Here is a 56,376-nt window from a genome sequence, read left to right as displayed (position 1 = left end):
GTGGTACATGGCATGGCCGACGCGTTTGTCCCGCCGCGCTTCAGCGAGCAACTGTTCAACGCCGCCCAACAACCAAAGCGACTGCTCTTGGTGCCGGGAGCCACCCACAACAACAGCATGGCGCTGGGCGGGCAGAATTATCGCAAGGCGATTGATGCGCTGATGCAGTCCAAACCCGCGCCCCACGTCGCAGGCCCCGCGCTGGCACGCAGCGCACAGGACTCCTAGCGATAGCCGCGAGCCTGCAGATCAAACAGCTTGGCATAGTGTCCATCGGCGGCGATCAGGCTGTCGTGATCGCCCTGCTCCAGTATCCGTCCGGCCTCCAGCACCATGATCTGATCGGCGTTGCGCACACTGGAGAAGCGATGGGAGATCAGCAAGGTCATGCGACCTTCGGTGTGCTGGCTGAAATGCTCGAACACTGCCGCTTCCGCCGCCGGATCCAGCGCCGAGGTCGGCTCGTCGAGAATCAGGATGTCGGCATCGCGGCGCATATAGGCCCGGGACAAGGCAATCTTCTGCCATTGCCCACCCGACAACTCCTGACCGCCGGCAAACCAGCGACCCAGTTGCGTGGCGTAGCCGCGGTCGAGCCCTTCGATGAACGGCGCGGCCATGCCTTCAGCCGCTGCCGCGTGCCAGCGCGGTTCTTCGTTGAAGGCCGAAGTATCCCCCACACCGATGTTTTCACCCACAGTGAACTGGTAGCGAATGTAATCCTGAAAAATCACGCCGATACGCCGACGCAAGGTGATCTCTTCCCAATCCTGCAAATCGCTGCCGTCGAGCAGAATGCGCCCCTGATCCGGCCGATACAGGCGGGTCAGCAATTTGATCAGTGTGGTCTTGCCTGAGCCATTCTCCCCCACCAGCGCCACGCTCTTGCCCGGCACCAGGTGCAGGTCGATGCCTTCCAGCGCTGCCCGGGTTGCTCCGGGATAACGGAAACCGACGTTTTCAAAGCGCAAGCCATCGCCCGGTTGCGCGCCGACGGTGAGATGACCGGAATCGGCCAGCACCGGTTCGGCCAGGTACTCGTACAGGTTCGACAAGTACAGACCGTCCTCGTACAAGCCGCTGATCGCACTCAGGCTGCTGCTGACCGCACTCTGGCCCTGCTTGAACAGCACCAGGTACATGGTCATCTGGCCGAGACTGATATTGCCGTGCACGGCGTCGATCACCACCCAGGCATAAGCCAGATAGAACGCCCCGGTGCCGAGCAATCCAAGACCGAAGCCCCAGCCATCGCGACGCAATGTCAGGCGCCGATCCTCGGCGTAGAGCTTGGCGAAGGTGTCCCGATAACGCTGCAACAGCAACGGCGCGAAGCCGAACAGCTTGACCTCTTTGATATAGGCCTCATGGGACAGCAAGGTTTCGATGTAATTTTGCTGCCGACTCTCCGGGGCCCGGCGGGTGAACAGGCGGAAAGCGTCGCCGGAGAAATGCGCCTCGGCAAAGAACACCGGCAACGCGCCGATCACCAGCAACAGCAGTGCCCACGGCGAAAAATGCACCAGCAGCACACCGAAGCTGATCAGCATGATCAGGTTCTGGATCAGCCCCAGAGACTTCATCACCAACGCCAGCGGCCGGGTCGAGGCTTCGCGGCGCACGCGCACCAGCTTGTCGTAGAACTCGGAGTTCTCGAACTGCACCAGCGACAGGGTCTGCGCCTTTTCCAGAATCAGCGTGTTGACCTTCTGCCCCAACTGCACCCGCAACAACGACTGCTGCACCGAGAGCGCCCGTTGTGTACCGGACAACAACGCCAGCACGCCCGCCTCCATCAGCACATAACGCAACACCGGCCACAGCGGTGCATCGCCCTGCTGCGCGTGCAACTGCATCGCCGTCACGACCGCATCGACAATGCGCTGGCCCAGCCACGCAGCCAGCGCCGGCAGAACGCCGGCAATCAGGGTCGCCAGCACCAACCCCAGAAACAACCCGCGTGATGTTGCCCAGACCAGCAACAGGGCGCGCCGGGCCTGATCGAACAGGGCGTTGAAGCGGGAAATCAAAGGCATGGCAGATCAAGCTCGATAGGTCGTTCAGGGTGTCATGGTACTCCGCAGGTTTTATCCGTGCTGAAGCCCGGCGTTTTCAGAAGAAAAACATCTGGAAAAACTCTGGCCGTTACGGCGTCCAATGCTTTGCTATGGTTTAACCGCCTTTCGCGGAACCTGGCGAAAATCGCCTCACTCCGCGCCTACTGCCAGGAACGCCATCATGAGAATCAATCCCTACCTGATCTTCAACGGCAACTGCCGCGAGGCCTTCACCTTTTATGAACAAGCCTTGCAGGGCAAACTCGAAGCGATGATGACCTACGGCGAAACACCCGCCGCCGAACACGTACCGAAGGAGCACCACAACCTCGTCAACCATACCTGCCTGAAGGTTGGCGACCAGATGATCATGGCCTCGGACACCACACCTGACCGGCCAACCGAGGGCATGAGCGGGTGCTCGATCTCCCTCAACGTCGACAGCATTGCCGAAGCCGAGCGAGTGTTTAACGCGCTGGCCAAGGACGCTCGCGTCGACATGCCGCTGCAAACCACATTTTGGGCCGCCCGTTTCGGCATGCTGGTCGATCGCTTTGGCGTGTCATGGATGGTCAATTGCGAGACTGACCAGTGATGCTGACATTTCGTCAGGCATGAAAAAGCCCAACCTCTTCAGGTTGGGCTTTTTGGTTTATCGCTGGGCCAGCTCATGCCGCACGCATTGTTCGTAATAGGTCTGCTTGACCGCCGCGGGTTTGAGCCTGGAGGTGCTGTTGTACGTCTGCTCGGTAATGCCCATCGCCGTCATGCGCATCCACGGTTGCTGGAACTTGCGCACCTGCAACTGCTTGCGCGCGCCGTACAGCGAGATCCCCGACAGCTTCGACTGCTGCGCCCCGGCAGCGATGTCCGAGCCCCAGGTACAGGCAAAACGATGACTCTTGCTCAACTCCTTCGCTTCAATGGCCGAAGCGAAGGCAGCCAGGGAAAGCGTTGCAACGGTTATGACAATCGTCCGCATATAGCCAACCTAACCTTTTGAAAAAAGGCGAGTTTGCCGGGGAAGCCCAAGCCTGGGGGCCAGCAAATTGCCGCTTTTCCGAGATTGACCTGTGCCTGCGCCGTGATCAGCGACCGCTGCGGACCTCAACCCGCAGACGCTCGGCGCCCTCCTCCGAACATTCGATATTCACCGGCAAGAAGCGCTCGATCACTGCGATATTGCTGTGCAGATGCTCGGTCATTCTCGGGGTGGTAAATGACCCGCCGCCGGCCAGCGCCATCGGCAGCAGCAACTGGTCGGCGAGGTGTTCCGCCACCGCAGCGTCACTGCGCAACCAGTCTGCCGCCTGATTGATTGCGGTATCAGCGACCTTCTCCGCCCGTAACAACACTTGGCCAAAGGCACTGAAGACTTCGGTGACCTGTTCGAACACGTACTCCAGCAACAACACATTACCGGGGCCACGCGCCGGATCGAGCGTGATCGACTGCAATGTTTCCGATGACCAGTTCAGGCGTTTGGCCACCCGATTCAGTTCTCGCTCGGCGACAGTCGGTGCGAGACCGGCCGTCAGCGCGATTGCTTGATGCGACAGCAGTGTCCCGCGCTCACACAGATCAAGTCGCGTCAGTTGCGACGGCTGCACCGTGACGTCGATCTCACCACCACCGGCCGGGACGAAGCCGTGACGCAACAGATCCAGCTCAATGCCGGCCCCCATGCGTCGCATCAGCGGCAACCAACTGCGCGTGAGGAAATCGGCAGGCGGCGCCAATGGATTATGGGTACCGCCGCTGATCCGCACGCGACTTGTGCCCGGCGCCTGCAACAACGCCGGCAGCAGTGTCTGCAACACCAACGTGCAACTACCGGCCGTACCGATCGCAAACCGGTAATCACCCGAACGAATCGTTCCCGGCTCGAAATGCAGCTCCTGCGAGCCCAACTCCGCTCCCGCGATCCGTGCGCCGCAGACTTCGGCAGCTGCCATCACTGCCGTCAAATGCTGTCGCAACAATCCCGGCCGACTGCGGCGGGCGCGAATCTGTTTAATGCGAAACGCCTGGCCCGTCACCATCGACAGGCTCAGCGCGCTGCGCAACACCTGACCGCCACCAATCGCGCCGTCCAGTTCAATCACTTGCTGTTCCATTTCAATCCTTACGCGTACAACCCGACGGTCTCCCTGAGGTAGTCATCCAGTCGTCGCGAGTCTTCCTGAGTTCTGAGTAATGTGGGCACATCGCGCTCGAGTTCGGCAGCGATGAACCTGTGCAGCGCCGGACGAAGCGGACCATAGGTGCTCTCGTCGGCATTGCGTTTAAGTGCCAGCAGTTCGTCGACTTCAGCCAGCAGTGCACGGTCGTCGACCGTGGTCAGCAGGTCGGCGAAGGTCATCGGCGGACGTCCACGCCCCTGATCGATCCAGCGCACCGCCAACAATGGCCGCAGCACGTAGAAGTACTTCTTGAACCGCACGCTGTCGCCTTGCAGGTACTGGCGAAAATTGTTTTTCGCCATCGACAGATAGTGGTTACGGGCTGCCGGCGGGCTGTAGAACGCTTCGGCCAGCTCACGCAGTTGCGCAACCTGTGCGCTTTCGCTGCGGTACACCAATGGCGAGTCGAGCCACTCCAGCAGCGTCGGGTTGGACTTGCGCAACAACCCGAGGGTCTTGCGCAGCTCCCAGCCGCTGACATCCAGCTCATCGTCCAATGGCCGCTCGATCACATCGCGCGGCGTGTCGACCTGAACGAACCACTGCGGTTTTTCCACGTACACGAACCGTACGTCGTAGTCACTGTCAGTCGAGGCAAAGCCCCAGGCCCGACTGCCGGACTCACAGGCGTACAACACCGTGACGTTGCGCTCGCGCTCTATACGCGCCAACTCTTCCAGTACCCGCGCACGCATCGTGTCGCACAGCGGGTGGCGTTCTTCGAATTCCATGCTTGCTGATCCTTTTATCCTTTGACGCACACCACTTGCCGCAGGGTGTGCAGCACTTCCACCAGTTCGCGCTGGGCGTGCATGACTTTGTCGATGTCCTTGTAGGCCATCGGAATTTCGTCGATCACCGCTTCGTCCTTGCGGCACTCCACATGCGCCGTGGCGCGGATCTGGTCCTCGACGGTGAAGGTGTTCCTGGCCTTGGTGCGGCTCATGGTGCGGCCGGCGCCGTGGCTGCAGGAGTTGAACGACTCTTCGTTGCCCAGGCCGCGCACAATGAAACTCTTGGCGCCCATCGAACCCGGAATGATCCCCAGCTCACCTTTCTTCGCCGACACCGCGCCTTTGCGAGTGACCAATACTTCTTCGCCGAAATGCCGCTCTTTCTGCACGTAGTTGTGGTGGCAGTTGACCGCTTCCAGCGCCACCTCGAACGGCTTGCGAATGATCTGGCGCGTGGCCTGAATCACCGCGCGCATCATCAGTTCGCGGTTCTGTCTGGCGAAGTCCTGCGCCCAGCTCACCGCTTCCACGTAATCATCGAAGTGCTGGCTGCCTTCTTCGAAATACGCCAGGTCACGATCCGGCAGGTTGGCAATATGTTGCCGCATATCCGCCTGAGCCTTCTGAATGAACAGGTTGCCAATGGCGTTACCGACACCGCGAGAACCACTGTGCAACATGAACCAGACCCGGTTGGCTTCATCCAGGCACACTTCAATGAAGTGGTTGCCACTGCCAAGCGTGCCCAGATGCCCGCGGTTGTTGGTGTTGGCCAGTTTCGGGTACTTGTCGGTGATCAGCTTGAAACGTGGCTGAAGCCCCGCCCACGCCTGATCGGCTTGCTGCGGAATCTCGTCCCATGCACCCTTGTCGCGCCGCGAACGGTTCGAACTGCGGCCATGGGGCACCGCTTGCTCAATGGCGCTGCGCAGGCCTTGCAGATTGTCCGGCAGGTCGGCTGCGGTCAGCGACGTGCGTGCGGCGATCATGCCGCAACCGATGTCCACGCCGACGGCCGCCGGGATGATCGCACCCACCGTCGGAATCACGCTGCCAATGGTCGAGCCCTTGCCCAGATGCACATCCGGCATCACCGCCAGATGCTTGAAGATGAACGGCATCTTTGCGGTGTTCATCAGTTGTTCGCGGGCCTCGGTTTCTACCGGGACGCCTTCGGTCCAGAGTTTGATCGGCTTGCCGTTGGCGACTTCGAGCAGTTGGTAAGTGTGTTCTTTCATTTCTCTATTCTTCATTCGTTGGCCGATGATTCGGCGTTGTTCCGTCATGTACAGCGACAAAAAAACAGACACTGTGGCTCTGCCAGTCGAGCCCCCGTTGCCGGGGCGGGATTCGAACCCGCGTTCCGATGGAGTACCTGTTGCATTCGCTGCCTTCTTTTTCAATTAAGGTGGCACGACAAAAGTTGATGACTGTTGCGCGTTGCCGCGCACCGGGGTTAACCGGCCTCAGATGTACAGCCATCAGGCATTCGTGCCGTCACACACGCTGACAAGGGTTTGATGAGACGTCTTGGATGTAGTCCCACCGGCATTCAGCGCCTGTGACAAATCAATTCATTGCATATTCTCGATCGTTTCGACCCAGTGCTTCGCGCCGTAACGACCGCTGGTGAACTGCTCGACCACATCGAACACTGCATCGCTGAAACCGCCGACATTCAGAATGTCATCGCGGTCCGCCGCCTGCGTTGCATAACCCGGCTGGATATCGATGCATACCAGCCGCGCCTGCGGGTTGATCTGCTTGATGCGCTCCCACTGGCGCATGGTCTCACTGGCGCCATGGCGTCGCGTATCGATCCAGGACTCGTTGTCCGATACCAGAATCAGCGTATCGACCCTGGCCTTGCTGTCCGCCAGTTTCTTCAGCGGCGCCGAGCAATTGGTGCCGCCACCAAAGGCCGCGGCCAGTTTCTCCGCGTTGCTGATCACGCTGTCCCGTGGATTGAGGTGGATATCCACCACCTTCACTTCGAACGGCATCACCCGCGCCGCTGGCTGTTTGCGCAACACCGCTGCCGCGACCAGTGCCGCCACATCGATGCAACGCACCGCCGTGGTCGCGCCCTGACGATAACCGGTGGCCGGGCTGCCCATCGAACCCGATACGTCCGGGCAAACCACCACCGCGCCTTCCAGCTTCGGCACGTTGGCCAGCGACAACTCAAGTGCGTCCTGCAACGCCTCGCGGATCTGCAGCGGTACGTTATCGCCAACCATCCGATAAGCCGCCAGCAACTGGTATGGATAAACCCGCGCCTTGGCCACTTCCTGCGGATCTGCAAGTCGCGCTGCCACGTACTCGACGCAACCCGGTACCTCGAATGCGCCATGCCGCTCCAGGGTGTTGAGGTTGATGCGCAATCCCTGCCAGCCCATGTTGTAAGCCTGCGCAGCCCATTGTTCTTTGCTCAGGGTTTCGTTGCCGAGCAGTTGGAACGGTACCGCGGGTACTTGATGACTCGCGCCGCTGCGAAATGCCAGCAGATCGCGGGTCAACTCAGGCAATGCCTGCACATCCACCGGTTTACCGATCAACCACGCGAAGAATGCTTCGCGCCAGGCCTCAGCCGGTTTCGGGTGAACCATCTTCACCACATCAGCCAGCGATGGCTGGTTGCCAATCGACGCTTGCAGCAGTTGACGTTCGGTCGCGCGGTTCAGCCAGTTCTGCACCAGACGCTTGGGTTGCGAACCGAGGGATTTGCGCCCGGTGGCGCCACTGCGCAGGATCTGCACGTAGTTGCGCAACATCTTGCCGCTGTCGATCACTTGTTCAAACACCTCAGGTACCAGCGACGAACGGTTCGCCGTCAACGCCGCCAGCAGCAACGCCGGCATATCTTTCATGTGGCCTTTTTGGCGAGCGTAGACAGCAGCCTTCGCCACGAAACGGCTGTCGAGTTCAGCCACCAGCTTCAATACTTGATCCAGCTGACTTTCAGCGCTGGCGTAAAACGTCTGGTTCAGGCAACCGGTGACCGCCAGTTGAGCCAGTTGATGCTTCGGGGTGTAGGCATATGCCGAGGCACCCGAAGCATTCAAAGTGTCGCAGGCTGGCAGTTGCTTCGATTGCTTGTTGAAGAGTTTGAAGTTGGCCATCGTGGCGTCTCGCTCTGTTGTCCTGTTCGTTGCGATAGGTATTGCAGCGGCTGTGCCAGTTTTGGAAAGTCGTAAAATTTATTTATTATCTAATTGATTTATAAGGTTTTTTTATTTTTTATGGTTTTCTTTTAGCTGAACCGAAGACAAACCAACCATGAGAAATCTATCATTTGATATCGTCATTTATCTTTTGAGATAGCCATGCCAAACAAACGCACCGTCGCCATCGGTTTTATCGGCGCCACCCTGGACCGCGTTGGCAAGGGCGCCAATCGCTGGAGCCATTGGCGGCCGAGCGTGGGCCTGTGCCAACAACCGGACGTGCTGATCCACCGCCTGGAATTGATTCACGGCATCGACGCGCGCGACATCAGCCTCGCTGAACGGGTTCGCGCCGATATCCAGCAGGTCTCACCGGAAACCGAAGTCCACCTGCACCCCATGGCACTGCGCAATCCGTGGGATTTCGAAGAGGTCTACGGCGCCCTGCATGACTTCACAACGGCCTACAGCTTCGATACCGAGCACGAGGATTATCTGGTTCACATCACCACCGGCACCCACGTCGCACAGATTTGCTGGTTCCTGCTGACTGAAGCACGCTATCTGCCGGCGCGCCTGATCCAGACCTCCCCCGCCCGACGCAAAAGCGAAGATGAACAAGCCACCGGCACTCACGCCCTGATCGACCTCGACCTGTCGCGTTATGACCGCATTGCCTCGCGTTTCGCCAACAAACGCCTCGAGGGCCTGGAGTTCTTGAAGTCCGGCATCGCCACCCGTAACGCGGCGTTCAACCGCTCCATCGAGCAGATAGAGCGCGTCGCGGTGCGCTCCAAGGCGCCCATGCTGCTGATCGGCCCGACCGGCGCCGGCAAATCGTTTCTCGCCCGGCGCATCTATGAACTCAAACGCAGTCGCCATCAAATGCAGGGCCGGTTTGTTGAGGTGAACTGCGCCACCCTGCGTGGCGACGGCGCGATGTCGGCATTGTTTGGTCACGTCAAAGGCGCTTTCACCGGCGCACAGAACGCCCGCGACGGCCTGCTACGGGCAGCGGATGGCGGCATGTTGTTTCTCGATGAAATCGGTGAGCTGGGCGCGGACGAACAGGCGATGCTGCTCAAGGCTATCGAAGAAAAGCGCTTCTTTCCGCTTGGCTCCGACAAGGAGGTCGACAGCGACTTCCTGATCATCGCCGGCACTCACCGCGATCTGCGCTGCCGCGTCGCCGAAGGCCTGTTCCGCGAAGATCTGTACGCGCGTATCAACCTCTGGACATTTGATTTGCCCGGCCTGGCCGGCCGCCGCGAAGACATCGAGCCCAACGTCGATTTCGAACTGGAACGCCACGCCCGCGATCACGGCCAGCTAGTGCGTTTCAACCTCGAAGCACGGCGACGCTACCTCGCCTTCGCCAGCTCTCGGGAAGCGGCATGGCTGGGCAACTTTCGCGAACTGTCAGCATCGATTACCCGGATGGCCACACTGGCTGACAGCGGACGAATTGATGAGGCGCAAGTGCAGGAAGAAATTGATCGGCTGCGTTATGCGTGGGGACTGACGCAAGCGGACGGGATGTCGGATGAACTACCGGGAGACACCGAAAGCATGGACCTGTTCGATCGGCTGCAATTGAAGGCGGTACTTGACGTATGCCGGCAGGCAGACAGCCTGTCGGATGCAGGGCGCAGATTGTTTGGGGTATCGCGCCAGGCCAAGGCGCAGCCGAATGATGCAGATCGCTTGAGAAAATACCTCAGCCGGTTCGGGATTGAATGGGCCGACTTGCAAGCCGCAAAATCATAGTCCCCGCCGACTCTACCGCTCGTCCAACAGCAAGCACCTTGGGCCTGTTCATGCCTCCAATGGTTTACCCCCATCGCGCGGAAGACTCAACAATGAACAAGTCGATTGTCACCATGACGCTTGCCAGCCTGCTGTTGACTGGCTCGCTCTTCTCGCAGGCCGCGGAGAAGTCAGGAACGGTAGAAGCACCCGCCGTCTCACCGGGAGCCAATCAGGCGAAAAACTCCGAGTCCAACGACGAAAAAGCCAATAAAAAGGGCGAAGAAGCATCAGGTTCAAACTCTGGCGCCGAGCCCAAAGAAACCCAGAAAGATGCCGCTACCTCGAGTGACTCGGAGGATATTCAGCAAGATTCGAAACCTTAAGACTTGGGCGACTGCCGCCGCCTCATTTGACTCATCTAAACGCGGATCACAATTGTCGAGGCAAGCATGTCGCCCAAGCGTTTGCGCGAGCCAAAGAAGATGAAAATCCAGTCGAGGATGTTCAGGAAGGGCGTTGTGATGTTGCGTATGAACGATTGATACAGATTGCAGTTCAAGTAGCTACGCTCATCAATCACCGACATCCCCAGCAGTTTTTTACCCAGGCTTTGCCCGTTGGGCATTGCATCGGAAAACAGGTAATACGACACACCCGAACCAAAAGCCAGGATAGCCACCACATTTGGCGGCAAACCAATAAACTCCGCCAGCCGTCCTACGAAGAGGATCAAAAAGTAGGTGATCAATGTATCGATGATCTGCCCGCCCCAGCGACGGCCCAGCCCTGCGAGATTTTTGGGCTTTTGATACTCACTGCTGGTATTGCTGATGTCCATGCGCCTTCGCTCGATCGGAATTTAGATAACCGGGTATCGGCATCCGATCGCCAATATTTAATGGCGCTTCAGAGGAGTGCGGTCAATCAAACCCACAAGATTGCTCCGAATGAATAGGCTCACTGAAGGTAAAGAAGTAGAACGATATTTTCTCGTCCTCTACGTCTTTTAATTCATATCTGATCCTGTCGAGCCCACGATCGATTCGGGTAACGACGAGCTCCATGAATTGAGTCAATCCGCCGCCAAAGCCACTTAGATCAAGCGCACTGACATCCTGAAAATTTATAGTGATAGCGCTTTCTGCTGCGTCATCGAGCGACGACATCGTCAAGGCCAGGTTGTACTTGAAGTCTTGAATTTCGATATTCAGCGAAACGACCGCATTGTGCTGAATCAAAAGCGAGTTCAAGCGAGATAACTTATCCATTTTCTTAGGAACCCATGACGGAAAAGATGTGGCCTGCACTTCATTCGTGTATCTGAGCGAGCATCTTCAGCCCTGGCAGGCAGAGTATCAACCCGACATCAGATTGGCTGCGCAGTCGGATCCCGCTTGCCTATCAAGTGATCCAAACTTTTCATCCAGCGACCTTTTTTGCGCGGGTATTGCGCAGGCACAAAAAAGCCGATCTGAATGATCGGCTTAGATGAAGTCCCGAAAAACTCCCTACGCATGAAAAAGCCCAACTGGTTAGAGTTGGGCTAAGTCATTGAATTATATGGTCGGGACGGAGTGATTCGAACACTCGACCCCTAGCACCCCATGCTAGTGCGCTACCGGACTGCGCTACGCCCCGACTGGTTTGAAACCTGCCCTTCATCTCGAAGAGCGCTCAAGAATATAGCGCAAGCTTTTGAAAACTGGAAGTATTCAAACGCAGCTTTTTATTTCTTGAGAACCACCAGTACATCTTCAAGCTCAGCGATCATCTGGCGGATCATTTGCTTGTATTGGGTGGTGTCGTCTTTGGCTTCATCGCCGGACAAACGCAGACGCGCACCGCCGATGGTGAAACCCTGATCGTAAAGGAGCGCGCGGATCTGCCGGATCATCAGCACATCCTGGCGCTGATAATACCGGCGGTTTCCGCGGCGTTTGACGGGGTTGAGTTGAGGAAACTCCTGCTCCCAGTAGCGCAGCACGTGTGGTTTTACTGCACACAGCTCGCTGACTTCACCAATGGTGAAGTAGCGTTTGCCCGGGATGACGGGTAGTTCGTCGTTATGACTTGGTTCCAGCATAAGCCTCAACTCGGGCCTTCAACTTCTGCCCTGGACGAAAGGTGACCACACGGCGAGCCGTGATCGGGATTTCTTCCCCCGTTTTCGGGTTGCGGCCAGGCCGCTGGCGCTTGTCCCGAAGGTCGAAATTGCCGAAACCGGACAATTTGACCTGCTCGTTGTCTTCAAGAGCGTGCCTGATTTCCTCGAAAAACAGTTCAACCAATTCCTTGGCTTCCCGCTTGTTCAGGCCCAGCTCTTCATACAGACGTTCCGCCATCTCAGCTTTCGTCAAAGCCCCCATACGTCACTTCCTTAACGTGGCGTTCAACCTTTGTTCGAGCGAGGTGAGGATATTTTGCGTCGTCGAATTCACCTCATCGTCATTAAGAGTGCGCGATGGATGCTGCCAGGTCAAGCCAACTGCAAGGCTTTTTCTATCAGGATCAATACCTTTACCCTGATACACGTCAAACAGCCTGAGATCCGTGAGCCATTCGCCTGCATTTTCTCGGATTACGCCCAATACCGCCGAGGCCGCGACGTCTTTGTGCGCGATCAGCGCAAGGTCACGACGCACTTCAGGAAAACGCGACAACTCGTGGAATTGCGGCATTTTTCCGGAAGCGACTTCAGCCAGAACCAGCTCGAAGACGAAGACCGGACGATCCAGACCCAGGGCCTTGGACAGCTCCGGGTGAATCGCACCGATAAAGCCGACTTCACGCCCGTCACGTTCGATGCGCGCGGTTTGTCCCGGGTGCAGCGCCGGGTGTTTGCCCGGAGCGAAAGTGAAGGTATCCAGCGCACCGGCAAAGCCCAGCACCGCTTCAACATCAGCTTTTACGTCGAAGAAATCGACGGTGTCGCGACCTTGCGCCCAACCTTCAGGCAGACGGCTACCGCAAACCACGCCCGACAGCATCGGCTCTTGCTTCAGACCTTCCAGCTGACCGACGAAGCGCAGACCGCTTTCGAACAGACGCACGCGATCCTGCTGGCGGTTCAGGTTGTGCTGCAACGCCTTGACCAGACCCGGCCACAGCGAAGAACGCATGGCAGCCATGTCATTGGAAATCGGGTTGGCCAGCAACAGCGGCTCTACGCCCGGATTGAACAGTTCGAACTGCTTCGGATCGATGAAGCTGTAAGTGATCGCTTCCTGATAACCGCGGGCTACCAGCAGACGACGCAGCTCAGGCAATTCGCTGCGCGCTTCAGCCTTGGCCTGTGGCGCCAGACGCGCTTGCGGGTAACGAACCGGCAGACGGTTGTAGCCATACAGGCGAGCCAGCTCTTCGATCAGATCGACTTCCAGGCTGATGTCGAAGCGATGGCTTGGCACTTCTACGCGCCACTGCCCTGCTCCGTCAGCGGAAATATTCAGACCCAAGGCGCTGAGCAGACGCTCGACCTGAGCCGAATCCATTTCCATCCCCAGCATCTGGGTGATGCGCTGCGCACGCAGGGTGATCGGCGCGATCGACGGCAGGTGCTGCTCGCTGACGGTCTCGATGATCGGGCCGGCTTCGCCACCGGTGATTTCCAGCAGCAGGCCAGTGGCGCGCTCCATGGCTTCACGGGCCAGTTGCCAGTCCACGCCGCGCTCGTAACGATGCGAAGCGTCGGTGTGCAGACCGTAGGAACGAGCCTTGCCTGCCACAGCGATCTGGTCGAAGAACGCACTTTCCAGGAAAACGTCGCGAGTGGTCGCGGACACACCGCTGTGCTCGCCACCCATCACGCCGGCAATCGCCAGAGCACGGGTATGGTCGGCAATCACCAGCGTATCGCTACGCAGGCTGACTTCCTGACCGTCGAGCAGCACCAGCTTCTCGCCCTCTTCCGCCATACGCACGCGGATGCCGCCATTGATTTCGGCGAGATCGAAAGCGTGCAGCGGCTGACCCAGCTCGAGCATCACGTAGTTGGTGATGTCGACGGCAGCGTCGATGCTGCGCACATCGGCGCGGCGCAGACGCTCAACCATCCACAACGGGGTTGGTTTGGACAGGTCGACATTGCGGATGACGCGGCCCAGGTAACGCGGGCAAGCGGCAGGCGCCAGCACTTCTACCGAACGCACTTCGTCGTGCGCAGCCGGAATGGTCATGACCACCGGGCGAGCGACCGGCGTGTCGTACAGCGCGCCGACTTCACGGGCCAGACCGGCCAGCGACAGGCAGTCGCCACGGTTCGGGGTCAGGTCAACCTCGATGCTGGCGTCTTCCAGATCCAGATACACACGGAAATCTTCGCCCACCGGCGCATCAGCCGGCAGCTCCATCAGACCGTCATTGCCTTCACCGACCTGCAGCTCGGCTTGCGAGCACAACATGCCGTTGGACTCCACGCCGCGCAGCTTGGCCTTCTTGATCTTGAAGTCGCCCGGCAGTTCGGCACCGATCATGGCGAACGGAATCTTCAGGCCCGGACGCACGTTTGGCGCACCGCACACGACCTGGAAGGTTTCCGCGCCATTGCTGACCTGGCATACACGCAGCTTGTCGGCGTCAGGGTGTTGCTCGGTGCTCAGCACCTCGCCCACTACCACGCCGCTGAATACACCGGCGGCCGGGGTCACGCTATCGACCTCCAGACCCGCCATCGACAGACGAGCAACCAGCTCGTCGCGACTTACCTGCGGGCTAACCCAGCCACGCAGCCATTGTTCACTGAATTTCATCCTGCTCTCCTAAGAATTCGTTACGACTAGCGAAATTGCGCGAGGAACCGCAAGTCGTTGTCGAAGAACAGACGCAAGTCGTTCACGCCGTAACGGAGCATCGCCAGACGCTCGACGCCCATGCCGAAGGCAAAACCGGAGAACTCTTCCGGATCGATGCCGGACATGCGCAGCACGTTCGGATGGACCATGCCGCAGCCCATGACTTCCAGCCAGCCGGTCTGTTTGCAGACGCGGCAGCCTTTACCGCTGCACATCACGCATTCCATGTCGACTTCAGCGGATGGCTCGGTGAACGGGAAGTACGAAGGACGGAAACGTACGGCCAGCTCTTTTTCGAAGAACACCCGCAGGAACTCTTCGATGGTGCCTTTGAGATCGGCGAAATTGATGTCGCGATCGACCAGCAGGCCTTCGACCTGGTGGAACATCGGCGAGTGGGTGATATCGGAGTCGCTGCGGTACACACGGCCTGGGCAGACAATGCGGATCGGCGGCTGCTTGGACTCCATGGTGCGGACCTGTACCGGTGAGGTATGGGTGCGCAGCAACATGTTCGCATTGAAATAGAAGGTGTCATGCATCGACCGGGCCGGGTGGTGGCCTGGGATGTTGAGCGCTTCAAAGTTGTGGTAGTCGTCTTCGACCTCAGGGCCTTCGGCGATGCCGTAGCCGATGCGGGTGAAGAACTGCTCGACTCGTTCCAGAGTCCGGGTCACCGGATGCAGACCACCGGAGGTCTGACCACGGCCCGGCAACGTCACGTCAATGGATTCGGCAGACAGTTTGGCAGCCAGTTCGGCTTCTTCAAACAGAGCCATGCGCGCATTGAGAACGCCTGTGACACGTTCCTTGGCAACGTTGATCAGGGCGCCGACTTGCGGACGCTCTTCTGCCGGCAAATTCCCCAGGGTCTTCATCACCTGAGTCAATTCACCTTTTTTGCCAAGGTATTGAACCCGGATTTGCTCCAGGGCATTGATATCTTCAGCGCTTTGCACAGCCTCTAGTGCTTGAGAGACCAGCGCATCCAGGTTTTCCATGTACAGACTCCAGATACAAAATAGGGGAAGAGCTTGAAGGCTCTTCCCCTATTTATGACGTTTAACACCTGGCCCCACAGAGGTGAGGCCGGGTGACTGTCGGGGGTACTTAAGCCAAGGTGGCTTTAGCTTTCTCGACAATCGCAGCAAACGCCGCTTTTTCGTTCACTGCCAGATCAGCCAGAACCTTACGGTCGATCTCGATGGACGCTTTTTTCAGGCCAGCAATGAAACGGCTGTAGGACAGACCGTTAACACGAGCACCAGCGTTGATACGAGCGATCCACAGAGCGCGGAACTGACGTTTTTTCTGACGACGGTCACGGTAGGCGTATTGGCCTGCCTTGATTACCGCTTGCTTGGCAACACGGAATACGCGGGAGCGTGCGCCGTAGTAGCCTTTAGCAAGTTTCAGAATTTTTTTGTGACGCTTACGGGCAATGACGCCACGCTTTACACGAGCCATGAGTTACTTCCTCTATTCTTGACTAAAATTAACGAAGGCGCAGCATGCGCTCGACTTTTGCCACGTCAGACGGATGCAGCAAGCTGCTACCGCGCAGTTGACGCTTACGCTTGGTCGACATTTTGGTCAGGATGTGGCTCTTGAAAGCGTGCTTGTGCTTGATACCGTTAGCAGTTTTCAGAAACCGCTTAGCAGCACCACTTTTGGTTTTCATTTTTGGCATGTTCGGATACTCCGCATTCAGTTGATAAACATAATCAGAAGGCCTGCCGTGCCCTGTTGATTACTTCTTCTTTTTCGGGGCGATGACCATGATCAGCTGGCGTCCTTCCATCTTAGGATGCTGTTCGACCGAACCGTACTCGAGCAGGTCAGCTTCAACCCGCTTGAGGAGTTCCATCCCCAGCTCCTGGTGGGCCATCTCACGGCCGCGGAATCGCAAGGATACCTTGGCCCTGTCCCCGTCACTCAGGAAACGTACCAGGTTGCGCAGTTTTACCTGGTAATCCCCTTCCTCCGTCCCTGGACGAAACTTGATTTCTTTTACCTGAATCTGCTTCTGGTTTTTCTTCGCTGCTGCAATCTGCTTCTTCTTTTCGAAGATCGATTTGCCGTAGTCCATCACCCGGCAAACCGGTGGGACTGCGTCAGCAGAGATTTCTACCAGATCAAGCTTTGCTTCTTCAGCAATACGAAGCGCTTCATCAATCGAGACGATGCCAATCTGCTCGCCATCAGCGCCAATTAACCGAACCTCGCGTGCCGAGATATTCTCGTTGATCGGGGCTTTCGGTGCAGCTCGTTTATCTTGTCTCATTTCACGCTTAATAATAATTACTCCGAATCTGGGCGACCACGCCGGGAAACCGCTTGCGCGAGAAACTCAGCGAACTGGGCGACGGGCATCGAGCCCAGGTCAGCACCTTCACGAGTACGCACAGCGACAGTCTGCATCTCGACTTCCTTATCTCCGATAACCAAAAGATAGGGAACCTTGAGCAAAGTATGCTCGCGGATTTTAAAGCCGATCTTTTCATTTCTCAAGTCGGACTTGGCACGAAATCCGCTTTCGTTGAGAGTTTTTTCCACTTCAGCAACAAAATCTGCCTGTTTATCAGTGATATTCATGATCACTGCCTGGGTTGGCGCGAGCCACGCAGGGAATGCACCTTCATAGTGCTCGATCAGAATCCCGACGAAACGCTCGAACGAACCGAGGATCGCCCGGTGCAACATCACTGGGTGCTTGCGACTGTTGTCTTCGGAGACGTATTCGGCGCCAAGACGGACAGGCAGGTTGAAATCGAGCTGCAAAGTACCACATTGCCACACACGACCGAGGCAATCTTTCAGCGAGAATTCGATCTTCGGCCCGTAGAACGCGCCTTCACCTGGCTGCAGATCGTACGGCAGGCCAGCACTGTCAAGGGCTGCAGCCAGTGCCGCTTCGGCGCGATCCCACAACTCGTCGGAACCCACGCGCTTTTCCGGACGAGTGGACAGCTTCATCTCGACGTCGGTGAAGCCGAAGTCGCGGTAAACGTCCATGGTCAGCTTGATGAACGCTGCGGATTCGGCCTGCATCTGCTCTTCGGTGCAGAAAATGTGGGCGTCGTCCTGAGTGAACGCACGCACACGCATGATGCCGTGCAACGCACCCGACGGCTCGTTACGGTGGCACGCACCGAACTCGGCCAGACGCATCGGCAGCTCACGGTAGCTCTTCAGGCCCTGGTTGAAGACCTGCACGTGGCACGGGCAGTTCATCGGCTTGATGGCGTAGTCGCGGCTTTCCGACTCGGTGGTGAACATGTTGTCGGCGTAGTTGGCCCAGTGCCCGGATTTCTCCCAGAGGCTGCGGTCGACCACTTGCGGCGTCTTGATCTCAAGATAGCCGTTGTCACGCTGCACCTTGCGCATGTACTGCTCGAGCACTTGATACAGGGTCCAGCCGTTCGGGTGCCAGAACACCATGCCCGGCGCTTCTTCCTGGGTGTGGAACAGGCCCAGGCGCTTGCCGATCTTGCGGTGATCGCGCTTTTCCGCTTCTTCGATGCGCTGGATGTAAGCCGCCAGCTGCTTCTTGTCAGCCCAGGCTGTGCCGTAAACGCGCTGCAATTGCTCGTTCTTGGCATCGCCGCGCCAGTAGGCGCCGGACAACTTGGTCAGCTTGAAGGATTTCAGAAAACGCGTGTTCGGCACGTGCGGGCCGCGGCACATGTCGACGTATTCTTCGTGGTAGTACAGGCCCATGGCCTGCTCGTTCGGCATATCTTCGACCAGACGCAGCTTGTAGTCTTCGCCGCGGGCCTTGAACACTTCAATCACTTCGGCGCGCGGAGTGACTTTCTTGATGACGTCGTAATCTTTATCGATCAGCTGATGCATGCGCTGTTCGATGGCGGCCATGTCGTCCGGAGTGAAAGGACGCTCGAAGGCGATGTCGTAATAGAAGCCTTCGTCGATGACCGGACCGATGACCATTTTCGCAGTCGGGTACAGCTGTTTGACCGCGTGGCCAACCAGGTGCGCGCAAGAGTGGCGAATGATCTCCAGCCCCTCTTCATCCTTTGGCGTGATGATTTGCAGCGTCGCGTCACTGTCGATGATGTCGCAGGCGTCGACCAGCTTGCCGTTGACCTTGCCGGCCACGGTGGCCTTGGCCAGACCGGCACCAATGGATGCGGCGACCTCGGCTACGGAAACCGGGTGATCGAATGAACGTTGACTGCCGTCGGGAAGAGTAATAGTTGGCATGGCGCCTCCTCTCCTAGTGGTGACCCCTACCAAAGGTCACGTGGGTTGGGATGAGCCAGTACAAGATCCGATCCAGGCCATTCAATGACGAACGCCTGCCTTACAGCGGCAGGAGCCTTGCGGCCAACCGGAAAACCGAACCAGAGTGACTGGGATTCAAATCAGAATTTTTCGCACGCTGACCGCTGCCGGGGCTGAAGTCCATCCGGAGCCTGAGAACGCTTGAGCCCGGCATGCTAGCACAGATGAGCGGTCATCGATGTCATCGAATTGAGGTGTAGCTGATTTGCGCATTTTTGCGGCGCGAAGTGAACTTGGGATATACGCTTTGCCTCAAATAAGCTGAGAATCGTCGCCGATATCAACCCAAGGAGTTTCCGACATGCGCCTTATCCGACTTTTTGCTTTCGCGGCCCCGCTGGCCCTGCTGCTGCCGCTGAGTGCCAACGCGGCCTGGCCTGCCGGCGTCAAAGCCCAGTACATGAACGACTGCACCGCCGCAGCCAGCAAGAGCGTCAATCCGGCCGAAGCCAATAAACATTGCGCTTGCGGTGCCGACGTTCTGGAAAAGAAATTCACCACGCAAGAGATCGCACAGCTGATGGACAAGAACACCCCGCCGAGTGGTGAACTGGGTCAGCGCGCACTGAAAGAAATCTCGGTTTGCCGCGTGCAGAAATAAGCGCTGACGAATGTTTTTTCGGGCGTCCAGCAGGCTAAAAACCGCCAAAAAGACCCCGAAATCGATAATTTACGCAGGTTTTATAGCTTTTTTTACACCCTCTTCTTTCGGCTGAAAGCCACTGAAACCGGGGCTTGCAGACATTTCAGAGGTTGAAATCGATGCAATATGAAAGCAAACAGCACGTCCGGGGGGCTACCAAAGCGAACATTTCGACTATGATACTCCGGTGTGCCCAGTTGGCCTGAGCAGCACAGTACTACTGAAAATATATGTTTCTTGGAGATACACCATGTCTAATCGCCAAACCGGCACCGTTAAATGGTTCAACGATGAAAAAGGCTTCGGCTTCATCACTCCTCAAGGTGGCGGTGACGACCTGTTCGTACACTTCAAAGCTATCGAATCCGACGGTTTCAAAAGCCTGAAAGAAGGCCAGACCGTCTCTTTCGTGGCTGAGAAAGGCCAAAAGGGTATGCAAGCTGCACAAGTTCGCCCAGAGTAATTTCCCGGCGCACTAAAAAAACCCCGTCCATGTGACGGGGTTTTTTATGCCTGCAACAAAAGCGCTCTGCAATCAGCCGCAGTTGACGCGGGTGACTACCAGGTTGTTGTCGGTGTTCAGATTCAAGCGGTCGGAGCGGTACTCCAGAGTGATCATGTCGGTTGGCTTGAGGAATCGAGCGTTTTGCGCGCCAGCCTTGGCACGAGCCTGATCGAGCAATTCCGGCGAAGCTTTTTTACCGATGGCAAATTCCGCTGCCTTTGCTTCACAGCGGCTATGACCGGCATCGGTCGCCACAGGATCCTTTGCCGACTCGCTGGAGGTTGTGCTGCAACCGGCCAACATGGCAACGGCCATAAGTGCACCCAGAGACGCGAACTTCAAAGGCATGAAGCCTCCTTTTTTCAAATGGTTAAGCTGAGATCGTGCGACCGCCAATCTGGCGTTTGGTTTCACAACCAGTGCTGCCACACTGCCCCACAATCCGGAAAAACGCCGAGTCTGCCTGAAGTGCGCGCAACGCATCCTCACGCAATCGTCACCGAATATTAACGAAGCTCAATAGACGTCGATGTAATCGAGCGGCGGATTTGGCCAGTTTTCCTTGAGGGCGTTGAAAATCTGCATTACCCAGACCTCATCACTGGCCGCAACATTGCCGACGCACCCCGAACCCTTGGCCCAGGTTTCCAGACGAAACAGCAGGCCATCGATGTCCTGCCCGCCCGTCACACCAGAAGAAATATAGGCAATCCCCCCCTTCGTCACGCGCAACTGCGTGTGCACATCATCGCTGGCCGACGCCAGCAACTGGCGCACAGCGTCGAGCGTGAGGCCGTCGGGGGTGTTCAAATCGATCTGCACAGCACATTCCTTGGATCAGCCGGAAAAGACCAAGTGTCGCATAGCGTCGCGCTCATGCCTAAGTCGCAGTGCCAAACGCCCGACAAAGTGGTTAACTCGCTTGCAGACATTCCCGACTTTTCGAGCGCACTCATGAGCACCGTAAGCATTTCCGCCGACATCAAGGTTCTTTGGCCGAAGGGGCACAGTTCGTATAGCCCGAGCAGTTCGGAGGAGCTGGCTTTGATCAGCATCGATCTGCTGGTCAAGACGATGGGCACCCAAGGCGCACAAGCGTTTATCGCCCAGGTGTTTGAGCGGTACCAGCATGAAGGCAAGAGCACGCAGGACACCGAGAGAAAATAAAAACCCGCAGGCTGGCACCTGCGGGTCCATGCCTTATTTCAAGCGGTTCAGACGCTCGGTCAGCAGATCGAAAAAGCCCTGGGCATCGCCGTTCTCGACCCAGAATGCATTCTTCGGTTGTTTCAGGCCGTCGTACCAGTCGACGACAGTCTGGCCAAAGGTGATCCCTTCACGGCTGTCGATGGCCACGTTCACCGAGCGACCGGTGAACAGCTCAGGCTTGAGCAGGTAAGCGATGACGGTCGCGTCATGCACCGGGCCGCCCGGGATGCCGTAGTGCTCCATGTCACCCTTGATGTACTCGTTGAGGATGTCGCCAACGATCTTGCTCGCGTTGTTGTTCAGCGCAGCAATCTGCTTCAGACGGGCGTCGCTGGTGAGGATCTTGTGGGTCACGTCCAGCGGCAGGTAGGTCAGCTTCACGCCACTCTTGAGCACCACTTCCGCCGCTTGCGGGTCGGCGAACAGGTTGAATTCGGCCACCGGGGTGATGTTGCCGCCATTGAAATGCGCGCCACCCATGATCACCACTTCCTTGATGCCATTAACGATCTCAGGCTCCTGGATCAGCGCCAGCGCAAGGTTGGTCTGCGGGCCGAGCATGGCGATGGTGATGCTGTGCGGCTTGGCTTTTTTCAGAGTGTCGATCAGGTAGTTGACCGCATTGCCTTCGGCCAGGCCCTTTTTCGGCTCATGCACGGTGACACCCGACAGGCCTTCCTTGCCATGGATGTTCTCGGCGTAGATCGGCGTACGCATCAGTGGCTTCGGCGCACCGGCATAGACCGGAACATCTTCTCGCCCTGCCCACTCGCGAGCCAGGCGCGCGTTACGCGAAGTCTTGTCGAGACGCACGTTGCCGGCCACGGTGGTCAGTGCGCGAATGTTCAGTTCATCCGGCGAAGCCAGGGCGAACAGCAAGGCGACCACGTCGTCGGCACCCGGATCGGTGTCGATGATCAGGTCGATCTTTTCAGCAGCCTGAGCGCCGGTGGCGGTAATAAAAGACAAAAGCAGCAGACTCCGAAGCAATTGGTGGAGTTTTTGAGCATAGCGGTGCATGGCGCACTCCTTGTGCTGATGAAAATGAAAGGGTCGAAAACCCGATTAGAACGTTACCCCGGCCACCAGCACGATGTTGCAGTACGGCTGACATTCGCCTGTACGAACAATCGCCCGTGCCTGTCGGCTGAGAACCTTGAATTGCTCATGAGTCAGCAGATCGCGCCGACCGAGAGCGCCCTCTTCTTGCAACTCATCCAGCACGGCCAGCGCAGTCGGCCGCTTGTCGAGGATTTCGTTGGCCAGCACATGGCGCTCCACCTGCATCTCACTGAGCACGACTTTCAGCGTGCCGATGAAATCCGGAACACCGTGGGTCAGCGCCAGATCGATCAACTCGACACCTGGCGGCACCGGCAGTCCGGCATCACCGATGACTACCATGTCGCCATGGCCCAGGGAGGCGATCAGCCGCGACAACGCGACGTTGAGCAGTGGAGTCTTTTTCATGCGGGTTTGAACGCCTGTACGTCGGACATCGTTGGAATGGAAGGTTGTGCGCCGGCCCGGGTCACAGACAATGCTGCCGCGATCTGCCCGTAACGGATTGCCTCGGCCTCGGATTTGCCACTGGCGAGCGCCGCGGCAAAACCGCCGACGAAGGTATCGCCCGCAGCGGTGGTATCGACAGCCTTCACCTTTGGCGCCGGGAAATGCTCGAACCCTTTGCCATTGGCAAACAGTGAACCTTGCGCACCGAGGGTAATGATGACCTTGCCCGCGCCCATGGTAATCAGCTGGCTGGCAGCGCTTTCTGCGGTTTCCAACGAATCGACTGGCAACCCGCTCAACGCAGCGGCTTCACTTTCGTTGGGGATCAGGTAGTCGATGGCGGCAAACCAGTCTGCCGGCAGCGGACGACTGGCCGGCGCCGGATTGAGGATCACGGTCTTGCCCAGCGCACGTGCGCGCTTGAGCGCATGCCCCACCGTCGCATCCGGGATCTCGAGCTGACAGATAACCACGTCGGCCGCCTGCAGCACCGCATCAAAGCGGTCAATCACGGCCGGGGTCATTGCACCGTTGGCGCCGGCGACGATCACGATGGCGTTCTGACTGTTGTCATCCACCACGATCAGCGCCACACCACTGGAATCCTCAACCGTGCTCACCGCGTGACAATCGATCTGCTCGGCCAGCAACGCGTCGCGCAATTGCACGCCGTAGTCATCGTTACCAACACAGCCGACCATCGCCACTTGTGCACCCAGGCGCGCAGCAGCGACTGCCTGATTGGCGCCCTTGCCGCCGGACACGGTGGCAAAGGAATGACCGATCAGCGTCTCCCCGCCTTTGGGCAGCCGTGGCGCCCGGGTGACCAGGTCCATGTTCAGGCTGCCTATTACCACTACATTTGCTGGCATACATCACTACTCGTCAATTCGGTTTCAGCGGTACTCGGTGAACACGCCGGACAGCGGCGCAGTCGATTCGCGCAAGACAATACTCGGGGTCACGATCCGTTGATCGGTGACCAGGCTCGGGGTAGCAATCCTTCGCAGCAGCACTTCGGCAGCCATTTCGCCCAACTGCAGGATCGACTGGCCGACGGTGGTCAGCGCCGGGTACACATAGCGGCTCATCTGGATATCGTCGAAACCGATCACCGACAGTTCGCTTGGCACGCGCACATTGCGCTCGGCCGCCGCACGCAGCACACCGATACCGATCATGTCGTTACCGGCGAAGATCGCGCTCGGCGGATTGCTTTGGAGCAGGACCGCCGCTGCGTTGTAGCCGCCGGTACTGGTGAAATCGCTTTCCAGCATGCGCTCGGGGCGCACCGTGATCCCCGCCTCCTTCAGCGCCCGACAAAAACCGGCCTGACGCATTTGCGCCACGCTGGTACTCGACGGACCACCGATGGTGGCGATGTCACGATGCCCCAACTCCAGCAGGTGACGGGTCGCCAGATAGGCGCCATATTCATGATCAATGCGCACCAGATCCGCATCCACGCCTTCAAGCCCTCGGTCGACAATGACCATCGGCGTTTTCACGCCCGCCAGCCCTTGTGCCAGACCGGTATCGCCACCCGCGGAGGCGACGATCAGACCGTCGATGCGCTTTTCCAGCAGCACACGCAAATAGCTGCGCTGTTTTTCCGGGTTGTCATCAGAGTTGCAGAGGATCACGCAGTAGCCGTTACGCTCGCAGTAATCCTCGATACCCCGCGCCAACTCGGCAAAATACGGGTTGAGGCTGTTGGGCACCAATAAGCCAATGGTCGCAGTAGTCTTGGCCTTCAGCGAGCGCGCCACCGCACTCGGCACGTAGTCGAGGGTTTTGATGGCCGCCTCGACCTTCAGCCGCACTTCCTGACTGACCGGGCGGGTCTTGTTCACCACGTGAGAAACCGTGGTGTAGGAAATCCCCGCGAGCGCCGCCACATCCTTGATCGTTGCCATTTCTTAGCCCCGTCGACTGGCGCGCTGGCTGCGATAGGTATCGAGCACCACCGCAATGACAATCACCGCGCCGGTGATGATGCGCTTGGTTGGCTCGGTGGCACCGATCTGCGCCAGACCGGCGGCCAGTACCGAAATGATCAACACGCCAAAGAAGGTGCTGATCACCGACCCACGGCCCCCCATCAGACTGGTGCCACCGATCACCACGGCGGCGATCACTTGCAGCTCAAGGCCAGAACCAGCATTCGGGTCGGCCGCTTCCAGACGGGAAATCTGGAACAGCGCGGCGATACCGGCGAGCAGGCCCATCAGGCTGAACACCAGAATCTTGTACGGCTTGGGATTGATCCCGGCCAGACGCACCGCTTCTTCGTTGGTGCCGATACCGATCAGGTAACGACCGAACACGGTGCGGGTCAGTACAGCTTGCGCAATGAAGATCACCAGCAAGGCAATGATGAACGACGGCGAAATGCCGAACGCGATCGGGTTCGACAGCCAGGCAAACGAATCACCGATGTAGGCGGTGCGCGAACCGGTCATCTGATACGCCAGACCACGGGCCATTTCCAGCACACCGAGCGAAACGATGAACGACGGTATACGCCACGCCACGGTGATCGAACCGGTCACCGTACCTGCCAGTGCCGCCACCGCCATGCCGAGCAATGCCGCTGGCAACACGCCCCAGCCCCAACCGAGAATCGCCACGCTGACCGTCGAGGCGGCAAGCGCCAGCACTGAACCGACCGACAGATCGATACCGCCGATGATCAGTACAAAAGTCATGCCCACCGCCAGCACCATCAGATCGGGGATCTGGTTGGCCAGCGTGCTGAAAGTGTCATAGGACAGAAAGTGGCTGCTCATCATCGAGAACAGCGCCACCATCGCCAACAAGGCCCCGGCCAGGCCCAGATAGGTGCCCAGACCGTAGAAATTGCCACTACGTTTGCCGGCAGAAGATGCAGTTTTCATGGGAGATCCCTAGGCGCCGCTTCATTGAGCAACGCATCACGTTTTTGGTAGCCGGCGAACGCGGCGGCAAGCAAATCATCCTGGGTCCAGCTGTCGCGCTCGAAGGTGTCGATCAAACGCCCTGCCGACAGCACACCGATCCGGTCGCAGATCAGCATCAGCTCGCGCAGGTCACTGGAAACCACCACCAGTGCCTTGCCCTGACGCGTCAACTCGCCCAGCAAGGCATAGATATCGAACTTGGCACCGACGTCGATACCGCGAGTTGGCTCGTCGAACAACAGCACCGAGCAATCGCGCTCCAGCCAACGGCCGATCACCACTTTTTGCTGATTGCCGCCGGACAGTTCCGACACCAATTGTGTCGGGCTGGAACTGCGGATGCGCATGGCGTCGATCTGACGCTGCGCCAGGGAAATTTCGTCGCTGGCAATGACGATCCCTGCCCTGGAAATCTCCGGCATGTTGCCCAGGGCGATGTTGGCGCTGATCGATTGACTGAGCAGCAGGCCTTCGCCTTTTCGGTCTTCGGTGATCAAGGCAATTCCATGCTTCACCGCATCAACCGGCGAACGCACATTGACTACCTGCGCCGGCGAACCCAGCGCAATCGTGCCGCTGTCGGCCAGATCGGCGCCGAAGATCAGTCGCAGCAATTCGGTGCGCCCTGCCCCGATCAGCCCGGAAATCCCGAAGATCTCGCCAGCACGCACTTCGAAGGAAACATCACGCACCTTGTCGGAGCGGGTCAGGCCCTTGACCGTCAGTGCCGGGGCGCCGATCTTGCGCGGGCCCATGTCGATGTGTTCGCCCAGTTCGCGGCCGACCATCAAGGTGACCAGTTGCTCACTGTTGTAGTTGGCCATCGGCTCGACGCAGACCAGATTGCCATCACGCAGCACGGCAATGCGCTGCGCGACGCGCGCCAGCTCTTCGAGACGGTGGGAGATATAGATGATGGAGACGCCACGCGCCTGCAAACGAGTGATCTGCTCGAAGAGCATTTCCACCTCGCGGGCGGTGAGCATCGCAGTCGGTTCATCGAGGATAAGCACATGGCAATCGCCGATCAGGTTGCGTGCGATCTCGACCATCTGTTGATGGCCGATTCCCAGCTCACCGACCAGAGTGTCCGGGTCAATGGCATCGAGGCCGACCTGTGCCATGGCTTCGATCGCGGCTTTGCGCAATTGCTTGCGACTGATCCAGCCGCCGTTGCTGGGCAGATTGTCGAGAAACAGATTTTCCGCCACCGACAGGGTCGGCAACAGATTGAGTTCTTGCATGACCATGCGCACGCCAAGCTCTTCGGCCTGGGTACGGCTGCCCGGACGGTAGTCCTTGCCCTGGAATTGCATCTGACCGGTGGTGGGCGTAACCAGCCCCCCAATGATCTTCGACAGCGTGCTTTTACCGGCGCCATTCTCGCCGGTCAGCGCCAGCACTTCACCGCGCATCAGCGTCAAGTCGATGCCCGTGAGCACCGGTTGCGCATAGGTCTTACCGATACCGCTGACCGAGAGGACAGCGTTCGGGGCGGAAACTGACATAAAAAACTCTCCATGCGCTCGCCCGGACGGACGAGCGCCGTTGTGTCGCCGGAAGACTTACTTAGTGACCAGCTCGACTGGCGTTTCGATCACGCCATTGACGCCGCTGTCGACTTTTTCGCCCTTGAGGATTTTCAGCGCGGTTTCGATACCGAACACGGCCTGCTTGGCAGCGAACTGATCGGCCGTCGCCAGCACACGACCATCCTTGAGCATCGGCTTGATCGCATTGATGTTGTCGTAACCGACCACTTGGACCTTGCCCGCCTTGCCGGCAGCGCGCACAGCGGAAACAGCGCCAACGGCCATGCTGTCGTTACCCGCCAACAGCGCCTTCACATCCGGGTATTCGCTGAGAATCGACGCGGCAACCTTGTTGCCCTTGTCGATCTCCCAGTCGCCGGATTGCAGCGACACTACCTTGATCTGCGCCGCCTCCATCGCATCCTTGAAGCCTGCGGTGCGTTGCTGGGCGTTGGTGGTGGTGGATACGCCTTCGATGATGCCGACTTCGTCACCGGCCTTCAGTTGCTTGGCCAGGTATTCGCCGACCAGACGTGCACCTTTACGGTTATCCGGGCCTACGAAAGGCACGCTGATGTTTTTGCTTTTGACGATCTGCGGATCAAGCTGGTTGTCAATGTTGATCACGGTGATGCCGGCATCCACGGCTTTCTTGATCACCGGCACCATGGCTTTGGAATCGGACGGTGCGATGACCAGCGCGTTGACCTTGGCCAGAATCATCTGTTCGACGATGCGGGTCTGGCCGGCGGTATCGGTCTCGTCCTTGATGCCGTTGGAGATCAGGTCGAAGTCGGCGGAGTGTTCTTTCTGGTAGGCCTTGGCGCCATCTTCCATGGTCAGGAAGAATTCGTTGGCCAGGGATTTCATGACCAGTGCGACTTTGGGTTTTTCCGGGGACTCGGCGAAGGCCGAAGAGACAGGTAGTGCGGCGGCTGCGGCAGCCAGCATAGCGACAGCAAGAAGACGTCCAGCGAATGGCAGCTTCATGGGTTCACTCCGATCTTATGATTATTGTGAGCAACGCTCGCGCTGGCGTAAGCTTCAGCATTCTCGCCAGAGCGATAGCGCACCGGAAAAGCCGCGCAAACGTTTGCGTAGACCGAACTATGCGAATCCCGCCGACATTTGTCAACAATCAGAAATCGTCGTTGTATTGCGGGGCGCAATCGTCTGATTCGCCCCTTACCGCTCAAGCGGTGGTGCTGACCAGATTGCCGCTGGTGGAATCCTTGGTCATTTCCTTGACCAGCGCCGCCGCCACTTGCATCAGCTCCCCGCTGGTTTGTGCAATCTGCCCCTGAACGGACATGACCGCCTGAGACTTGGCCTCAGGTGTTGGATAGCTCGCGGCCTGGGCTGCAGCCAGTTGCTGTTGCTGCTCCTGCAGTTGCTTTTGCAATTCCTGCATGCGCTTGAGCAGCATTTTCACGGTGACGCTCAGATTATCGCCGCTGTCAGCGCTTTCCGCCTTGCTGGCTTCTTGCGCGGGACCACCAGTGCGGACTTGATTGCTCGGTTCTTTTCCAACGCCCAGAGCCTCGTCGGCCGCATCTGCTTCCGCCTGGTTCATTGCATTGATTGTCGCTGCGGTTTTACCGCCAATGGTGACTGAGCCGGGATTTGAAAAACCGATCGTCAGTGACATGTGAACTCCCTAAATAAACGTTTCCTTCCACAGCCATCGGCCTGCTGACGGGTTTCTTTAGCAGAAAACCTGAACCGGCAAGCCGTTGCGGTCGCCAGGAGGTGTAGTCCCTTTCGGTGAACCGAACACGAAAGCTTCCTTTGTTCGGAAACCCGGCCATGTCATTCGCCGCATCATTGGCTAATCCATAAAATCTTGATGTAAATCATGAAGTTAAACATTTTTCTAAAGCAAAGTAGCGCTGGTACAGATCCTGCTCCCTAGCCTGCACCCCGGGCATTCAGATCGGCTCGGGGCGCATCTAGATGAACCTGCATCAGCACCGTCTCACTACTAGAGAGAAAAATAATGAAATCTGCTTTCAACACCTTGGTTCCGGGCGCTTTGGCCCTCCTCCTGCTCCTGCCAACTGCCCTTCAGGCAAAAGAAGTCGAAACCCAGACCAAACTCGCCAACGTCGTAGTGCTTGCCACGGGCGGCACCATTGCCGGTGCCGGCGCCAGCGCCGCCAACAGCGCCACCTATCAGGCGGCCAAGGTCGGCATTGAACAACTGATCGCCGGTATCCCTGAACTGAACAAACTGGCGAACGTGCGTGGCGAACAGGTCATGCAGATCGCCTCGGAAAGCATCACCAACGACAACCTGCTGCAACTCGGGCGTCGCGTGTCCGAACTGGCAGACAGCAAAGACGTCGATGGCATCGTCATCACCCACGGCACCGACACCCTGGAAGAAACCGCCTACTTCCTGAACCTGGTGGAAAAAACCGACAAGCCGATCATCGTGGTCGGCTCGATGCGTCCGGGCACCGCCATGTCGGCGGACGGCATGCTCAACCTGTACAACGCCGTCGCCGTCGCCAGCAGCAAAGATGCGCGCGGCAAAGGCGTGCTGGTGACCATGAACGATGAGATCCAGTCCGGTCGCGACGTGAGCAAGATGATCAACATCAAGACCGAGGCGTTCAAAAGCCCTTGGGGCCCGCTGGGCATGGTGGTTGAAGGCAAATCCTACTGGTTCCGCTTGCCAGCCAAGCGCCACACCATGGATTCGGAATTCGACATCAAGAACATCAAGAGCCTGCCTGACGTAGAAATCGCCTACTCCTACGGCAATGTCGACGACACCGCCTACAAGGCTCTGGCCCAGGCCGGCGCCAAAGCCATCATCCACGCCGGTACCGGCAATGGCTCGGTGTCCTCCCGCGTTGTGCCATCCCTGCAAGCCCTGCGTAAAGATGGCGTGCAGATCATCCGCTCTTCCCACGTCAACGCCGGCGGTTTCGTCCTGCGCAACGCCGAACAGCCTGACGACAAGTACGACTGGGTGGTCGCTCACGACCTGAACCCGCAAAAAGCCCGCATCCTGGCCATGGTCGCCCTGACCAAAACCAACGACAGCAAAGAGCTGCAACGGATGTTCTGGGAATACTGATTGGCCTTCGCCTGACCCTGTCCGGGTCGGGCAACCTGCTTACCACTCGCCCGCACGGCGGGTGGTGCTGCCGCCTACGCTGAGCGCGAATTTTTCGTACAAAATAATCGACCCGACCTACACCAAAATCGGAAAAGCGCTGTCAGAGGATTTTCTTGAATTTTAAGCAGTTGCGAAAATGCTTACAGTTAAATACTGTATGCCCGTACAGCTTAATAAGGATAACCTCGTGGCCACCTCTCCTGATGCTCCTGACGCTTACGAACGCATGGGCATGCGCGTTCAGAAAATCATCAATTCCCCTACCGCACAAAAAGCCAAAGCCGCACTGATCTTCCGTCTGCCGGACGAGCCTGTGGATGCATGGGAGCAACTGCTCGAGGAAATCGACGAGAACGACAACGTCACACTCGCCTATCGCGACGATGGCGGCGTGCAGATTTTTTGGGTTGTGCCGAAGGAAGATTGATTCAATGAGTGTCCGCTGTTTTGCTTTGCTGCTGCTGTTCATCGCTTTTGGCGCCCAGGCTGGCGCGCCCCGCACTTTTACCGAGGCCAAGAAGGTCGCCTGGAAACTGTATGCACCGCAGTCCACCGAGTTTTACTGCGGGTGCAAGTACACCGGCAACAAGGTGGACTTGAAGGCTTGCGGCTACGTACCACGTAAAAACGCCAAGCGCGCTTCGCGCATTGAATGGGAGCACATTGTCCCGGCGTGGGAGTTCGGTCACCAGCGCCAATGCTGGCAGTCGGGCGGACGCAAGAACTGCACTCGCTACGACCCGAGCTATCAGAAAGCCGAAGCCGACCTGCACAACCTGGTGCCGAGCATTGGCGAGGTCAATGGTGATCGCAGCAACTTCAGTTATGGCTGGCTGCCGGTGCAATCCGGACAGTACGGATCGTGCCTGACCCAGGTCGATTTCAAGGCCAAGAAGGTCATGCCCCGCCCGTCGATTCGCGGCATGATCGCGCGCACCTATTTCTACATGAGCAAGCAGTACGGCTTGCGCCTGTCGAAACAGGATCGCCAGCTGTATGAAGCGTGGGACAAGACTTACCCGGTGCAGGACTGGGAACGTCAACGCAATCAGAGCGTGGCGTGTGTGATGGGACGCGGCAATGAATTCGTCGGCCCGGTAAACCTGAAAGCCTGCGGCTGATCCTTCAGCCCAAAAGAAAAGGCCTCGAACGTGGTCTTCGAGGCCTTTTTTGCTTTTAGCTGCCAGCTTTGTTGTAGCGCCAGTAGCCCATCAGATTGAGTGACTCGCGCGGGATACCGCATTCCTTGATCAGGTATTTACGCAGGCGCATGACGGCAGCGCTTTCTCCGGCAATCCAGCCATAGAATCCTGCAGGGGCGGTGTTGGCGATCTCCCAAAGAATGTTTTCGTCGATATCGACCTCGGCCAGTTCAGCGACCTGCCCGAGTGATTGGCCCTCTGTTGGCCGGACCCCGTGCATCACCGCTTCCACCATCAGCGCTCCAGCCACTGTTGCTGGCGCCTGATCGCGAACCAGCCACTGCACTGTCAGCCCGGGCCAATCCGGCACCGAGAGCATGTCTTGCGCACTGTCCACCTCGAAGAACGCCTGAGTCCGGGGCGGCTCGTACATGGCAGCCAGCTCTTCGAGAATCCCCATCGCAGCCGGCAATGCCGTGGCATCAGCCACCAGCAAAACCTCCTTGAGCACCTGCGGCGGTTTCCATTCGAATCCTCCGGCGTCCTGTGCCGAAAACTCGCTGTCGGGAGCAAGAATCTGCATAGACGCTCCCGGCTGCGCATGCAGCGCCCAGCGCGAAGCGGGGCCGGTCTCGCCATGCAGGACAAAATCGATGTCGACCTCACCCTGTTCGGCGCGCAAATGACGGATGGTGTAAGTGCGCATTGCTGGTCGACGACTCGCGAGCATCGAGCGAAATCGGGCGTACCAGCCCTCTTCCTGCGCAAGATTCGCGGGTGTTCCATCTTCAGCGGGGAAAAACAGTTTGATCCGCTGATCAGGCGCCCAGGTGGCCATACCACTGATTGAGGGGTCGGTCAGCGTGATCCGCATCAGGTGCGGACTCAAGAGGGTCTTGCGATGCAGAACTGCATTGAAGAGTGTGTAGGGAGCGGCGGAGGCCATGCGGAGCTCCTTCGAGAAATCGTGATTGACTCGTATAAGACGAGTCACCTGCGATGCCCTTTAGGCCGCTCCGCTGAATGTGCTGCTTACGGCGCGAGCGGATGCTCCACGATGACCGACTCGACATTCTGCTTCTTGGCTTTCACCAATGCTGCATCCACTTCTACCTTGCGAGCTTGCGCCTCGGCCTGGGAGTTGAACGGACCGATCAGGATCCGTGTCTTGCCGCTGCTGTCCTTGATCACGGTCGGCACGAATGCATGCTCGATCAACCAGCCACTCAGATCGCTGACAGCCTGGGGCGTTTCGCCGCGTACTTCGAGGTCCCACTGCGGAGCAGATGCCGTAGCAGGCGCGGCCGCGACTGTCGTTTTCGGCTTCTGCACATCTACACTCTTGCCTTCACCACACCCTGCCAATGCCAGTGCCGCGACCATCCAGACCAATTTGCGCACAACGCTTTCCTCGAAAATCACAAAGCGCCGATCTTAACATTCATAAATACTTCGCGAGGCCCGCAAAATGGGCACAAAACAACGAGATTGATGATTGCAGCCTCTGTATAGTTACGCCCTGGGAATTAATGCCACATCTGCGCGTCAGAAAGAGGCACCCAAACCGTGAGACTTCGCACTAATCTATACGTACCACCGACCTCTGCACTGTCTGAATCAGGTGCCCTACAAAGCAATCAAGGAGAAGACCATGCTGATACTCACCCGCAAAGTCGGTGAAAGCATAAACATTGGTGATGACATCACCATCACCATCCTCGGCGTAAGCGGTCAGCAAGTCCGTATCGGCATCAACGCCCCGAAAAACGTTGCCGTGCACCGTGAAGAGATCTATCAGCGCATTCAGGCTGGCCTGACCGCCCCGGACAAGCCACAAACGCCTTGAGCCACCCCGCAGTCAGTAGCCAGTTCGTTTGCCTCTGCGTAATGACTGGCTAAAAATTCACGCGCCGTATTGCCATCCGCTTCCCAGTCCACTCACTGGGCACGGCGCCTGACACATGCCCTTCCTCTCCGCTTCATTCGCTCCCTTCCCTCTCCCCAGCAGCGCGATACTACCTGCGACTGCCAAGCTTGGCTGTCAGACATTTCCGAGAGAACACAGAGAATTGCTCCCTGCTAGCCGAACATCACGCCGCGTGCCATGCCGGTGGCTGCAATCACCATCAATACCAACAGCAGCGCCTCGATGTGACTGAACCGTGCATACAGCTTTGCACGCCCGGTATCGAACGCCTTGCCCCGCGCCAACGCGATCCGCCATTTGACCAGCGTGATCATCGGCGCCAGCTCAATCAGCAGAATCAGTACGAACAACGCCATCTTCAAATGAAACAACGGCTGATGCAGATAGTAGTCAGTGCCCTTTTCAAAGCCGCCAAAGGCGCGCATCCCCCCGGTCACCAGCAGAACCAGCGCGGCAATCCCCCACAGATTATCGGCGAGCAAAACACGCCTGGCCTCGCCGACACCCGCCGCCATGCGGCTGAACGCCGTACCACGAGTCAATACCGCCCAGAAGCCCAAGGCAAAAGCCAATAGATGAATTGCGGCAAGAAACCAGTGAGCCAGCATCGACGAACTCCTTTGAGAAAGCCCTGGAAACGCCAGTCAGTAGTAGTCGAAAAATCGAGGCTTCGCCCATGCGCGATCGTGGATCGCGGGAGGCTTCGCGCGAAAGCTGGGGGGAACAGAGGCAGGGAATGCCAAATCGCAGGCAAAAAAAATCCCAAGCAGCTGATGGAAGCTTGGGATTTAAAAATGCATAAACCGTGGTGGTGAACGCGGGGCAGATGTTACTGAAGTTCACGAACAGCAACAACATTTTTTTGATAACCGGTCGGTTAAAAATACCGGTAAGCCCTTCAATATCCACACTTTTTCGACGGATCCAAAAAAGAACAGAACGCCATATCAGCAGGTCGTGTTATTTCGAAACACGCTAAGCGCTTGGGTAACGGAAGCGGCGAAGTGTCGAGGGGTGCGCTGAGGTGGGGGTTTTGAAAAAGTTTTGCAAAAGTTTTGCAAAAGTTTTGCAAATCGCAGACAACAAAAAAGGGCCCACCTTTCGGTGAGCCCTTCCAGACCGCCCAGCAGAGCGGATTTTGTTTGGTAGGCGCGATTGGACTCGAACCAACGACCCCCACCATGTCAAGGTGGTGCTCTAACCAACTGAGCTACGTGCCTGCTGTGAGGCGGCATTCTACGGAATTCCGGAGGGGTGTCAACACCTTTTTTTCACCTAACCCTATGAATATGCAAAATATTTAATTTCGGGCCGGTAGAGAAGATTTTTCCGGTGGCTGGCGGAGGTTTTTCAACTCGGGTAGGATCGACGCACTCGTAAAATATATTAAACAGAGGCTGCAGGATGGCGAACACCCCTTACCCAGAGTCTTATTACGCTGCGTCGGCCAATGCCGTACCGCCACGTCCGGCCTTGCAGGATGATGTGGAGACGGATGTCTGTGTGATCGGCGCCGGGTACACCGGGCTGTCCTCGGCGTTGTTTCTGCTGGAGAACGGTTTTCGCGTGACGGTACTGGAAGCGGCCAAAGTCGGGTTCGGTGCTTCAGGGCGTAATGGCGGGCAGATCGTCAACAGCTACAGCCGCGACATCGACGTCATCGAACGCACTGTCGGCCCCAAGCAGGCGCAACTGCTCGGGCAGATGGCCTTCGAGGGGGGCCGGATCATTCGTGAGCGCGTCGCCAAGTACAACATCCAGTGCGACCTGAAGGACGGCGGCGTGTTCGCCGCGCTGACGACCAAGCAGATGGGCCATCTGGAATCGCAGAAACGCCTGTGGGAGCGCTTCGGCCACACGCAACTGGAACTGCTCGACCAGCGCCGCATCCGCGAAGTGGTCGCCTGCGATCAATACGTCGGCGGCATGCTCGACATGAGTGGCGGCCACATTCATCCGCTGAACCTGGCGCTGGGTGAGGCCGCCGCCGTCGAATCCCTCGGCGGCACGATCTATGAGCAATCTCCCGCCGTGCGCATCGAGCGCGGTGCCAACCCCGTGGTGCACACGCCGCAAGGCAAGGTCAGGGCCAAATTCATCATCGTCGCCGGCAACGCCTACCTCGGTAATCTGGTGCCGGAACTGGCGGCGAAATCCATGCCGTGCGGCACCCAGGTCATCACCACCGAACCGCTGGGCGATGAATTGGCGAAAACCCTGCTGCCGCAGGATTACTGCGTCGAAGACTGCAACTACCTGCTCGACTACTACCGCCTCACGGGCGACAAGCGCCTGATCTTCGGCGGCGGCGTGGTGTATGGTGCGCGGGATCCAGCGAACATCGAAGCGATCATCCGCCCGAAAATGCTCAAGGCATTCCCGCAACTCAAGGACGTGAAGATCGATTACGCCTGGACCGGCAATTTCCTGCTGACCCTGTCGCGTCTGCCGCAGGTTGGGCGCCTTGGCGACAACATCTACTACTCGCAAGGCTGCAGCGGCCATGGTGTGACGTACACGCATCTGGCCGGCAAAGTGCTGGCCGAAGCATTGCGTGGTCAGGCCGAGCGATTTGATGCATTTGCCGATCTGCCGCATTACCCGTTCCCGGGCGGGCAGTTGCTGCGTACGCCATTTGCGGCGCTGGGTGCGTGGTATTACGGATTGCGTGACAAGCTGGGTTTCTGATCAGTTTTCTTGACTGGCAAACAACTGTGGCGAGGGAGCTTGCTCCCGCCGGGTCGCGAAGCGGCCCCTCTTTTATCTAGAAAGAAGGCCTGCTGCGCAGTCCAGCGGGAGCAAGCTCCCTCGCCACAAATATTTGCAGAATTCAGATCAAAGTTGGTCTCGGGTAATTCCACTACGAATCCGCAAGATATCCGCCAGCACCGCCAAAGCGATCTCCGCGGGTGTCTTGCTGCCCAGGTTTAGGCCGATCGGCGCATGAATCCGCGCCAGTTCCACCTCCCCTAGCCCACCAATCCTGCGCAAGCGCTCGAAGCGTTTCTGCGAAGTCTGCTGCGACCCCATCACGCCGATGTAAAACGCCTCGGTGCGCACCGCTTCCATCATCGCCAGATCGTCGATGCGCGGATCATGGGTCAGCGCCACCACCGCGGTATCGCGATGGCAACCGCCGTCAGCGATGAACACCGACGGCAGTTGCCGACGAATCTCCACGCCATTCAGCACCACGCCTTCGAGTACCTCATCACGCGGATCGCAGAGAATCACCTCAAAGCCGAGACCCACCGCGAACTCAGCACAGGCCTGCGCCACGCTGGAATAACCCGCCAGCAACAAGCGCTGAGCGGCACCGATGCGAATCCGCACCCGGTCGATCTCGCGCTCGATGCGTGCGCCCTGCTCGCGATCCGCGAACAGACTGCGCGCACCGCTGGCCAGATCGACTTCGCGAATCAAACGGCGCTGACCGAGCAACGCTGATTCAAGCTCACGCAGATGCGCCTGCACCTCGCAGTCGGCGTCAAATTTCTCTACCAGTACATCGAGAATGCCGCCACAGGGCAGGCTGACCCGCGAGCGCGGATCATCCCCTTCACCGTAACGCACGACGTTGACCGCATCGAGAAACGCGCCCTCAGCCACGCGCTCGAGAAAATCTTCCTCGACGCAGCCACCGGACAGCGACCCGATCCACTGGCCGTTATCGTTCACCGCCAGCAGCGAACCCGGTGCACGCGGCGCCGAGCCATAGGTGGTCAGCACGGTGCAAAGCCAAATGCGCTGCCCCGCCACCGACCACTCCAGTGCGCGCCGCACAACCTGTAGATCGAGATGCTGCATGTCAGTGCGCCTTGTGCTCGACGGCCGGAGCGTCAGCCTGCAGTTTCTGCACGTCGCTCACCGCCAACGCTGCCGATTGACCGCCCCAGCCTTGCCGCAGGTAGTTCAGCAGATCGGTCAGTTGCTCAGCACTGAGCTTGTCGGCGAAACCCGGCATCGGTTGCATGTGTTCGAACCCGGCGAATTTCTGCTCACCGATGCCGTCCTCGATCACCCGCACCAGGTTGCGCGGATCTTCCAGACGCAGCGTGGTGTTGCCGCGCATGGCCACGGCGATGTGCGGTTTGCCTTCGCCACCGGCAGCATGACAACCGGCGCAGACGTTCAAATATTCCTGACGGCCGCGCTGGGCGCTCGGGCTGAGTTTGTCCAGCGACACTTCAGCCAGCTCTTTGGCTACTGGTGGTTTGTCGCCGAGCAGGAACGTCGCCATCGCCGCCAGATCCTGATCGTTCAGGCCCTGGGTGCTGTTATGAAACACTGGGAACATCTCGTTGAACATCGTGCCCTGGGCGCTCATGCCGTGCTTGAGGAACGTGCTCAGGTCCTGCTGATTCCAGCCGCGCGCCGCCAGATCGGTGGCGAGCAGGCTCGGTGCCAGATAACCGTTGAGGATGCCGCCGGTCAGGCGCTTGTCCAATTGCATCGCACCCGGCAGGCCGCGTGGCGTGTGGCATTCGCCGCAGTGGCCGAGCACCTCGACCATGTACTGACCGCGCTTCCAGGCTTCGCTTTTGCCTTCGCCCGACTCCAGCTTCAACGCTTTGCCGTACAGCATGTTCCAGCCGATCAGGCCCGGACGCACGTTGAACGGAAAACTCAGGCTGGTGACCGGCGCGGCGCGCTCGATCGGCTCGATGGTTTTCAAGTAAGCGTGGATTGCATCCGAGTCTTCCCGAGGCACCAGGTGATACGAGGTGTAGGGCATCGCCGGATACAGATTCGCCCCGTCGCGACGCTTGCCTTCGGTCAGCGCAGCGAAGAATTCGTCATCGCTGTACAGACCGATGCCGTGCTCTTTGCTCGGGGTGATGTTGGTGCCGTAGATCGTGCCGAACGGCGACACGATCGGCAGCCCGCCGGCAAACGGCGCGCCACCGGGTGCGGTATGGCACGCCATGCAGTCGGCAGCGCGAGCGAGGTATTCGCCGCGCTTGACCTGATCATCAGCGTGAGCAAACAACACCGGTGCAGCCAGCCCGACCGCCAGGGTCAGGCGGGTCAATAGATGCTTCATGCTCAACCCTCCTTGACCAGGCCGAGATCGGTCAGCACGTTGCGCGTGGCGTTGTAGTAACGCACGTACCCGGTGCAACGGCAGATGTGGTGGCCGAGGCTGTCCTCAATGACTTTTTCCAGTTGGCTTTTGACGATCGGCTGGCGCTGCAGCTTCTCTACCAGCACCGTCGCGGCGTTGACGAAGCCCGGCGCGCAGTAGCTGCACTGGAAGGCGAATTCGTCGACGAAGCGCTGCTGGATCGGGTTCAGCTCGGTGACCTGACCGCTCTCATCACGCTTGGCGTGACTTTCGATGGTGCGGACTTTCTTGCCTTCGAAGTAATGCGCGCCAGTGATGCAGGTGCGCACTTCTTCGCTGGTGCCGTCCGGGTTGTCGACGATCACCACGCAGGCGTGGCAGATACCCTGGCCGCAGCCAAGACGCGAACCGGTGAGGTTCTTGTATTCGTGCAGATAGTCGATCATCGGCAGGTCATCAGGGATGTCCACCGGGCCGACGGATTGACCATTGAGGGTCAGTTGAAGCGGACGGTTAGCCATTGAGGGCCTCCTTGATGCGCGCAGCAGTGATTGGCAGATCGCGAACACGTTTACCGATGGCGTGCGCCACGGCGTTACCGATGGCACCGACCACCGGGATCATCACCACTTCGGCGATGCCTTTGGACGGATCGCTTGGCGACAGCGGCGGCAGAATCTCCGCAGTCTGCTTCCACACCGCCACGTGACGGGCCATCGGCAGGCGATAACGGTTGAAGTTCCAGTCACCCTCTCCCGGCCCGCCTTCGTACAGCGGCATCTCTTCCATCAGCGTATGACCAATGCCCATGGCGATCCCGCCTTCGAGCTGGCCCTTGACCAGTTCTTCGACCAGCACCCGACCGCACTCGACCCACGAATGGTGGTTGAGCACTTCGACTTCCGCCGAGCCTTTGTTGACCTTGAGCTCTACCAGCGTCGCCACCGGGCTGTAGTAAGTCACAGCAGCGTTGTTCAACTGGACCACCGGGTAGTTGATGTTCTGACGATCCAGCAGGTGGAAACCCGCTGTACTCATCAGCGCTTTCTTCGCCTTCGGCGCGCCATCACCGTACTTCACTGCCAGACCGTCGAGCGGCAGACGCTCGCGCACGCCGTCGATGCTGTATTCGGCCTCGGCCCAGCTCCAGCGGTTGAATGCGTGAACGGTGGCACCGGTCACCAGACCACGCTCGTGAGCATGCTTGGCCAGCTCTTCGAAGCTCAATGGCTGCATACCGTTGGCAGTGAGTTTGCCGTCGACCCAATGCGCATCTTCACGACGCACGACATAAGGGTTGGCTTGACCGCCGTAAGGGCCCTGACGCCAGATTTCCATGGCCGCCGGCCACAAACCGTTGTTGAACAGCACGCGCGCCGCTTCACGGGTGGCGTGGCTGAAGTAGTAAGCCGAGTTGGTCGCGGACGACGCCGAGGCCAACTTGCCGACCCAGCGCGGGTTGCGCAGCAGGTTGTCCTGCTCGGCCTGGCTCATGATGTAAGGGTTGCCGCTGGTGATCAGCTGCATTTCCTTCCATTCGGTTTCGCCGGTCTTGACGTCGTGTGCCGGGCTACCAAGGAAGTCAGCAACAACCAGCGCTTGCGAAGTGGACATGCCGGTGCCGATTTCGATACCGATGTGACGCAGGGTGATGCGCCCCTCGGCGGTGAACTCGATACTGGCCATCGGCGCTTCGGAGCCGGTGCCGAAGTCTTTCTGGCAAATCGCGAAACCCACGCCGTACCAGTTGTCCGGGTCGGCGGCTTCGCGCTGTTTCTTGATCGCGTCGCGGTTTTTCCAGACTTCGTGCACCGAGGCCTTGTCGAGAATCTCGTGCAGGCGCAGAGCACCGGCCGGAATCGCGCCCTGGGTGTTTTTCATGCCCGAACGCAGGGCGTTCTTGCGACGCAGATCAATCGCGTCGACACCGAGGCGATTGGCGATTTCGTCGACCATCATTTCGGTCGAGGCCATGCTTTGCAGGGTGCCGTAACCGCGCATCGAACCCGCTTCAACACCGCGCGAGTGGTAAGCGGTGACCTGCAGATCGTTCTGCGGCATGTAGTAGATCGACTGGGCTGCCGTGGCACCCACTGCCGCTACCGACGGGCTGTAGTTGATACGACCGCCACCGTCGACGCTCATCTCGGCACGGAAAATCTTGAAGCTGTAGTCGTTCTTGTCCACCGCCAGTTGGTAGCGGATGTCGAACGAGTGGCGCTTGATGCCGCTCTGGAACTGCTCGTAGCGGTCATTGGCCAGACGGATCGGCACACCGGCGCCATACAGCGCAGCGAGGGCCGCGTAGTAGACGAAGATGTTGTGGTCTTTGGAACCGTAGCCCACGGTGTAGCCCGGGTGCATGTTCAGGTTCGCCAGGCCGAAGCGCGATGGCGCGATCATTTTCGCGGTTTCGGTCGCGGCTTCCAGCGGGCACTGAGTGGCGACCACGAAGTGCAGGGTCTTGGTTGCCGGGTCGTACCAGCCGTTGCCGTTGTCTGGCTCCATGGCGGCCGGTTCGATCGACGGGGTCTTGTAGCGCTCGTCGAACACCAGCCAGTTGTCCGGCGGCGTGTCGATCTGCTGCTTCATGCGATCGGCGTAGAACAGGCCGCGCTCGGTCAGGTTGCCGTGCAGGTTCGGCTGGGAATTCCATACCGGGCGACGGTTCTTCAGCATCGGGAACAGGATCGAGTCCTTGAGGCTGGCGAACTCGTCTTCGTCGGCCGAGGTCGGGCCGCCCACACGCACGTAGCGGAAGCTGCCATAGGGGTCGCCTTCGTAGTACGGCACTTGTGCACCGTAACGAATCGCCTTGTCATTGAATTTGAGTTTGTTCTTGGCCTGGCGGAAACGCTCGAAATCGTTCCAGATCAGGATCGCCACCGGGTGACCGATGAACATCGGCACTTTGCCTTCCGGCAGCAATGGGTCTGGCGCGTGCTCTTCCGGGAAGACGATGCCGTCCTTGTCCAGATCGGCAGCGGTGACGATGCGGTCAGGTTGCAAGTCGGCACCAAGCCACGACAGGTCGTAGCCGGCGTAGATACGGTCAGCCTTGATGGTTTTCAGCAGCATGGCGTGGCCTTGCTGTTCAGGCCAGCCCGGCATGTCCTTGGAGCGAATGTCGCGGGCAAATACTTTGCTGCCGCAGACCTTGGACAGGGCGTCGTTACGTTGGCGTGCCTTGCCGTTGTGGCCGAGCCACTTCTCGGACGGCACGGTTACGCTGTTTTCCATCAAGGCAGCCAGCGCCTGACTGCTGAGCGGCGTGAGCGTGACGCTCACACCCGCCACCAGCCCGCCCTGGAGGAACGAGCGCCGGGATATATCACGGTTGGACATGGATCATCCTCTGGGCGGTTATGTGTCCGCCCTTCTGGTTATCTACTGGGAATCTCGAGTCTTGCAGAAGCCCTTCTTGGCGAAACAAAGGGCGTGTTGACAGTGCAAAGCTGACCGAAAGGTTAACTTTAAAGGTTTCTGAGCGTCCGGCAAACAACCAGTTACAAAAATTTGACTAAAGAATCAAAAAATCAATGCGACGTGGCACCGCAGCAGATCGCCGGGCAAACCGGCAACCCACTGTGGGAGCGGGCTTGCTCGCGAAGGTGTGGTGTCAGGCAGCCCATTTTTAACTGACATACCGCTTTCGCGAGCAAGCCCGCTCCCACAAGGGAGTTTGTATTGGAGTCAGGGTGTGGGCAGGAGGAAAAGGAGGGAAATAGCAAATTTCAGACACAAAAAACCCCGGTCTTTCGACCAGGGTCTTTGCTATCGATTCCGAAACAACCAACGGTTGCTTTCGGTGTTTCAAGGCGTTCAGTGGTCCTTGAAACAGATATGGCGCAGCGGACGGGACTCGAACCCGCGACCCCCGGCGTGACAGGCCGGTATTCTAACCGACTGAACTACCGCTGCGTATCGCTTTGAGCTTGCGCTCAAGTAACTCGTTTTGACTGAAAGCTTCGGTGCTTTTCAATCGCGAACCAGACAGCGTCTGACTCGTAAAATATGGCGCAGCGGACGGGACTCGAACCCGCGACCCCCGGCGTGACAGGCCGGTATTCTAACCGACTGAACTACCGCTGCGCGTCGGTGGAGGCACTTTCAGCCTACCTCTTGCTTGCGCAAGTTTCTCGGGGAATGGTGGGTGATGACGGGATCGAACCGCCGACATTCTGCTTGTAAGGCAGACGCTCTCCCAGCTGAGCTAATCACCCGTTTGCATCTCCGAGGCCGCGAAATTTACGCAGGTAGCGAACCTAAGTCAATAGCAGGATTGAAGTTTTTCTGAAAAAGACAAAATTGCTTCCTACCTGCGAGACCGCCTTCGCGAGCAAGCCCGCTCCCACAGGGAAATGCATTCCTCATGTGGGAGCGAGCTTGCTCGCGAAGACGGCAGCCCATTTGACGCAAATTCAGGAGAAGAACGCGATCTACTCGGTGTAAATCATCTTCTTGGTCATGCCACCATCAACGACGAATTCCTGCCCGGTGACAAACCCGGCATTGCGCGACAACAGCCACGCCACCATCGCCGCCACATCCTCGACCGTCCCTACCCTGCCCGCCGGATGCTGCGCATGATCGGCATCGGCCAGCGGCTCGGCACGGCGTGCGGATGGATCCCGTGCATCGATCCAGCCCGGGCTGACCGCATTGACGCGAATCTCCGGCCCGAGACTGATCGCCAACGCATGGGTCAACGCCAACAAGCCGCCCTTGCTCGCCGCATACGCCTCGGAATCAGCCTCCGACTGCCGCGCACGGGTCGAGGCCAGATTGACGATCGAGCCGTTATGCGCGCGCAGATACGGCGCACAATGTTTGGCCAGCAACATCGGTCCACTGAGATTCACCGCCAGCACCCGGTTCCAGTAAGCCAGATCAAGACTTTCCAGTGTGATGTTGTGCGGATCAGCCACCGCCGCGTTGCACACCAATGCATCGAGACGACCAAACTGCCCAAGCACTTCGGCGACACCCAGCGCGACCTGGCTCTCATCCGCCACGTCCATGGCGATGAACCAGGCATTCTCGCCCAGCACCTTCGCCACTTTCGAACCGCGCACACGATCCAGATCGGTCAGCACCACTTGCCAGCCTTCGCTGATCAGCCAGGCAGCAATACCCAGACCGATGCCACGCGCGGCACCGGTGACCAGCGCCACGCGGCCATGGGTCCCCGCCTTCGGAGTAGACAATTCGATCACAACGCCGCCAGACCGCGCGACAGGTCGGCCTGCAGGTCCGCCACGTCCTCCAGACCGACCGCGATACGGATCAGGCTGTCACGAATCCCTGCGGCTTCACGCTCCTGTGGCGCCAGACGGCCATGGGAGGTGGTGCTCGGGTGAGTGATGGTGGTTTTGCTGTCACCGAGGTTGGCGGTGATCGAGATCAAGCGGGTGGCGTCGATAAAGCGCCACGCGCCCTCTTTGCCGCCCTTGACCTCGAAACTCACCACCGCACCGAAGCCCTTCTGCTGACGCTGGGCCAGCTCATGCTGCGGATGGCTCTTGAGACCGGCGTAATGAACCTTCTCGATACCGTCCTGCTGCTCCAGCCATTCGGCCAGTTGCTGGGCGTTGGCGCAGTGCGCCTTCATCCGCAGATTCAGGGTTTCCAGGCCCTTGAGGAAGATCCAGGCGTTGAACGGGCTCAGGGTCGGCCCGGCGGTGCGCAGGAAGCCGACAATTTCTTTCATCTGCTCGCTGCGACCGGCCACCACACCGCCCATGCAACGGCCCTGACCGTCGATGAACTTGGTCGCCGAGTGCACGACGATGTCCGCGCCGAGTTTCAGCGGCTGCTGCAAGGCCGGCGTGCAGAAGCAGTTGTCGACCACCAGCATCGCGCCTTTGGCGTGAGCAATTTCCGCCAGCGCGGCGATATCCACCAGCTCAGCCAGCGGGTTGGACGGCGACTCGACGAACAGCAGCTTGGTGTTCGGCTTGATCGCCGCATGCCAACCCGACAGATCGGCCAGCGGCACGTAGTCGACTTGCACACCGAAACGCTTGAAGTACTTCTCGAACAGGCTGATGGTCGAACCGAACACGCTGCGCGACACCAGGACGTGATCACCGGCGCTGCACAGGCTCATCACGACAGCCATGATCGCGGCCATGCCCGTGGCGGTGGCGACTGCTTGTTCGGCGCCTTCCAGCGCGGCGATTCGCTCTTCGAACGCGCGCACGGTCGGGTTGGTGTAGCGCGAGTAAACGTTGCCCGGCACTTCCCCGGCAAACCGCGCAGCCGCGTCGGCGGCGGTACGGAACACGTAGCTGGAAGTGAAGAACATCGGATCACCGTGTTCGCCTTCCGGCGTACGGTGCTGACCGGCACGTACGGCCAGGGTATCGAACGCTACGCCTTCGAGGTCGCTGTCCAGCCGACCGGCATCCCATTCCTGACTCATGCTGTCACTCCTTGCCCTGTTCTGAATAAATGAAAGTCTTTTTGCCAGATACAAAACCGGCCCCTCAGGGCCGGTAGAAACTCAGTTGTTGTACAGATCGATGATCGCACTGACCGCCTGGGTCTTGACCTTCGAGGCATCGTTGCGTGCCTGCTCGATCTTGTCCAGGTAAGCCTCGTCGACGTCGCCGGTGACGTACTTGCCGTCGAACACTGCGCAATCGAAGTTTTCGATCTTGATCTTGCCGCCACCGACTGCTTCGATCAAGTCAGGCAGGTCCTGATAGATCAGCCAGTCAGCGCCGATCAGATCCGCCACATCCTGAGTCGAACGATTGTGCGCGATCAGTTCGTGAGCGCTCGGCATGTCGATGCCGTAAACGTTCGGGAAGCGTACCGCAGGAGCCGCCGAACAGAAGTAGACGTTTTTCGCGCCGGCTTCGCGAGCCATCTGGATGATCTGCTTGCAGGTGGTGCCGCGCACGATCGAGTCGTCGACCAGCATCACGTTCTTGCCGCGGAATTCCAGCTCGATCGCGTTGAGCTTCTGGCGAACCGACTTCTTGCGCGCCGCCTGACCCGGCATGATGAAGGTCCGGCCGATGTAACGGTTCTTGACGAAGCCTTCGCGGAATTTCACGCCCAGGTGGTTCGCCAGTTCCAGCGCGGCGGTGCGGCTGGTGTCCGGGATCGGGATGACCACGTCGATGTCATGCTCTGGACGCTCGCGCAGGATCTTCTCGGCGAGTTTCTCGCCCATGCGCAGACGCGCCTTGTACACCGACACACCGTCGATGATCGAATCCGGACGCGCCAGATAGACGTGTTCGAAGATGCACGGAGTCAGGGACGGGTTGGTCGCGCACTGACGAGTGTGCAGCTTGCCGTCTTCAGTGATGTAGACCGCTTCGCCCGGGGCCAGGTCGCGAATCAGAGTGAAACCGAGCACGTCCAGCGAAACGCTTTCGGAAGCGATCATGTATTCGACGCCTTCGTCGGTGTGACGCTGGCCGAACACGATCGGACGAATGCCGTGCGGGTCACGGAAACCGACGATGCCGTAACCGGTGATCATCGCCACCACCGCGTAACCGCCGACGCAACGGTTGTGCACGTCGGTCACGGCGGCAAATACATCTTCTTCGGTCGGCTGCAGCTTGCCGCGCTGGGCCAGCTCGTGAGCGAACACGTTCAACAATACTTCCGAGTCGGAACTGGTGTTGACGTGACGCAGGTCGGATTCGTAGATCTCCTTGGCCAACTGTTCAACGTTGGTCAGGTTGCCGTTGTGCGCCAGGGTGATGCCGTACGGCGAGTTGACGTAAAACGGCTGCGCTTCGGCCGAGGTCGAGCTGCCGGCAGTCGGGTAACGGACGTGGCCGATACCCATGTGGCCGACCAGGCGCTGCATGTGACGCTGCTGAAACACGTCACGCACCAGGCCATTGTCCTTGCGCAGGAATAACCGGCCATCATGGCTGGTCACGATACCGGCAGCGTCCTGGCCGCGGTGCTGGAGCACGGTTAGCGCGTCATACAGCGCCTGATTGACGTTCGACTTACCGACGATACCGACGATGCCACACATGCGACGCAACCCCTACTTAATGGATCTGAACTGAACAACACTCACTGAGGCGTTTTGGCCGACGGCAAGAGTTGCTCCTTGAACGGAATATCAGCGGGTACGCTGATTCCGCTGGCAAGCCACTGACTGCTCCACCCGAGAATCAGGTTTTTGGACCAATCGGCGACCAATAGAAACTTTGGCACGAGCTGTGACTCTTTCCACCACCCGTCCTGCTGTACCGGCCCCAAGCTCAACAGCCCGACTGCCACGACCACCAGCAACACGCCACGCGCCGCGCCGAAGGCCATGCCCAGGAATCGGTCGGTGCCGGACAACCCGGTCACGCGCACCAACTCGCCGATAAGATAATTGATCATTGCGCCAACGATCAGTGTGGCGACAAACATGATGGCACAGCCCGCGATCACGCGAGCCGATGGGGTTTCGATGTATCCGGCGAGGTACTCGGACAGTGAGCCACCGAACATCCAGGCAACAGCTCCTGCGATGATCCAGGTCACCAGCGATAATGCTTCCTTGACGAAGCCGCGGCTCAAACTGATCAAAGCGGAGATGGCGATGATTGCAACAATCGCCCAGTCAACCATGGTAAATGGCACAATGCAGCCTACAGACGGATAAGGCGGCGCATTTTAGCAGAGCGCACCGCTGTCGGTAAGCTGCGATTGTCAGTGCATTTCAATCCGGACGATAGTTTTTAGCCACGCTCTGGCTGGAAGCGCACGACAAAACCCTTAAGGTTCTGCTGACGACCCAACAGATCACGCAGACGATCGGCTTCGGCGCGCTCGATCAGCGGGCCGACGAACACCCGATTCTTGCCATCAGCGGAACGGATGTAGGCGTTGTAGCCTTGGCTGCGCAGGGTTTTCTGCAGGCTTTCGGCGCTGGCGCGACTCGACAGACTGGCCAGTTGCACCGACCAGCTGACCGACAGACCGTTGGCGTCGACGCGGCTTTGTGTGGTGTCAGGCTTGGCCGGAGCGGCAGCAATCGGCTGGGCCGGCGCCGGAGCAGGCTTGGCGACTGGCGCAGGCGCAACCGGTTTGGCTACCGGAGCCGGTGCTGGTGCTGGGGCCGCGGCAATCGGCATCGACGGCGCCGATTGCTCGGCCACTTCATCATCACTCGGGACCGGTTCCTGCGGCAGTGCTTGCGGCTCGGGCACGGCTACCGGCTCAAGCTGCACTTGCGGCACGGCAGGCGCTTGCGGCGCAGCCGGCGCATCGACCGTGACCTGGCGCTGCTCGTCCTGACGGGAAAACAGCATCGGCAGGAAAATCACCGCCAGCGCCACCAGCACCAGGGCACCGACCATGCGCTGCTTGTACGCTTTATCCAGCAAAGCCATTTGCCGCTTCCTCCGTGGAGCGCCGGGCCAGCCATTCAAGGGCCTCGGCGACACAATAAAATGATCCGAACAACAGAATCTCGTCGTCGCTGGTTGCGATCTCGCACTGCCCTTCCAGCGCAGCCGCGACACTGTCATAGGACGTGACAGAGGCGCCAAGGTTCTGCAACGCCGCGTGTAATTCACTGACCGGACGCGCACGCGGCGAATCCAGCGGCGCTACCGCCCAGTGCTGGACACTAGCATTCAATTCGCCGACAACACCATCCAGATCCTTGTCCGCCAACAGGCCGAATACCGCCAGACGCTTGCCCACCGGTGGCCGACTGGCCAGACGTCGCGCCAGATACTCCGCCGCGTGCGGGTTATGCCCCACGTCCAGCAGCAGGTTCAGGCGCTTGCCGTTGAACTCGAACGAGCGGCGATCCAGCCGGCCGACCACGCGAGTGGCCTGCAAGGCCGCAACAATTTGCGACGCATTCCACGGCAAACCGAGCAGCAGATACGCCTGCAATGCCAGCGCTGCGTTTTCCATGGGCAGGTCGAGCAGCGGCAAATCATGCAATTCGACCGCCTGACCCTGTGCGTCAGTGCCGCGCCATTGCCAGTTGTGATCGGTGATTCCCAGATCGAAGTCGCGCCCGCGCAGAGAGAACGGGCACGCCAGCTCGCGAACCTTGTCGAGCAGAGGTTGCGGAGGATTCAGGTCGCCGCACAGCGCAGGTTTGCCCTGGCGGAAAATCCCGGCCTTCTCGAAAGCCACGGACTCGCGGGTATTACCCAGGTACTCGGCATGATCGACACCAATGCTGGTGACCAGCGCGATATCGGCATCCACCACGTTGACCGTGTCCAGACGCCCGCCCAGACCGACTTCCAGCACCACAGCGTCAAGTTTTGCCTGCTGAAACAGCCAGAACGCCGCCAGGGTGCCCATTTCGAAGTAAGTCAGGGAAGTGTCGCCACGCCCGGCCTCGACCGCAGCGAAAGCTTCGCACAGCTGTGCGTCAGTGGCTTCGACGCCATTGAGCTGCACCCGCTCGTTGTAACGCAGCAGGTGCGGAGAATTGTAGACACCCACGCTCAGGCCCTGCGCCCGCAGCAACGAAGCCACGAAAGCGCAGGTCGAACCCTTGCCGTTGGTGCCGGTAACCGTAATCACCCGAGGCGCCGGCTGGCCCAGCCCCATGCGGGACGCTACCTGTTGCGAACGCTCCAGCCCCATGTCGATGGCCGATGGATGCAACTGCTCAAGGTAGGCGAGCCACTCGCCAAGGGTACGCTCGGTCATACGTTGGCAGGCACCGGTGGAACGACGATTGGCTCGACAGGAGCGGCGACGTAGGTCGGAGTCGGCTGGCCGGTCAGTTGCGCCAGCAGATTGCCCAGACGTGGACGCAATTCACGACGATCAATGATCAGGTCGATCGCGCCATGCTCCAGCAGGAACTCGCTGCGCTGGAAGCCTTCCGGCAGCTTTTCACGCACGGTCTGCTCGATCACACGCGGACCGGCGAAGCCGATCAGGGCTTTCGGCTCACCGACGATCACGTCGCCGAGCATTGCCAGACTGGCGGAAACACCGCCGTAGACCGGGTCGGTCAGCACCGAGATGAACGGAATGCCTTCTTCACGCAAACGCGCGAGCACGGCCGAAGTCTTGGCCATCTGCATCAGCGAGATCAGCGCTTCCTGCATGCGCGCACCACCGGAGGCGGCGAAGCAGATCATTGGGCAACGGTTTTCCAGGGCGTAGTTGGCGGCGCGCACGAAGCGCTCACCGACGATGGCGCCCATGGAACCGCCCATGAAGCTGAACTCGAACGCCGACACCACCACCGGCATACCCAGCAGGGTGCCACTGACGGAGATCAGCGCGTCTTTTTCGCCGGTCTGCTTTTGGGCTGCGACCAGACGGTCCTTGTACTTCTTGCCGTCGCGGAATTTCAGACGGTCAACCGGCTCCAGGTCTGCACCCAGCTCGTTGCGGCCTTCGGCATCCAGGAAGATGTCGATGCGCGCCCGTGCGCCGATGCGCATGTGGTGGTTGCACTTGGGGCAAACGTCCAGGGTCTTTTCCAGCTCAGGGCGATACAGCACAGCCTCGCAGGACGGGCATTTGTGCCACAGACCTTCAGGCACCGAGCTCTTCTTGACCTCCGAACGCATGATCGAAGGGATCAGTTTGTCTACCAACCAGTTGCTCATGCTTTTTTTTCTCCAGTACCGGCGGCCCGAACGCTCTGGTTCGCAGCCCCGCGTATGCCCTTCAGCTAAATTCATGTGTGTGGCGATGATTGATGGAACGCCGCGGTCAGCGCGAAACATGACCTGCGTGCAACTCCAGAAACCCTCAGCCTCGCCTGCTTTGTGCAAGTGCATTGATGGACGGCGGCAGACTGCCAGCCGTCACATCGAAGTAGACGCTCCCTGCGAGCTTCTACGTACGGCATTGATGAACGCGCGGATCTTCGCATGATCCTTGATGCCTTTGCTCGCTTCTACCCCGCCGCTGACGTCGACCGCGTAAGGTTTGACCCGGGCCACGGCGTCGGCGACGTTTTCCGGGGTGAGGCCACCGGCCAGGATCAGCGGCTTGCTCAACGTTTGCGGAATCAAAGACCAGTCGAATGCCTCGCCGGTTCCGCCGGGCACGCCTTCGACGTAAGTGTCGAGCAGCACGCCACTGGCGCTCGGATAAGCATCGACGGCAGCCGCGATGTCGTCGCCGGCCTTGACCCGCAGCGCCTTGATGTAGGGACGATGCCAGCCTTCACAGTCGGCAGCGACTTCGTCGCCATGGAACTGCAACAGATCCAGCGGCACGGCATCGAGGATTTCCCCCAACTCGCAGCGGCTGGCATTGACGAACAGGCCAACGGTGGTCACGAACGGCGGCAACGCCTGAATGATCGCCCTTGCCTGCTGCACGCTTACCGCCCGCGGGCTCTTGGCGTAAAACACGAAACCGATCGCATCGGCTCCCGCCTCGACCGCTGCCAACGCATCTTCTATGCGGGTAATCCCGCAAATCTTGCTGCGAACGGCTGACATGTCGATAAAAACCTCAAGGTAAAAACCGGGAAAGTCCCGGATGGTAACAAAAGCGTTCGGGGGCGTCAGCCGTCAAGGCCCGAGAAACCCGTAAGGAAATGTGGCCCGATGAAACGCTCGGGCAACGGGAACTCGTCGTGGTACTCGACTTGCACCAGATACAGACCGAACGGATGCGCCGTCACGCCACCGGCACGGCGCTCGCGACTCTCCAGGACTTCCTTCATCCACTCGACCGGACGCTCGCCGGCACCGATGGTCATCAGCACACCGGCAATGTTGCGCACCATGTGGTGCAAAAAGGCGTTGGCGCGAATATCGAGAACGATCATCTTGCCGTGGCGAGTCACGCGCAGGTGGTGCATTTTCTTGATCGGCGATTTCGCTTGGCACTGCCCTGCACGGAACGCACTGAAATCATGAGTACCGATCAGATACTGCGCCGCCTCGGCCATACGCTCGACATCGAGCGGGCGATGGTTCCAGGTGATCTCTTCGTTGAGATGGGCCGGACGAATCTGATCGTTGTAGATCACATAGCGATAACGCCGCGCGATGGCTTTGAACCGCGCATGAAAATGCGCCGGCATCACCCGCGCCCAGCTGACGCTGATGTCGTGGGGCAGATTGATGTTGGCGCCCATCACCCAGGCTTTCAGCGAACGATCGACTTGCGTATCGAAATGCACCACTTGTCCGCAGGCATGCACGCCCGCGTCGGTACGCCCGGCGCACTGCAGTGAAACCGGCGAGTTGGCGACTTTCGACAAGGCTTTCTCGAGCTCTTCCTGCACCGTGGCCACGCCGGTCAACTGGCGCTGCCAGCCGCTGTAGCGCGAACCTTTGTATTCAACGCCAAGCGCGACGCGGTAAAAGCCGTCGGGTGCCATTTCGGCGACCGGGTTATCTATGTTTGCCAAGGTGGGACAGCCTGCTGATGTGCAAAGGCGGGCATTATAAGGCTGTGGACCGGGGATGCCAGTCAGTTCTGTGTTGACGGATCCGACCTCTTCGCGAGCAAGCCCGCTCCCACAGGAGGAATGTATTCCAAATGTGGGAGCGGGCTTGCTCGCGAAGGCGGTCGATCAGGCACCACAGAAATCCAGCCCAAACAAAAACGGCAGCCTCGATGGGCTGCCGTTTTGTTTACCGCCGAATCACGCCAGGTGCGAAAGCATTTCCTTGGCTTCGCCACGCTGCTTTTCGTCACCCTCGGTCAACACTTCGTTGAGGATGTCGCGCGCGCCGTCGCTGTCGCCCATGTCGATGTAGGCCTGAGCCAGATCGAGCTTGGTCGCGGCTTCGTCGGTACCGGCGAGGAAGTCGAAATCGTCTTCCCCCAGATCACCACCCAATGCCGCATCGTTTTCAGTGAAGGTCGGCTCGGCAATGCTCTGCGACAAGCGATCCAGCTCGGCGTTGACGTCGTCCAGTTCTGCCGCGAAGGCATCCGGTTCGGCCGGGTTGGTGTCCATCTCGTCGGCCAGCGACAGATCGAAATCGGCCGGCAGCTCCAGATCGTCCTGCGGCACTTCGTTGACGACCGCAGGCTCGACCGGCGACAGGTCTTTCACGCCCTCGTCCAGATCCAGCAGGAAGTCATCGTCCGCCAGGTCCGCCGCCGGGGCTGGCGCAGGCTCGGCACCCAGATCCAGATCGAGGTCGAAGTCCGACAGGTCGTCGAGGTTCTCTTTGATCTCGGTCTGCTGTTGCAGCACCGATTCGAAGCTCAGATCGTCGTCTGCCGGGAATTCGTCCAGCTCTACCGGCGCTTCAGGCGCGACGACAGGGGCAGGCTCAACCGGGGTGATGTTGTCGAGGTCATCCAGGCTCAGGTCGAACGCGCTATCCAGATCGTCTGCCGCAGGAGCAGGCTCAGGTGCAGGCGCCTCTGGCTCGTCGAGCAACAGGTCCTTGACGTATTGCGCGTCGAGCTCGGCGGCGACCGCAGCAGCCGCAAGACCCGCGACCGCGACGACGGCCATGGCCGGGAAGCGTTTTTTCAGTTCTTCGACCTTGGCGAAGTTATCACCGTTGGCCACCAGCTGACGCTCCTGAGCGACGAACGCATCGCGGTCGCCCTGCTGACCGTAGACTTCCATCAGCTTCAGACGCAGATCGCTACGCTGCGGCTCGAGGCTGACGCCCTCTTCGAGCAGCGCGGCGGCCTGATTCAGGCGACCGGCGTTGATGTGCGACTGAGCCTTGTCCAGCACGTCATCGGAACGCTCGGCGGCCGGCGCGACCAATGGCGCGGCAATCGGCTCAGCCATCACCAACGGAGCCACGACTGCCGCTGGCGCTGGCGCAGCTGCCGCGGTGTTGAGCTTGACGCTGGCAGCGGGTACTTCAAGGCCTTCGAAGCTGCTTTCCGGCAGATCCTGCTCGGCAGAGAACTCTTGCTCTTCCGCCAGGGCGCGGGCCATGCGCAGGTGTTTCTCGGCTTCCTGCTGGGCTTTGCGGCGACGAGCCAGCAGCAACAGCAGAAGCAGCAGCACCACCGCACCGCCACCGATCAGACCCAGCAGGATCGGATTGGTCAGCAGTTCGTTGAAGGTTTTATCCTCATCGACAACCGGCTTCGGCGCGACCGCCGGCGTTTCGGCAGGCGTATCGACCGGTGGCGCGATCGCCGACTCTGGCGTTGGCGCCGCTTCTGCCGGGGTGGCTGGCGGGGTCGCGGCCAGTTCGGCGGTGATCGCCGGTACGGCAGCGGTGGCGGCTGGCGCGGCGCCCGGGCCTTCGGCCTGCATCTTCGCCAGCTGATTGTTCTTCAGCTCGATCAGGCGCTGCAGCTTGTCCAGCTGGCTTTGCAGATCGGCCATGCGGCTTTTCAGTTCCTCGTTGTCACGACGGGTCGTGTCGAGGCTTTCCTGGGTGACCGCCAGTTTGTTGCTCAAGGCCTTGGCATCGCCTACCGGGCCTTTGCCACGACCCTTGGCGCCTTCGGCAGACACCAGGCTCAGGTTGTCCTTGGCATTCTGCCCGGTGCCGACATTGCTGCGGCCACGCTTGGTGGCATCGAGCTGCTGCTGGCCGGTACCAGGCTTGGCCACATAGCGACGACCCTGACGCCAGGCTTCGTTCTGCGCCGCCACTTCGGCAATCGCCTTGGACTGCGGCAGTGCGGCACTCTGCGTTGCATCCGGCAGACGCAGCACTTGGCCGGTTTTCAGCCGGTTGATGTTGCCGTCGATGAACGCATCCGGGTTCAGCGCCTGAATCGCCAGCATGGTCTGCTGCACCGAACCGCCGGTGCGCGCCTTCGCGGCAATTTCCCACAGGGTGTCGCGCGGCGTGGTGGTGTATTGCGTCGGGTGCGTGGCACCAGTGGTCGGCGCAGTGATGGTCTGCGACGGCGCCGGTTGCGCGGCGGCGTCAGCGGTCTGCGGCGAGAACTTCGACGGATCCAGCAGCACACTGTAATCGCGCAGCAGACGGCCGTTCGGCCACATTACCTGCACGAGGAATTTCACCATCGGTTCCGACAGCGGCTTGCTCGAAGTCACGCGCAGCACGCTCTTGCCGCTGGCGTTGAGCACCGGGGTGAACGTCAGGTCGTTGAGAAAGGCCTGGCGATCAACGCCGGCCTTGGCGAAATCTTCTGGCGAGGCCAGGCTTGGCACCACTTCGGCAGCGGTGAGATCCTTGACGTCGAGCAGCTCGATCTCGGCCACCAGCGGCTGGTTCAGGGTCGACTTCAGGGTCAGCTCCCCGAGCCCGAGGGCATGCGCCATACCGGAGGACAGCGCCGAGGCGGCCGCTATTGCTAACACCAGTTTGCGAACTTGAACCATAGCCTCATCCTTTGTTTGAACGTTCCTCGGCCAGCGAGAAGATGTTGATTGCCGCTGCCGTAAGGCATTGCGCGCGACGACGACAGACTGCCGCGCGCGATCATTTCTTTGATGCCCCGGAAAGTCCCGGAGGGTGACACGTTGTCAAGTGCTCCGGGCAAGCATAGCGCTCACCTAGAATCAGTCGACAAATTGTTGCCAAGTATCTTTTACAGCAGGTCTTTTATCAACAATTCAGCGACCTGCACAGCATTCAAGGCTGCCCCCTTGCGTACGTTATCTGACGTCAGCCACAGATTAAGTTCCGCCGGGTCATCGACGCCGCTGCGCACCCGACCGACATAGACCACATCCTGCCCCACCGCGTCACCCACCGCGGTCGGATAATCGCCGGCTTCAACCAGCTCGATGCCGGGCGCGTCCTCAAGCGCAGCGTTGACCTTTGCCAGGTCGACCGCGCTCGCTGACTGCAAGGTCACGCTATAGCTATCGCCAAAAAACACCGGGGCTTGAACGCAAGTTGCGGAAATCTTTAATAAAGGCTGCTTCAGCACCTGACGCAACTCCCGCACCAGACGTTTTTCCAGCAGCGTGTGGCCTTGAGCGTCGGGGGTGCCGACCTGGGCCAGCAGGTTGAAGGCCATCTGACGGTCGAAGAACGTTGGCTCCAGCGGACGCATGTTCAGCAGCTCGGCAGTCTGCCGGGCCAGCTCGGTCACGGCTTCGCGACCCTGGGCGGACACGGCCAGATTGGCGGTGACATTAACGTATTGCAGCTCGATCAAATCGAGCAGCGGCGCCAGCACCACGGCCAGCGCAGTGGCCGAAGGACTTGGGCTGCTGACCTGGAACGGCGCTTTCAGACCGGCGACCACCTCAGCGTTGGCTTCCGGCACCACTTGCGGCGCCTGCTCGGCCGGCAACGCACCGGACAGGTCAATCAGCGAGCAACCTGCCGCGTGGGCACGCGCCGCGTAACTCAGGGAAACGGCAGCGCCAGCGGCGAAGAACACCAGTTTGACCTTGCTGAAATCGAACTCGTCGACTTCGCGCACGCGCACGTTCTTGTTGCGAAACAGCACCGAACTGCCGGCGGATTCGCTGCTGGCCAGCAAGTGCAGGTTGCCGACCGGAAAGTCGCGCTCTTCGAGAATCTGAACGAGGGTTTCGCCGACAGTACCGGTGGCGCCGACGACGGCAATATCAAGGGTCTGGGTCATGGTTCTACCTCTGGCGAAACGGGGGGAGCGGCACTTTACCGGGTGACTGGCATGCAGGCAATTTCTGTCGGAATCTGCAGTGTCTGCACCGGCCCCTTCGCGAGCAAGCTCGCTCCCACAGGGGAACGCAGTTCTAATGTGGGAGCGAGCTTGCTCGCGAAGGGGCCAGACCTGACACCGGGAACCCTCAGACATAAAAAAACCCGCACCTCTCACAAGGCGCGGGTTCTTTCACGACTTCAAGCGATCAACGCTCCAGCAGGATCCGCAGCATGCGGCGCAGCGGTTCGGCCGCACCCCACAGCAGTTGGTCGCCGACGGTGAAGGCACCGACGAACTGCGACCCCATGTTCA

At 59.3% G+C, this 56,376-nt stretch carries 57 protein-coding genes and 5 tRNA genes (2 of these 62 cut by a window edge); 12 read left to right on the top strand and 50 right to left on the bottom strand.

Features of this window, described 5'->3' with window-relative positions; all coding sequences use genetic code 11:
- Positions 1 to 228 carry the end of an alpha/beta hydrolase gene (locus NTD85_RS20080; protein ID WP_262143010.1) on the top strand. 717 nt of this gene lie to the left of the window's left edge, so only the last 228 of its 945 coding nucleotides appear in the window; the start codon falls outside the window, past its left edge; it ends in the stop codon at positions 226 to 228.
- On the opposite strand, the gene NTD85_RS20075 is transcribed toward NTD85_RS20080, so the two are convergent.
- On the bottom strand, positions 225 to 2,036 hold the full coding sequence (locus NTD85_RS20075) for an ABC transporter ATP-binding protein (protein WP_262143009.1): 1,812 nt from the start codon (positions 2,034 to 2,036) through the stop codon (positions 225 to 227). The two genes, NTD85_RS20080 and NTD85_RS20075, sit on opposite strands and share 4 nt — an antisense overlap.
- A 202-nt stretch (positions 2,037 to 2,238) precedes the next feature.
- Between NTD85_RS20075 and NTD85_RS20070 the strand changes: the two genes are divergently transcribed.
- Entirely contained in the window at positions 2,239 to 2,652 is a 414-nt protein-coding gene (locus NTD85_RS20070) for a VOC family protein (protein ID WP_003226342.1), read from the top strand.
- A gap of 57 nt (positions 2,653 to 2,709) precedes the next feature.
- On the opposite strand, the gene NTD85_RS20065 is transcribed toward NTD85_RS20070, so the two are convergent.
- From NTD85_RS20065 to NTD85_RS20045, 5 genes are all read right to left on the bottom strand, one after another.
- On the bottom strand, positions 2,710 to 3,039 hold the full coding sequence (locus tag NTD85_RS20065; protein WP_003226343.1) for a hypothetical protein: 330 nt from the start codon (positions 3,037 to 3,039) through the stop codon (positions 2,710 to 2,712).
- 106 nt (positions 3,040 to 3,145) lie between these two features.
- Complete coding sequence (rtcA, locus tag NTD85_RS20060) at positions 3,146 to 4,174, bottom strand: RNA 3'-terminal phosphate cyclase (protein WP_262143008.1); 1,029 nt, start codon at positions 4,172 to 4,174, stop codon at positions 3,146 to 3,148.
- 8 nt (positions 4,175 to 4,182) lie between these two features.
- Entirely contained in the window at positions 4,183 to 4,971 is a 789-nt protein-coding gene (locus NTD85_RS20055) for a nucleotidyltransferase domain-containing protein (RefSeq protein ID WP_262143007.1), read from the bottom strand.
- Positions 4,972 to 4,985: 14 nt separating this feature from the next.
- A complete protein-coding gene (locus tag NTD85_RS20050; protein ID WP_103483611.1) occupies positions 4,986 to 6,212 on the bottom strand; it encodes an RtcB family protein in 1,227 nt (408 codons plus the stop codon).
- A 336-nt stretch (positions 6,213 to 6,548) separates the two neighbouring features.
- Positions 6,549 to 8,096, bottom strand: coding sequence for an RNA-binding protein (locus NTD85_RS20045; protein ID WP_262143006.1), 1,548 nt, complete (start codon positions 8,094 to 8,096; stop codon positions 6,549 to 6,551).
- A gap of 204 nt (positions 8,097 to 8,300) precedes the next feature.
- Between NTD85_RS20045 and rtcR the strand changes: the two genes are divergently transcribed.
- Entirely contained in the window at positions 8,301 to 9,908 is a 1,608-nt protein-coding gene (rtcR, locus tag NTD85_RS20040) for an RNA repair transcriptional activator RtcR (RefSeq protein WP_262143005.1), read from the top strand.
- Between the two features lie 92 nt (positions 9,909 to 10,000).
- Entirely contained in the window at positions 10,001 to 10,273 is a 273-nt protein-coding gene (locus NTD85_RS20035; protein ID WP_262143004.1) for a hypothetical protein, read from the top strand.
- A 35-nt stretch (positions 10,274 to 10,308) separates the two neighbouring features.
- Here the strand turns inward: NTD85_RS20035 and NTD85_RS20030 are convergent, their stop codons facing one another.
- The 11 genes from NTD85_RS20030 to thrS form a co-directional block, all read right to left on the bottom strand.
- Positions 10,309 to 10,728: an RDD family protein gene (locus tag NTD85_RS20030; RefSeq protein WP_262143003.1), complete on the bottom strand. Its 420-nt coding sequence runs from the start codon at positions 10,726 to 10,728 to the stop codon at positions 10,309 to 10,311.
- A gap of 82 nt (positions 10,729 to 10,810) precedes the next feature.
- Positions 10,811 to 11,158 carry a hypothetical protein gene (locus NTD85_RS20025; protein ID WP_098964618.1) on the bottom strand — a complete coding sequence of 116 codons (348 nt, stop codon included), beginning with the start codon at positions 11,156 to 11,158 and terminating at the stop codon, positions 10,811 to 10,813.
- Positions 11,159 to 11,451: 293 nt separating this feature from the next.
- Positions 11,452 to 11,528, bottom strand: a tRNA-Pro gene (locus NTD85_RS20020).
- 88 nt (positions 11,529 to 11,616) lie between these two features.
- Entirely contained in the window at positions 11,617 to 11,973 is a 357-nt protein-coding gene (locus NTD85_RS20015; protein WP_003179985.1) for a MerR family transcriptional regulator, read from the bottom strand.
- Positions 11,954 to 12,256 (bottom strand): integration host factor subunit alpha, encoded by a 303-nt coding sequence (ihfA, locus tag NTD85_RS20010; RefSeq protein WP_002553164.1) that lies wholly within the window; start codon positions 12,254 to 12,256, stop codon positions 11,954 to 11,956. Before ihfA ends, NTD85_RS20015 begins: the two co-directional genes overlap by 20 nt.
- Before the next feature lie 3 nt (positions 12,257 to 12,259).
- On the bottom strand, positions 12,260 to 14,638 hold the full coding sequence (pheT, locus tag NTD85_RS20005) for a phenylalanine--tRNA ligase subunit beta (protein ID WP_103483614.1): 2,379 nt from the start codon (positions 14,636 to 14,638) through the stop codon (positions 12,260 to 12,262).
- 26 nt (positions 14,639 to 14,664) lie between these two features.
- Positions 14,665 to 15,681 (bottom strand): phenylalanine--tRNA ligase subunit alpha, encoded by a 1,017-nt coding sequence (pheS, locus tag NTD85_RS20000; RefSeq protein WP_003226365.1) that lies wholly within the window; start codon positions 15,679 to 15,681, stop codon positions 14,665 to 14,667.
- Between the two features lie 109 nt (positions 15,682 to 15,790).
- A complete protein-coding gene (gene rplT, locus NTD85_RS19995; RefSeq protein ID WP_002553161.1) occupies positions 15,791 to 16,147 on the bottom strand; it encodes a 50S ribosomal protein L20 in 357 nt (118 codons plus the stop codon).
- Between the two features lie 28 nt (positions 16,148 to 16,175).
- Complete coding sequence (rpmI, locus tag NTD85_RS19990) at positions 16,176 to 16,370, bottom strand: 50S ribosomal protein L35 (protein WP_002553160.1); 195 nt, start codon at positions 16,368 to 16,370, stop codon at positions 16,176 to 16,178.
- A 60-nt stretch (positions 16,371 to 16,430) separates the two neighbouring features.
- Positions 16,431 to 16,982, bottom strand: coding sequence for a translation initiation factor IF-3 (gene infC, locus NTD85_RS19985; RefSeq protein ID WP_170929410.1), 552 nt, complete (start codon positions 16,980 to 16,982; stop codon positions 16,431 to 16,433).
- Positions 16,982 to 18,904, bottom strand: coding sequence for a threonine--tRNA ligase (thrS, locus tag NTD85_RS19980; RefSeq protein WP_003226368.1), 1,923 nt, complete (start codon positions 18,902 to 18,904; stop codon positions 16,982 to 16,984). The genes infC and thrS overlap by 1 nt, the downstream gene beginning before the upstream one ends.
- Positions 18,905 to 19,286: 382 nt before the next feature.
- Here thrS and NTD85_RS19975 point away from each other — a divergent pair, with 382 nt between their 5' ends.
- Both NTD85_RS19975 and NTD85_RS19970 read left to right on the top strand, forming a co-directional pair.
- Positions 19,287 to 19,586: a hypothetical protein gene (locus NTD85_RS19975; RefSeq protein ID WP_003226370.1), complete on the top strand. Its 300-nt coding sequence runs from the start codon at positions 19,287 to 19,289 to the stop codon at positions 19,584 to 19,586.
- 292 nt (positions 19,587 to 19,878) lie between these two features.
- The gene (locus NTD85_RS19970; protein ID WP_003179963.1) at positions 19,879 to 20,091 is read left to right on the top strand and encodes a cold-shock protein; all 213 of its coding nucleotides are present in this window, start codon (positions 19,879 to 19,881) and stop codon (positions 20,089 to 20,091) included.
- 72 nt (positions 20,092 to 20,163) lie between these two features.
- Here the strand turns inward: NTD85_RS19970 and NTD85_RS19965 are convergent, their stop codons facing one another.
- Together NTD85_RS19965 and NTD85_RS19960 are read right to left on the bottom strand one after the other, a co-directional pair.
- Positions 20,164 to 20,481 carry an I78 family peptidase inhibitor gene (locus NTD85_RS19965; protein WP_007961248.1) on the bottom strand — a complete coding sequence of 106 codons (318 nt, stop codon included), beginning with the start codon at positions 20,479 to 20,481 and terminating at the stop codon, positions 20,164 to 20,166.
- A 168-nt stretch (positions 20,482 to 20,649) separates the two neighbouring features.
- Positions 20,650 to 20,955, bottom strand: coding sequence for a hypothetical protein (locus NTD85_RS19960; RefSeq protein ID WP_262143002.1), 306 nt, complete (start codon positions 20,953 to 20,955; stop codon positions 20,650 to 20,652).
- Positions 20,956 to 21,087: 132 nt separating this feature from the next.
- On the opposite strand from NTD85_RS19960, the gene NTD85_RS19955 reads away from it, so the two are divergent.
- Entirely contained in the window at positions 21,088 to 21,300 is a 213-nt protein-coding gene (locus tag NTD85_RS19955) for a hypothetical protein (RefSeq protein WP_262143060.1), read from the top strand.
- Positions 21,301 to 21,333: 33 nt separating this feature from the next.
- Here NTD85_RS19955 and NTD85_RS19950 read toward each other — a convergent pair whose 3' ends face one another.
- From NTD85_RS19950 to NTD85_RS19915, 8 genes are all read right to left on the bottom strand, one after another.
- Complete coding sequence (locus NTD85_RS19950) at positions 21,334 to 22,362, bottom strand: nucleoside hydrolase (protein ID WP_262143001.1); 1,029 nt, start codon at positions 22,360 to 22,362, stop codon at positions 21,334 to 21,336.
- Positions 22,363 to 22,407: 45 nt separating this feature from the next.
- Entirely contained in the window at positions 22,408 to 22,812 is a 405-nt protein-coding gene (gene rbsD, locus NTD85_RS19945) for a D-ribose pyranase (RefSeq protein ID WP_262143000.1), read from the bottom strand.
- On the bottom strand, positions 22,809 to 23,726 hold the full coding sequence (rbsK, locus tag NTD85_RS19940) for a ribokinase (protein WP_262142999.1): 918 nt from the start codon (positions 23,724 to 23,726) through the stop codon (positions 22,809 to 22,811). Before rbsK ends, rbsD begins: the two co-directional genes overlap by 4 nt.
- Before the next feature lie 24 nt (positions 23,727 to 23,750).
- The gene (locus NTD85_RS19935; RefSeq protein ID WP_262142998.1) at positions 23,751 to 24,770 is read right to left on the bottom strand and encodes a LacI family DNA-binding transcriptional regulator; all 1,020 of its coding nucleotides are present in this window, start codon (positions 24,768 to 24,770) and stop codon (positions 23,751 to 23,753) included.
- 3 nt (positions 24,771 to 24,773) lie between these two features.
- Positions 24,774 to 25,751: an ABC transporter permease gene (locus NTD85_RS19930; RefSeq protein WP_003226385.1), complete on the bottom strand. Its 978-nt coding sequence runs from the start codon at positions 25,749 to 25,751 to the stop codon at positions 24,774 to 24,776.
- Positions 25,748 to 27,301 carry a sugar ABC transporter ATP-binding protein gene (locus tag NTD85_RS19925; RefSeq protein WP_262142997.1) on the bottom strand — a complete coding sequence of 518 codons (1,554 nt, stop codon included), beginning with the start codon at positions 27,299 to 27,301 and terminating at the stop codon, positions 25,748 to 25,750. Before NTD85_RS19925 ends, NTD85_RS19930 begins: the two co-directional genes overlap by 4 nt.
- 57 nt (positions 27,302 to 27,358) lie before the next feature.
- Positions 27,359 to 28,315, bottom strand: coding sequence for a sugar ABC transporter substrate-binding protein (locus NTD85_RS19920; RefSeq protein WP_003226388.1), 957 nt, complete (start codon positions 28,313 to 28,315; stop codon positions 27,359 to 27,361).
- Positions 28,316 to 28,517: 202 nt separating this feature from the next.
- Complete coding sequence (locus NTD85_RS19915) at positions 28,518 to 28,973, bottom strand: hypothetical protein (protein ID WP_262142996.1); 456 nt, start codon at positions 28,971 to 28,973, stop codon at positions 28,518 to 28,520.
- A gap of 348 nt (positions 28,974 to 29,321) precedes the next feature.
- Between NTD85_RS19915 and NTD85_RS19910 the strand changes: the two genes are divergently transcribed.
- From NTD85_RS19910 to NTD85_RS19900, 3 genes are all read left to right on the top strand, one after another.
- Positions 29,322 to 30,410, top strand: a complete 1,089-nt coding sequence (locus tag NTD85_RS19910; protein ID WP_003226392.1) for an asparaginase — start codon at positions 29,322 to 29,324, stop codon at positions 30,408 to 30,410.
- Between the two features lie 199 nt (positions 30,411 to 30,609).
- On the top strand, positions 30,610 to 30,879 hold the full coding sequence (locus NTD85_RS19905) for a DUF1654 domain-containing protein (protein WP_371917862.1): 270 nt from the start codon (positions 30,610 to 30,612) through the stop codon (positions 30,877 to 30,879).
- Positions 30,880 to 30,883: 4 nt separating this feature from the next.
- Entirely contained in the window at positions 30,884 to 31,573 is a 690-nt protein-coding gene (locus NTD85_RS19900; protein ID WP_064588319.1) for an endonuclease, read from the top strand.
- 55 nt (positions 31,574 to 31,628) lie between these two features.
- Here NTD85_RS19900 and NTD85_RS19895 read toward each other — a convergent pair whose 3' ends face one another.
- On the bottom strand, positions 31,629 to 32,540 hold the full coding sequence (locus NTD85_RS19895) for a siderophore-interacting protein (RefSeq protein WP_262142995.1): 912 nt from the start codon (positions 32,538 to 32,540) through the stop codon (positions 31,629 to 31,631).
- Between the two features lie 86 nt (positions 32,541 to 32,626).
- Entirely contained in the window at positions 32,627 to 32,995 is a 369-nt protein-coding gene (locus NTD85_RS19890) for an SPOR domain-containing protein (RefSeq protein ID WP_003226400.1), read from the bottom strand.
- 250 nt (positions 32,996 to 33,245) lie between these two features.
- Here NTD85_RS19890 and csrA point away from each other — a divergent pair, with 250 nt between their 5' ends.
- The gene (csrA, locus tag NTD85_RS19885; RefSeq protein WP_003179932.1) at positions 33,246 to 33,440 is read left to right on the top strand and encodes a carbon storage regulator CsrA; all 195 of its coding nucleotides are present in this window, start codon (positions 33,246 to 33,248) and stop codon (positions 33,438 to 33,440) included.
- A 233-nt stretch (positions 33,441 to 33,673) separates the two neighbouring features.
- Here the strand turns inward: csrA and NTD85_RS19880 are convergent, their stop codons facing one another.
- Entirely contained in the window at positions 33,674 to 34,129 is a 456-nt protein-coding gene (locus NTD85_RS19880; RefSeq protein ID WP_262142994.1) for a DUF2214 family protein, read from the bottom strand.
- 535 nt (positions 34,130 to 34,664) lie between these two features.
- Positions 34,665 to 34,741 (bottom strand) — tRNA-Val (locus NTD85_RS19875).
- A gap of 184 nt (positions 34,742 to 34,925) precedes the next feature.
- Here NTD85_RS19875 and NTD85_RS19870 point away from each other — a divergent pair.
- Positions 34,926 to 36,209 (top strand): NAD(P)/FAD-dependent oxidoreductase, encoded by a 1,284-nt coding sequence (locus NTD85_RS19870; RefSeq protein WP_262142993.1) that lies wholly within the window; start codon positions 34,926 to 34,928, stop codon positions 36,207 to 36,209.
- Positions 36,210 to 36,356: 147 nt separating this feature from the next.
- Here the strand turns inward: NTD85_RS19870 and NTD85_RS19865 are convergent, their stop codons facing one another.
- The 19 genes from NTD85_RS19865 to asd all read right to left on the bottom strand — a co-directional run.
- A complete protein-coding gene (locus NTD85_RS19865) occupies positions 36,357 to 37,328 on the bottom strand; it encodes an XdhC family protein (RefSeq protein WP_262142992.1) in 972 nt (323 codons plus the stop codon).
- A gap of 1 nt (position 37,329) precedes the next feature.
- Complete coding sequence (locus NTD85_RS19860; protein ID WP_003226405.1) at positions 37,330 to 38,565, bottom strand: c-type cytochrome; 1,236 nt, start codon at positions 38,563 to 38,565, stop codon at positions 37,330 to 37,332.
- 2 nt (positions 38,566 to 38,567) lie between these two features.
- On the bottom strand, positions 38,568 to 39,107 hold the full coding sequence (locus NTD85_RS19855) for a (2Fe-2S)-binding protein (protein WP_003226408.1): 540 nt from the start codon (positions 39,105 to 39,107) through the stop codon (positions 38,568 to 38,570).
- The gene (locus NTD85_RS19850; protein WP_262142991.1) at positions 39,100 to 41,931 is read right to left on the bottom strand and encodes a xanthine dehydrogenase family protein molybdopterin-binding subunit; all 2,832 of its coding nucleotides are present in this window, start codon (positions 41,929 to 41,931) and stop codon (positions 39,100 to 39,102) included. The genes NTD85_RS19855 and NTD85_RS19850 overlap by 8 nt, the downstream gene beginning before the upstream one ends.
- A 499-nt stretch (positions 41,932 to 42,430) precedes the next feature.
- Positions 42,431 to 42,507, bottom strand: a tRNA-Asp gene (locus NTD85_RS19845).
- Between the two features lie 94 nt (positions 42,508 to 42,601).
- Positions 42,602 to 42,678 (bottom strand) — tRNA-Asp (locus NTD85_RS19840).
- A 55-nt stretch (positions 42,679 to 42,733) separates the two neighbouring features.
- Positions 42,734 to 42,809: transfer RNA gene (locus NTD85_RS19835), tRNA-Val, on the bottom strand.
- 216 nt (positions 42,810 to 43,025) lie between these two features.
- Entirely contained in the window at positions 43,026 to 43,802 is a 777-nt protein-coding gene (locus tag NTD85_RS19830; protein ID WP_003226413.1) for an SDR family oxidoreductase, read from the bottom strand.
- On the bottom strand, positions 43,799 to 45,010 hold the full coding sequence (locus NTD85_RS19825; RefSeq protein WP_262142990.1) for an O-succinylhomoserine sulfhydrylase: 1,212 nt from the start codon (positions 45,008 to 45,010) through the stop codon (positions 43,799 to 43,801). The genes NTD85_RS19830 and NTD85_RS19825 overlap by 4 nt, the downstream gene beginning before the upstream one ends.
- Before the next feature lie 81 nt (positions 45,011 to 45,091).
- A complete protein-coding gene (gene purF / locus NTD85_RS19820; RefSeq protein WP_003226416.1) occupies positions 45,092 to 46,597 on the bottom strand; it encodes an amidophosphoribosyltransferase in 1,506 nt (501 codons plus the stop codon).
- Positions 46,598 to 46,638: 41 nt separating this feature from the next.
- The gene (locus NTD85_RS19815; RefSeq protein WP_045122548.1) at positions 46,639 to 47,199 is read right to left on the bottom strand and encodes a CvpA family protein; all 561 of its coding nucleotides are present in this window, start codon (positions 47,197 to 47,199) and stop codon (positions 46,639 to 46,641) included.
- A gap of 98 nt (positions 47,200 to 47,297) precedes the next feature.
- Positions 47,298 to 47,951, bottom strand: coding sequence for an SPOR domain-containing protein (locus tag NTD85_RS19810; RefSeq protein ID WP_201137129.1), 654 nt, complete (start codon positions 47,949 to 47,951; stop codon positions 47,298 to 47,300).
- Positions 47,935 to 49,242: a bifunctional tetrahydrofolate synthase/dihydrofolate synthase gene (folC, locus tag NTD85_RS19805; RefSeq protein ID WP_103520453.1), complete on the bottom strand. Its 1,308-nt coding sequence runs from the start codon at positions 49,240 to 49,242 to the stop codon at positions 47,935 to 47,937. Before folC ends, NTD85_RS19810 begins: the two co-directional genes overlap by 17 nt.
- Positions 49,239 to 50,159, bottom strand: a complete 921-nt coding sequence (gene accD, locus NTD85_RS19800; RefSeq protein ID WP_027611535.1) for an acetyl-CoA carboxylase, carboxyltransferase subunit beta — start codon at positions 50,157 to 50,159, stop codon at positions 49,239 to 49,241. Before accD ends, folC begins: the two co-directional genes overlap by 4 nt.
- A 201-nt stretch (positions 50,160 to 50,360) precedes the next feature.
- Positions 50,361 to 51,005: a phosphoribosylanthranilate isomerase gene (locus tag NTD85_RS19795; RefSeq protein WP_103484395.1), complete on the bottom strand. Its 645-nt coding sequence runs from the start codon at positions 51,003 to 51,005 to the stop codon at positions 50,361 to 50,363.
- A 65-nt stretch (positions 51,006 to 51,070) separates the two neighbouring features.
- The gene (gene truA, locus NTD85_RS19790; protein ID WP_262143059.1) at positions 51,071 to 51,895 is read right to left on the bottom strand and encodes a tRNA pseudouridine(38-40) synthase TruA; all 825 of its coding nucleotides are present in this window, start codon (positions 51,893 to 51,895) and stop codon (positions 51,071 to 51,073) included.
- Between the two features lie 267 nt (positions 51,896 to 52,162).
- Positions 52,163 to 54,802: a FimV/HubP family polar landmark protein gene (locus tag NTD85_RS19785; RefSeq protein WP_262142989.1), complete on the bottom strand. Its 2,640-nt coding sequence runs from the start codon at positions 54,800 to 54,802 to the stop codon at positions 52,163 to 52,165.
- Positions 54,803 to 55,011: 209 nt separating this feature from the next.
- The gene (locus NTD85_RS19780) at positions 55,012 to 56,022 is read right to left on the bottom strand and encodes an aspartate-semialdehyde dehydrogenase (RefSeq protein ID WP_262142988.1); all 1,011 of its coding nucleotides are present in this window, start codon (positions 56,020 to 56,022) and stop codon (positions 55,012 to 55,014) included.
- A 247-nt stretch (positions 56,023 to 56,269) separates the two neighbouring features.
- Positions 56,270 to 56,376, bottom strand: the end of a protein-coding gene (gene asd / locus NTD85_RS19775) for an aspartate-semialdehyde dehydrogenase (RefSeq protein WP_003226428.1). It continues 1,006 nt past the right edge of the window; only the last 107 of its 1,113 coding nucleotides appear in the window; the start codon falls outside the window, past its right edge; it ends in the stop codon at positions 56,270 to 56,272.

The sequence above is a fragment of the Pseudomonas sp. 13B_3.2_Bac1 genome, assembly GCF_025466205.1.
Taxonomy (GTDB): domain Bacteria; phylum Pseudomonadota; class Gammaproteobacteria; order Pseudomonadales; family Pseudomonadaceae; genus Aquipseudomonas; species Aquipseudomonas fluorescens_H.
Note: the sequence above shows the minus strand (reverse complement) of the source record. Positions and strands in the feature narration are given on the sequence as shown.

Bases quoted from the DNA above. Each gene is read 5' to 3' on its own strand.
- NTD85_RS20015 (WP_003179985.1), bottom strand. From the start codon at position 11,973: ATGCTGGAACCAAGTCATAACGACGAACTACCCGTCATCCCGGGCAAA.
- NTD85_RS19950 (WP_262143001.1), bottom strand. From the start codon at position 22,362: ATGCACCGCTATGCTCAAAAACTCCACCAATTGCTTCGGAGTCTGCTG.
- rbsD (WP_262143000.1), bottom strand. From the start codon at position 22,812: ATGAAAAAGACTCCACTGCTCAACGTCGCGTTGTCGCGGCTGATCGCC.
- rtcA (WP_262143008.1), bottom strand. From the start codon at position 4,174: ATGGAACAGCAAGTGATTGAACTGGACGGCGCGATTGGTGGCGGTCAG.
- NTD85_RS19865 (WP_262142992.1), bottom strand. From the start codon at position 37,328: ATGCAGCATCTCGATCTACAGGTTGTGCGGCGCGCACTGGAGTGGTCG.
- NTD85_RS19880 (WP_262142994.1), bottom strand. From the start codon at position 34,129: ATGCTGGCTCACTGGTTTCTTGCCGCAATTCATCTATTGGCTTTTGCC.
- NTD85_RS19870 (WP_262142993.1), top strand. From the start codon at position 34,926: ATGGCGAACACCCCTTACCCAGAGTCTTATTACGCTGCGTCGGCCAAT.
- NTD85_RS19825 (WP_262142990.1), bottom strand. From the start codon at position 45,010: ATGAGTCAGGAATGGGATGCCGGTCGGCTGGACAGCGACCTCGAAGGC.
- NTD85_RS19935 (WP_262142998.1), bottom strand. From the start codon at position 24,770: ATGGCAACGATCAAGGATGTGGCGGCGCTCGCGGGGATTTCCTACACC.
- ihfA (WP_002553164.1), bottom strand. From the start codon at position 12,256: ATGGGGGCTTTGACGAAAGCTGAGATGGCGGAACGTCTGTATGAAGAG.
- NTD85_RS19780 (WP_262142988.1), bottom strand. From the start codon at position 56,022: ATGACCCAGACCCTTGATATTGCCGTCGTCGGCGCCACCGGTACTGTC.
- NTD85_RS19795 (WP_103484395.1), bottom strand. From the start codon at position 51,005: ATGTCAGCCGTTCGCAGCAAGATTTGCGGGATTACCCGCATAGAAGAT.
- NTD85_RS19810 (WP_201137129.1), bottom strand. From the start codon at position 47,951: ATGGCTTTGCTGGATAAAGCGTACAAGCAGCGCATGGTCGGTGCCCTG.
- NTD85_RS19910 (WP_003226392.1), top strand. From the start codon at position 29,322: ATGAAATCTGCTTTCAACACCTTGGTTCCGGGCGCTTTGGCCCTCCTC.
- NTD85_RS19855 (WP_003226408.1), bottom strand. From the start codon at position 39,107: ATGGCTAACCGTCCGCTTCAACTGACCCTCAATGGTCAATCCGTCGGC.
- rpmI (WP_002553160.1), bottom strand. From the start codon at position 16,370: ATGCCAAAAATGAAAACCAAAAGTGGTGCTGCTAAGCGGTTTCTGAAA.
- NTD85_RS19975 (WP_003226370.1), top strand. From the start codon at position 19,287: ATGCGCCTTATCCGACTTTTTGCTTTCGCGGCCCCGCTGGCCCTGCTG.
- pheS (WP_003226365.1), bottom strand. From the start codon at position 15,681: ATGGAAAACCTGGATGCGCTGGTCTCTCAAGCACTAGAGGCTGTGCAA.
- purF (WP_003226416.1), bottom strand. From the start codon at position 46,597: ATGTGTGGCATCGTCGGTATCGTCGGTAAGTCGAACGTCAATCAGGCG.
- thrS (WP_003226368.1), bottom strand. From the start codon at position 18,904: ATGCCAACTATTACTCTTCCCGACGGCAGTCAACGTTCATTCGATCAC.
- csrA (WP_003179932.1), top strand. From the start codon at position 33,246: ATGCTGATACTCACCCGCAAAGTCGGTGAAAGCATAAACATTGGTGAT.
- NTD85_RS20065 (WP_003226343.1), bottom strand. From the start codon at position 3,039: ATGCGGACGATTGTCATAACCGTTGCAACGCTTTCCCTGGCTGCCTTC.
- NTD85_RS19895 (WP_262142995.1), bottom strand. From the start codon at position 32,540: ATGGCCTCCGCCGCTCCCTACACACTCTTCAATGCAGTTCTGCATCGC.
- rtcR (WP_262143005.1), top strand. From the start codon at position 8,301: ATGCCAAACAAACGCACCGTCGCCATCGGTTTTATCGGCGCCACCCTG.
- accD (WP_027611535.1), bottom strand. From the start codon at position 50,159: ATGAGCAACTGGTTGGTAGACAAACTGATCCCTTCGATCATGCGTTCG.
- NTD85_RS19930 (WP_003226385.1), bottom strand. From the start codon at position 25,751: ATGAAAACTGCATCTTCTGCCGGCAAACGTAGTGGCAATTTCTACGGT.
- NTD85_RS19920 (WP_003226388.1), bottom strand. From the start codon at position 28,315: ATGAAGCTGCCATTCGCTGGACGTCTTCTTGCTGTCGCTATGCTGGCT.
- NTD85_RS20050 (WP_103483611.1), bottom strand. From the start codon at position 6,212: ATGAAAGAACACACTTACCAACTGCTCGAAGTCGCCAACGGCAAGCCG.
- NTD85_RS20055 (WP_262143007.1), bottom strand. From the start codon at position 4,971: ATGGAATTCGAAGAACGCCACCCGCTGTGCGACACGATGCGTGCGCGG.
- truA (WP_262143059.1), bottom strand. From the start codon at position 51,895: ATGGCACCCGACGGCTTTTACCGCGTCGCGCTTGGCGTTGAATACAAA.
- pheT (WP_103483614.1), bottom strand. From the start codon at position 14,638: ATGAAATTCAGTGAACAATGGCTGCGTGGCTGGGTTAGCCCGCAGGTA.
- NTD85_RS19965 (WP_007961248.1), bottom strand. From the start codon at position 20,481: ATGCCTTTGAAGTTCGCGTCTCTGGGTGCACTTATGGCCGTTGCCATG.
- rbsK (WP_262142999.1), bottom strand. From the start codon at position 23,726: ATGCCAGCAAATGTAGTGGTAATAGGCAGCCTGAACATGGACCTGGTC.
- NTD85_RS19970 (WP_003179963.1), top strand. From the start codon at position 19,879: ATGTCTAATCGCCAAACCGGCACCGTTAAATGGTTCAACGATGAAAAA.
- NTD85_RS20070 (WP_003226342.1), top strand. From the start codon at position 2,239: ATGAGAATCAATCCCTACCTGATCTTCAACGGCAACTGCCGCGAGGCC.
- NTD85_RS19925 (WP_262142997.1), bottom strand. From the start codon at position 27,301: ATGTCAGTTTCCGCCCCGAACGCTGTCCTCTCGGTCAGCGGTATCGGT.
- NTD85_RS19905 (WP_371917862.1), top strand. From the start codon at position 30,610: ATGCCCGTACAGCTTAATAAGGATAACCTCGTGGCCACCTCTCCTGAT.
- NTD85_RS20025 (WP_098964618.1), bottom strand. From the start codon at position 11,158: ATGGATAAGTTATCTCGCTTGAACTCGCTTTTGATTCAGCACAATGCG.
- rplT (WP_002553161.1), bottom strand. From the start codon at position 16,147: ATGGCTCGTGTAAAGCGTGGCGTCATTGCCCGTAAGCGTCACAAAAAA.
- NTD85_RS19915 (WP_262142996.1), bottom strand. From the start codon at position 28,973: ATGTCACTGACGATCGGTTTTTCAAATCCCGGCTCAGTCACCATTGGC.
- NTD85_RS20075 (WP_262143009.1), bottom strand. From the start codon at position 2,036: ATGCCTTTGATTTCCCGCTTCAACGCCCTGTTCGATCAGGCCCGGCGC.
- NTD85_RS19955 (WP_262143060.1), top strand. From the start codon at position 21,088: ATGAGCACCGTAAGCATTTCCGCCGACATCAAGGTTCTTTGGCCGAAG.
- NTD85_RS20035 (WP_262143004.1), top strand. From the start codon at position 10,001: ATGAACAAGTCGATTGTCACCATGACGCTTGCCAGCCTGCTGTTGACT.
- NTD85_RS20030 (WP_262143003.1), bottom strand. From the start codon at position 10,728: ATGGACATCAGCAATACCAGCAGTGAGTATCAAAAGCCCAAAAATCTC.
- NTD85_RS19850 (WP_262142991.1), bottom strand. From the start codon at position 41,931: ATGTCCAACCGTGATATATCCCGGCGCTCGTTCCTCCAGGGCGGGCTG.
- NTD85_RS20045 (WP_262143006.1), bottom strand. From the start codon at position 8,096: ATGGCCAACTTCAAACTCTTCAACAAGCAATCGAAGCAACTGCCAGCC.
- NTD85_RS19860 (WP_003226405.1), bottom strand. From the start codon at position 38,565: ATGAAGCATCTATTGACCCGCCTGACCCTGGCGGTCGGGCTGGCTGCA.
- NTD85_RS19785 (WP_262142989.1), bottom strand. From the start codon at position 54,802: ATGGTTCAAGTTCGCAAACTGGTGTTAGCAATAGCGGCCGCCTCGGCG.
- folC (WP_103520453.1), bottom strand. From the start codon at position 49,242: ATGACCGAGCGTACCCTTGGCGAGTGGCTCGCCTACCTTGAGCAGTTG.
- NTD85_RS19900 (WP_064588319.1), top strand. From the start codon at position 30,884: ATGAGTGTCCGCTGTTTTGCTTTGCTGCTGCTGTTCATCGCTTTTGGC.